Annotated in this window: 42 protein-coding genes and 2 pseudogenes; 18 read left to right on the top strand and 26 right to left on the bottom strand. The window is 72.4% G+C overall.

Translation table 11 applies throughout. The features are described 5' to 3' along the window. The 3 genes from Pme01_RS28435 to Pme01_RS28425 all read left to right on the top strand — a co-directional run. On the top strand, positions 1–432 hold a 432-nt coding region (locus tag Pme01_RS28435; protein ID WP_203935935.1), incomplete at its 5' end, for a hypothetical protein. A gap of 28 nt (positions 433–460) precedes the next feature. Next, positions 461–877, top strand: a complete 417-nt coding sequence (locus tag Pme01_RS28430; protein WP_168117917.1) for a hypothetical protein — start codon at positions 461–463, stop codon at positions 875–877. A 255-nt stretch (positions 878–1,132) separates the two neighbouring features. Beyond that, entirely contained in the window at positions 1,133–2,173 is a 1,041-nt protein-coding gene (locus Pme01_RS28425) for a TerC/Alx family metal homeostasis membrane protein (RefSeq protein ID WP_205864443.1), read from the top strand. Here Pme01_RS28425 and Pme01_RS28420 read toward each other — a convergent pair. From Pme01_RS28420 to Pme01_RS28385, 8 genes are all read right to left on the bottom strand, one after another. Next, the gene (locus Pme01_RS28420; RefSeq protein WP_168117919.1) at positions 2,170–3,432 is read right to left on the bottom strand and encodes an MFS transporter; all 1,263 of its coding nucleotides are present in this window, start codon (positions 3,430–3,432) and stop codon (positions 2,170–2,172) included. The genes Pme01_RS28425 and Pme01_RS28420 overlap by 4 nt on opposite strands. Positions 3,433–3,573: 141 nt before the next feature. Continuing rightward, complete coding sequence (gene htpX, locus Pme01_RS28415; protein WP_168117920.1) at positions 3,574–4,461, bottom strand: zinc metalloprotease HtpX; 888 nt, start codon at positions 4,459–4,461, stop codon at positions 3,574–3,576. Positions 4,462–4,555: 94 nt separating this feature from the next. After that, a complete protein-coding gene (locus Pme01_RS28410) occupies positions 4,556–6,037 on the bottom strand; it encodes an NADH-quinone oxidoreductase subunit N (RefSeq protein ID WP_168117921.1) in 1,482 nt (493 codons plus the stop codon). After that, positions 6,034–7,515 (bottom strand): complex I subunit 4 family protein, encoded by a 1,482-nt coding sequence (locus Pme01_RS28405; protein ID WP_168117922.1) that lies wholly within the window; start codon positions 7,513–7,515, stop codon positions 6,034–6,036. Before Pme01_RS28405 ends, Pme01_RS28410 begins: the two co-directional genes overlap by 4 nt. A gap of 154 nt (positions 7,516–7,669) precedes the next feature. After that, on the bottom strand, positions 7,670–9,541 hold the full coding sequence (locus Pme01_RS28400) for an NADH-quinone oxidoreductase subunit 5 family protein (RefSeq protein WP_168117923.1): 1,872 nt from the start codon (positions 9,539–9,541) through the stop codon (positions 7,670–7,672). After that, a complete protein-coding gene (gene nuoK, locus Pme01_RS28395; RefSeq protein WP_168117924.1) occupies positions 9,538–9,882 on the bottom strand; it encodes an NADH-quinone oxidoreductase subunit NuoK in 345 nt (114 codons plus the stop codon). Before nuoK ends, Pme01_RS28400 begins: the two co-directional genes overlap by 4 nt. Then, on the bottom strand, positions 9,883–10,410 hold the full coding sequence (locus tag Pme01_RS28390; protein ID WP_373315544.1) for an NADH-quinone oxidoreductase subunit J family protein: 528 nt from the start codon (positions 10,408–10,410) through the stop codon (positions 9,883–9,885). It lies immediately after the preceding gene. Positions 10,411–10,526: 116 nt separating this feature from the next. After that, positions 10,527–11,069 (bottom strand): NuoI/complex I 23 kDa subunit family protein, encoded by a 543-nt coding sequence (locus Pme01_RS28385; RefSeq protein ID WP_168117926.1) that lies wholly within the window; start codon positions 11,067–11,069, stop codon positions 10,527–10,529. 67 nt (positions 11,070–11,136) lie between these two features. On the opposite strand from Pme01_RS28385, the gene Pme01_RS28380 reads away from it, so the two are divergent. Continuing rightward, positions 11,137–11,709: a Uma2 family endonuclease gene (locus Pme01_RS28380; protein WP_168117927.1), complete on the top strand. Its 573-nt coding sequence runs from the start codon at positions 11,137–11,139 to the stop codon at positions 11,707–11,709. Between the two features lie 24 nt (positions 11,710–11,733). Here Pme01_RS28380 and Pme01_RS28375 read toward each other — a convergent pair whose 3' ends face one another. Further along, positions 11,734–12,696 (bottom strand): complex I subunit 1/NuoH family protein, encoded by a 963-nt coding sequence (locus Pme01_RS28375; RefSeq protein ID WP_168117928.1) that lies wholly within the window; start codon positions 12,694–12,696, stop codon positions 11,734–11,736. Between the two features lies 1 nt (position 12,697). Continuing rightward, the gene (locus Pme01_RS28370) at positions 12,698–13,453 is read right to left on the bottom strand and encodes an NADH-quinone oxidoreductase subunit C (protein ID WP_168117929.1); all 756 of its coding nucleotides are present in this window, start codon (positions 13,451–13,453) and stop codon (positions 12,698–12,700) included. Positions 13,454–13,691: 238 nt separating this feature from the next. On the opposite strand from Pme01_RS28370, the gene Pme01_RS28365 reads away from it, so the two are divergent. Both Pme01_RS28365 and Pme01_RS28360 read left to right on the top strand, forming a co-directional pair. Continuing rightward, positions 13,692–14,264 (top strand): SigE family RNA polymerase sigma factor, encoded by a 573-nt coding sequence (locus tag Pme01_RS28365; RefSeq protein ID WP_168117956.1) that lies wholly within the window; start codon positions 13,692–13,694, stop codon positions 14,262–14,264. Then, positions 14,257–15,555: a hypothetical protein gene (locus tag Pme01_RS28360; RefSeq protein WP_168117930.1), complete on the top strand. Its 1,299-nt coding sequence runs from the start codon at positions 14,257–14,259 to the stop codon at positions 15,553–15,555. The genes Pme01_RS28365 and Pme01_RS28360 overlap by 8 nt, the downstream gene beginning before the upstream one ends. A gap of 69 nt (positions 15,556–15,624) precedes the next feature. Here Pme01_RS28360 and Pme01_RS28355 read toward each other — a convergent pair whose 3' ends face one another. Next, the gene (locus Pme01_RS28355) at positions 15,625–16,179 is read right to left on the bottom strand and encodes an NADH-quinone oxidoreductase subunit B (RefSeq protein WP_168117957.1); all 555 of its coding nucleotides are present in this window, start codon (positions 16,177–16,179) and stop codon (positions 15,625–15,627) included. Between the two features lie 227 nt (positions 16,180–16,406). Here Pme01_RS28355 and Pme01_RS28350 point away from each other — a divergent pair, with 227 nt between their 5' ends. Beyond that, positions 16,407–17,816 (top strand): gamma-glutamyltransferase, encoded by a 1,410-nt coding sequence (locus tag Pme01_RS28350; RefSeq protein ID WP_239088516.1) that lies wholly within the window; start codon positions 16,407–16,409, stop codon positions 17,814–17,816. Positions 17,817–17,827: 11 nt separating this feature from the next. On the opposite strand, the pseudogene Pme01_RS28345 reads toward Pme01_RS28350, so the two are convergent. Continuing rightward, positions 17,828–18,118 (bottom strand): annotated as a pseudogene (locus Pme01_RS28345) (MGMT family protein); the annotation flags it as partial. A gap of 62 nt (positions 18,119–18,180) precedes the next feature. On the opposite strand from Pme01_RS28345, the gene proB reads away from it, so the two are divergent. Both proB and Pme01_RS28335 read left to right on the top strand, forming a co-directional pair. Continuing rightward, positions 18,181–19,281, top strand: a complete 1,101-nt coding sequence (gene proB / locus Pme01_RS28340; RefSeq protein WP_203935934.1) for a glutamate 5-kinase — start codon at positions 18,181–18,183, stop codon at positions 19,279–19,281. 134 nt (positions 19,282–19,415) lie between these two features. Beyond that, on the top strand, positions 19,416–20,669 hold the full coding sequence (locus Pme01_RS28335) for a glutamate-5-semialdehyde dehydrogenase (protein ID WP_168117934.1): 1,254 nt from the start codon (positions 19,416–19,418) through the stop codon (positions 20,667–20,669). Between the two features lie 135 nt (positions 20,670–20,804). Here Pme01_RS28335 and moeZ read toward each other — a convergent pair whose 3' ends face one another. The 4 genes from moeZ to Pme01_RS28315 form a co-directional block, all read right to left on the bottom strand. Continuing rightward, positions 20,805–21,983 (bottom strand): adenylyltransferase/sulfurtransferase MoeZ, encoded by a 1,179-nt coding sequence (gene moeZ / locus Pme01_RS28330; RefSeq protein ID WP_168117935.1) that lies wholly within the window; start codon positions 21,981–21,983, stop codon positions 20,805–20,807. Positions 21,984–22,095: 112 nt separating this feature from the next. After that, positions 22,096–23,268, bottom strand: a complete 1,173-nt coding sequence (locus Pme01_RS28325; RefSeq protein ID WP_168117936.1) for a DUF3152 domain-containing protein — start codon at positions 23,266–23,268, stop codon at positions 22,096–22,098. 148 nt (positions 23,269–23,416) lie between these two features. After that, positions 23,417–24,487, bottom strand: coding sequence for an alpha/beta fold hydrolase (locus Pme01_RS28320; protein WP_168117937.1), 1,071 nt, complete (start codon positions 24,485–24,487; stop codon positions 23,417–23,419). An 87-nt stretch (positions 24,488–24,574) separates the two neighbouring features. Then, on the bottom strand, positions 24,575–27,334 hold the full coding sequence (locus Pme01_RS28315; protein WP_168117938.1) for a hypothetical protein: 2,760 nt from the start codon (positions 27,332–27,334) through the stop codon (positions 24,575–24,577). A gap of 328 nt (positions 27,335–27,662) precedes the next feature. Here Pme01_RS28315 and Pme01_RS28310 point away from each other — a divergent pair, with 328 nt between their 5' ends. Then, positions 27,663–28,301, top strand: a complete 639-nt coding sequence (locus Pme01_RS28310) for a TetR/AcrR family transcriptional regulator (protein ID WP_168117939.1) — start codon at positions 27,663–27,665, stop codon at positions 28,299–28,301. A 55-nt stretch (positions 28,302–28,356) separates the two neighbouring features. Further along, positions 28,357–28,584 (top strand): DUF3107 domain-containing protein, encoded by a 228-nt coding sequence (locus Pme01_RS28305; RefSeq protein WP_168117940.1) that lies wholly within the window; start codon positions 28,357–28,359, stop codon positions 28,582–28,584. A 68-nt stretch (positions 28,585–28,652) separates the two neighbouring features. Here the strand turns inward: Pme01_RS28305 and Pme01_RS28300 are convergent, their stop codons facing one another. After that, positions 28,653–29,309, bottom strand: a complete 657-nt coding sequence (locus Pme01_RS28300) for a ferritin-like fold-containing protein (RefSeq protein WP_168117941.1) — start codon at positions 29,307–29,309, stop codon at positions 28,653–28,655. A 355-nt stretch (positions 29,310–29,664) separates the two neighbouring features. On the opposite strand from Pme01_RS28300, the gene Pme01_RS28295 reads away from it, so the two are divergent. Both Pme01_RS28295 and Pme01_RS28290 read left to right on the top strand, forming a co-directional pair. Further along, positions 29,665–31,239: a DEAD/DEAH box helicase gene (locus tag Pme01_RS28295; RefSeq protein ID WP_373315543.1), complete on the top strand. Its 1,575-nt coding sequence runs from the start codon at positions 29,665–29,667 to the stop codon at positions 31,237–31,239. 67 nt (positions 31,240–31,306) lie between these two features. Next, on the top strand, positions 31,307–31,888 hold the full coding sequence (locus Pme01_RS28290; protein WP_168117943.1) for an O-methyltransferase: 582 nt from the start codon (positions 31,307–31,309) through the stop codon (positions 31,886–31,888). Between the two features lie 20 nt (positions 31,889–31,908). Here the strand turns inward: Pme01_RS28290 and Pme01_RS28285 are convergent, their stop codons facing one another. The 3 genes from Pme01_RS28285 to Pme01_RS28275 are packed head-to-tail and all read right to left on the bottom strand — an operon-like array spanning position 31,909 to position 34,872. Beyond that, a complete protein-coding gene (locus Pme01_RS28285) occupies positions 31,909–33,078 on the bottom strand; it encodes an SAM-dependent methyltransferase (RefSeq protein WP_168117944.1) in 1,170 nt (389 codons plus the stop codon). 4 nt (positions 33,079–33,082) lie between these two features. Next, positions 33,083–33,760 carry a DsbA family oxidoreductase gene (locus Pme01_RS28280; RefSeq protein WP_168117945.1) on the bottom strand — a complete coding sequence of 226 codons (678 nt, stop codon included), beginning with the start codon at positions 33,758–33,760 and terminating at the stop codon, positions 33,083–33,085. A 47-nt stretch (positions 33,761–33,807) separates the two neighbouring features. Beyond that, positions 33,808–34,872, bottom strand: a complete 1,065-nt coding sequence (locus tag Pme01_RS28275; protein WP_203935933.1) for a hypothetical protein — start codon at positions 34,870–34,872, stop codon at positions 33,808–33,810. A gap of 122 nt (positions 34,873–34,994) precedes the next feature. On the opposite strand from Pme01_RS28275, the gene Pme01_RS28270 reads away from it, so the two are divergent. Further along, complete coding sequence (locus Pme01_RS28270; protein WP_168117946.1) at positions 34,995–35,978, top strand: C40 family peptidase; 984 nt, start codon at positions 34,995–34,997, stop codon at positions 35,976–35,978. 46 nt (positions 35,979–36,024) lie between these two features. Here Pme01_RS28270 and Pme01_RS28265 read toward each other — a convergent pair whose 3' ends face one another. The 5 genes from Pme01_RS28265 to Pme01_RS28245 form a co-directional block, all read right to left on the bottom strand. Then, positions 36,025–38,145, bottom strand: a complete 2,121-nt coding sequence (locus tag Pme01_RS28265; RefSeq protein WP_239088515.1) for a RecQ family ATP-dependent DNA helicase — start codon at positions 38,143–38,145, stop codon at positions 36,025–36,027. Positions 38,146–38,174: 29 nt separating this feature from the next. After that, positions 38,175–38,681: a hypothetical protein gene (locus Pme01_RS28260; RefSeq protein ID WP_168117947.1), complete on the bottom strand. Its 507-nt coding sequence runs from the start codon at positions 38,679–38,681 to the stop codon at positions 38,175–38,177. Between the two features lie 9 nt (positions 38,682–38,690). Beyond that, entirely contained in the window at positions 38,691–40,034 is a 1,344-nt protein-coding gene (locus tag Pme01_RS28255; protein ID WP_168117948.1) for an FHA domain-containing protein, read from the bottom strand. Between the two features lie 141 nt (positions 40,035–40,175). Then, positions 40,176–42,173: a serine/threonine-protein kinase gene (locus tag Pme01_RS28250; RefSeq protein WP_275408579.1), complete on the bottom strand. Its 1,998-nt coding sequence runs from the start codon at positions 42,171–42,173 to the stop codon at positions 40,176–40,178. 226 nt (positions 42,174–42,399) lie between these two features. Then, positions 42,400–42,588, bottom strand: a complete 189-nt coding sequence (locus Pme01_RS28245; RefSeq protein ID WP_168117950.1) for a hypothetical protein — start codon at positions 42,586–42,588, stop codon at positions 42,400–42,402. A 180-nt stretch (positions 42,589–42,768) separates the two neighbouring features. On the opposite strand from Pme01_RS28245, the gene Pme01_RS28240 reads away from it, so the two are divergent. The 4 genes from Pme01_RS28240 (at position 42,769) to Pme01_RS28225 (ending at position 45,916) form a co-directional block, all read left to right on the top strand. Continuing rightward, positions 42,769–43,449, top strand: coding sequence for an RNA polymerase sigma factor (locus Pme01_RS28240; protein ID WP_308441119.1), 681 nt, complete (start codon positions 42,769–42,771; stop codon positions 43,447–43,449). A gap of 35 nt (positions 43,450–43,484) precedes the next feature. Then, positions 43,485–44,303 (top strand): hypothetical protein, encoded by an 819-nt coding sequence (locus Pme01_RS28235; protein WP_168117952.1) that lies wholly within the window; start codon positions 43,485–43,487, stop codon positions 44,301–44,303. A 131-nt stretch (positions 44,304–44,434) separates the two neighbouring features. After that, a complete protein-coding gene (locus Pme01_RS28230) occupies positions 44,435–45,454 on the top strand; it encodes a protein kinase family protein (RefSeq protein ID WP_168117953.1) in 1,020 nt (339 codons plus the stop codon). Positions 45,455–45,496: 42 nt separating this feature from the next. Next, positions 45,497–45,916, top strand: coding sequence for a PPOX class F420-dependent oxidoreductase (locus Pme01_RS28225; RefSeq protein WP_168117954.1), 420 nt, complete (start codon positions 45,497–45,499; stop codon positions 45,914–45,916). A 9-nt stretch (positions 45,917–45,925) separates the two neighbouring features. Here Pme01_RS28225 and Pme01_RS28220 read toward each other — a convergent pair. After that, positions 45,926–46,363, bottom strand: a pseudogene (locus tag Pme01_RS28220) (hypothetical protein); the annotation flags it as partial.

Genomic DNA, 46,363 nt, shown 5'->3' with positions numbered 1-46,363 from the left:
GTCGTTGACACCGAGCACGATGAATGGTTCGCTGACTTGCCTGTCGTCCTACGAACCGAAGAGGCTCAGCTAGAGGTGTGTGCTAAGAAGCTCGACGATTTGTCGGTCACCTGGAGCACGATCGACCTCGCTGTTACTCCTACAGCCTGGGTGGAGTGGACGCTGAAGTGGCGACGCGACGCCCATCCCGCGCTGCGTCGGGCCGCCGGTCAGGTCATCCGCCAGGTCTCGGTAATGGAGCACTCGTTCACCACTCAGCGCGTCCACCCCCCTGCCGAACCGGGTGAGGGCCGATCTTCCGGGTGGTTACTTGGCGGCCTGGTGCTCGAACTCGATCAGGGGTGCCTCCAGATCTACAACGCCTTGGACGAAAACGGCCTGTCGTCGGAGCCTCCCCGCCGGTCTCCAGACTTCCGTATGACCGTCGTGTGAGTAGCGCCGATCATGGGAGGCTGGTCGCGTGGCGGACCCTCGGATCGAGACGCTGATTACGCAGTACGGGCTGTGGCGGTTCCAATGGCGTGAGGACGGCCGGTGGCGGCAGGTGGACGCAAACCAGCTGGACGCGGAAGCGGCCGGTGAGCACACCCCGTCTGAAGATGAGTGGGTGGTCTGGACGGGGGCTGCGCATGGGGTCACTGGCCGCGCCGAGGCTCCGGAGGGTCGCGACGAGCCGACCTGGTGGATGCACTACGGCGAGATGCCGGCGGTTGGCACCGTTCGCGTCTGGAAGTCTGACGGGACCCTGTTGCCCGTGCGAACCATCGGTCGGGTGTGGGTGTGCGAGTGGTATGGCGTGGGTCAACCCGTGACCATCGAGGTGGGAGACAAGCAGTTTCACGTGAGGATCCCGTACCGCCGCCACTACCTGAGCTAGCGCGTGGGCGTGGCTGCACCCCTGCCTTGTCCTGCCCTCCCGAATGCCGTCGACCCACCCTCCGGGGAGCGGGCCGGCTCCGGGGCCGCCATTGTGCGCGGACCGGGCGGCATCACGACGAACGCTGGCGGCCCCGGTGACGGTCTGCGTATCGCCTCCGCATGTTGATCGCCCCATTTACCCTGAGATCGACCGGGTAGCGGCTCGACAGGCAGGGCACCCGGCAGCATTCACGGATCGGCGCTACCCGGGAGGTTGTCAGTGGAGGTCACCGCGCTGGGCTGGGCCCTGACGATCGGTGTGATCCTGGGGTTGCTCGCGCTCGACCTGGTCCTGGGCACGGTTCGCCCGCACGCGGTGGGCTTCCGCGAGGCGGCCGCCTGGTCCGTGTTCTACATCGCCGTGGCGATCGTCTTCGGCCTGGTCTTCGCCACGCAGGTGGGCTGGGAGTACGGCACCCAGTACTTCGCCGGCTACATCGTGGAGAAGAGCCTGTCGGTCGACAACCTCTTCGTCTTCGTGATCATCATGTCGACGTTCGCGGTGCCCCGGGAGCACCAGCAGCGCGTACTCACGTTCGGCATCATCGCCGCCCTGATCCTGCGGGCGATCTTCATCGCCCTGGGCGCGACCCTGCTGTCGCTGTTCTCATTCATGTTCCTGCTCTTCGGCTTGTTGCTGATCTGGACCGCGGTGCAGCTGTACCGCCACCGCGGCGAGGATCCCGACGTCGAGAACAACGTCCTGGTACGCACCGCCCGCCGGCTGCTGCCGGTCACCGACGAGTACGTCGACGGCAAGCTGCTGCCGAAGGTCGACGGCCGGCGGGTGGTCACTCCGCTGTTCATCGTGCTCATCGCCATCGGCGGCACCGACATCCTGTTCGCGCTGGACTCGATCCCGGCGGTGTTCGGCGTGACCGAGGAGCCCTACATCGTCTTCGCGGCCAACGCGTTCGCCCTGCTTGGCCTGCGAGCCCTGTACTTCCTGGTCACCGGCCTGCTCGATCGCCTGGTCTACCTGTCCAGCGGGCTGGCGCTGATCCTGGCGTTCATCGGCGTGAAGCTCATCCTGCACTGGGGGCACGGCCTCGACCATCGGGTACCGAAGATCCCCACCTCGGTGTCGCTGGTGGTCATTCTCGGGGTGCTCGCCGTCACCACCGTGGCGAGCCTGGTCAGGTCCCGGCGCGACCCCGCCGCCCGCGCCCACGCGGGGGCCGTCCTCGGCACTCCGCACCGGGACGCCTCGGAGGACCACTCCCGACCTGACGCCGGGCGGCCGCGTGGAGCCTAGGTCGCCTTCGCGAGGATGTCCTCCACCCGCAGCGCCGCGAGCGCGTCGGCCCGGCTGAGCGCCCCGCGCCGGCGGATGGCGATCACCGCGGCAACAGCGACCGCCGCGGCGGCGACCAGGAACGCCCACGGCACGCCACCCGGCCGGTCGACGATCACGCCGGTGAGTGAGCTTCCGACCGAGCTTCCGGCGACCGAGACGGTCACCACCCAGGTGTACGCCTCGTTCATCATGCCGCCCGGGACGATCCTGGCGACGAGCGCGTTCTCCAGGGTGAGCGCGGGTGCGATGAACGCGCCGCCGACGACGAGCGCCGCGCCGAGCACGTACGGGTTCGGCATCACCGAGAAGGCGGCGAGGCCCGCGGCCACCGCGGCGAGCAGCCAGCCGAACTGGCGACTGAGCGACGTCGCGAACTGACGGGTACCGAACCAGACGCCCCCGAGCGCGCTGCCGGTCCCCCAGAGCGCGAGCAGGACGCCGCCGACGCTGTCGGCGTTGGCGGACCCGTGGGACGTGGCGTAGGCGGGGATCATGACGCCGGCGCCGCCGAACGCGATCCCGAGGCCGAGCGTGCACACCAGTAGCGCGCTGAATCCGGGTATCCGCAGCGGGCCGAGCCCGGTCGTACGGTCGTGGTCGGCGCCCCGCCGCCAGCCACGCATGGCCTGGCCGCGGGCGACGACGAACGTACCGGCGAAGGTGACGCCGGCGGCGGCGAGGATCGCGGCGGCCGGGGTGGCCAGCGTCACGAAGAGCGCCACCAGCAGCGGTCCGACCACGAACACGATCTCGAACAGGGAGGTCTCGGCGGCCAGCGCGGCGTTGCGGAGGTGGAAACTGCCGGTGGCGGGGCCGGTGATCGTGTTCCAGGCGCCCCGGACGGCGGCGGTCAGCGGCGGGTAGGTGCCGCCGCCCACTAGGGCAGCCGCGACGATCCCGACCAATGACGCCCGGCCCGCAGCGGCGAGGAGGGCCAGCAGCGCGAGCGGGTGGGCCACCGACGTGACGATCAGTACCGGTGCCGGCCCGACCCGGTCGGCCAGCCGCCCGGCCACCGGGCTCAGCGCGGCACCGGCCAGGGCGTACGCGCTGCCGGCCAGCGCCGCCGCGGTGTAACGGCCGGTCGCGGCGTGTACGAGCAGCAGCAGCGCGAGCGGGGTCATGCCGATCCCGAGGCGGGAGATGACGCCGCCGATCAGCAGGAGGGGCGCTCCGGGCAGCCGCCAGACCTCGAGGTACCGGCGAAGCGCGGCCAACGCGACCCCCTGTGTAATGAGCGGAAACCGGCAGCGACCCTAACGGTACGCGAGCCGTACTCCAAAGGGGTTTTGACGGACGTCACCCCGTCACGCACGAGAAGGGCGCCCGCGTGGCGGGACGCCCTTCTGTAAGGGGACTCAGCGCAGGTACTGGATCGGGCCGGCGGAGGCAGCCATCGCCTCGAGCCGCGCGACCCGCTGGTCCATCGGCGGGTGGGTGGAGAAGAGCTTCGCGATGCCCGCCCCGGCACCGCGGAACGGGTTGTCGATCATCAGGTGGGCGGTGCTGGTGAGCTGCCCCTCGGGCGGCAACGGCAGGGCCTGCGTACCGCGATGGATCTTGCGGAGGGCGCTGGCCAGCGCGAGCGGGTCGTTGGTGAGCCTCGCTCCGGACTCGTCGGCCTGGTACTCCCGGCTGCGGCTGATCGCGAGCTGGATGATCGAGGCGGCAAGGGGTCCGAGGATCAGCATGAACAGGTACCCGAGGATGCCCGGCCCCTCGTCGTCGTCGGAGCGACCGATCGGGATGAACCAGGCGAGGTTGGCCAGCATCGTGATGATGCCGGCGAGCGCCGCCGCCACGCTGGCGATCAGGATGTCCCGGTTGTACACGTGGGACAGTTCGTGCCCGATGACGCCGCGCAGTTCGCGCGGGGTGAGCATCTCCAGGATGCCCTCGGTCACCGCGACCGCGGCGTTGCGCGGGTTACGCCCGGTGGCGAAGGCGTTGGGCTGGTGGGTGGGGCTGATGTACAGCCGGGGCATCGGCTGGCCGGCACTGGTGGCCAGGTCGCGGACCATGGCGTACAGCTCCGGCGCCTCCCGCTCGGAGACCGGCCGGGCACGCATGGCGCGCAGGGCGAGCTTGTCGGAGAAGAAGTACGAAACGGCGTTCATGACCAGCGACAGCACGAGCGCGATCACGAGGCCGCCGCGGCCGCCGAACCAGTACCCGACGAGAAGGATCAGGGAGGTGAGCAGGCCCAGCAGGGCCGCCGTCTTGAGACCGTTGTAATGCCGGTGCACGGTGACTCCTTCGGTAAGGAACACAACCGGTTCAACGCGGCGATCAGTCACCTCCTTCCCACCGATCGCTGTGAATCACCTGGCAACGCGGGCGTTACCTGCCGGCGGCGAGTTCGGCGGCGTCGAGTACCAGTTGCGGCGCCACGCCGATCACGAGGCCCGCGAGCGTGACGGCGGCGAGACCGACGGCCAGCGGCCACGGTCGCGGCGGCGCCACCGTGGCCGGGCCGTCCGAAGGCCCGGGCGAGAAGAGCACGGCGACCACGCGCAGGTAGTACGCCAGGCCCACGACGGCGTTGAGCGCGACGACCACGGCGAGCCAGGCGGCGCCGCCCGCGAGCAGCGCGCGCACGATGGTCACCTTCGCGAACAGGCCGGCCAGGCCGGGCGGCAGGCCGGCGAGGCCGGCGAGCGCGAGGGTGAACGCTCCGGCCACCCACGGCGCCCGGCGGCCGGCACCCCGGTACTCGCTGATCTCGCCGCCGTCGGTGTCACCCCGGAGCGCGATGACCGCGCCGAACGCGGCCAGTTCAAGGAAGACGAAGAAGACGGCGTACGCGACGGCCGCGGCCACCGCGAGCCGCAGTACGGCCTCGGAGCGCCCGGCGGCGACGGCGAACGCGCCCAGCGGCGCCAGGATGTAGCCGGCCTGCGCAACGGACGACCAGGCCAGCAGGCGCACCATCCGGCGCTGGCGCAGCGCGACGAGGTTGCCGACGGTCATGGTCAACGCGGCCAGGACGGCGAGGACCGGGCCCGCGACGTCGAGCCACGGTCGCAGCGCCTGGACGGTGACCAGCAGGACCGCCACCACGCCGCCGAACTTGGAGGCGGTCGACAGGTAGGCGGCGACCGGCAGCGGCGCGCCGTCGTACGTGGGCGGCGCCCAGGCGTGCAGTGGTACGGCGGCGACCTTGAACCCGAGTCCGATCAGGACGAGTACGACGCCGACGGTCACCAGCGGCGGCGAGACCAGCGCGCCCCGGTCGGCCAGGACAGACGCGAGCCGACCGAAGTGGACCGCGCCGGTCGACGCGTACAGCAGGGCCGCGCCGAGCAGGGTGACCGCCGTCGAGACGACGCTGACCACGAAGAAGGTGACCGCCGCCTCCGCCGAGGCGACGACCCGCCGGCGCAGCCCGACCAGCGCGTACAGCGGCAGCGTCAGCGTCTCGAGCGCGATCACGACGGTGAGCAGGTCACGCGCGGCGCCCAGCGCGACGCCTCCGGTCAGCGAGCAGGCGAGCAGGAAGCAGTACTCCCCCGGCGGCGTGCCGCCGCGCAGGGCCGGTACCGAGAACGCCAGCGCCCCGAGGGTGAGCAGGGCGAACACGACCGCGACGACGGCGGACGTGTGGTCGGCGGCGTACGAGCAGCCGGCCGGCGAGCAGAAGGTCTGACGAGTTCCCTGGCCGCCCACGACCCAGGCGGCCACCGCGGTCGCCGCCGACCCGAGCGCGGTGACGACCAGTACCGGGCCGCGCCGGCCCGGTACCAGCAGGTCGGTCACGAGCGCCGTGACGGCGGTGAGCGCGGCCGCGTACGCCGGCAGCAGCGCGACCTGGTCGATCGTCATCGAACAACCTCCGCGAGGGCTCGGACGGCGTCGGCCGACAGGTTCAGCACGGCCGCCGGTACCAGCCCCAGCACGAGGGCGAGAACGACCAGCGGCCCCCACGACAGCAGTTCGGCCCCGGCCAGCCTGGGCTGGGCCAGGGGTTTCAGCGCCGGACCGTGCGTGACCTGGCGCAGCAGCCGCAGGAAGTACGCCGCGGCGAGCGCCGCCCCGAGCGCCGCCACCACCGCGAGCCCTGTCCAGCCGCGCCGCAGGGCAGCCACGACCGCGAACGCCTCACCCCAGAAGCCGGCCAGGCCGGGCAGGCCCAGCGACGCGATCGCCGCGTACCCGAGCAGCCCGGCCAGGGCCGGCGCGGTCTCTCGCAGGCCGCCCAACTCCGGCAGCAGGCCGGTGTGCGCCCGGTCCTTGATCGCCCCGGCGAGGAAGAACAGCAGGCCGGTGATGACGCCGTGCGCGATGTTGCCGATCAGCGCGGCCTGCGCGCCGGTCGCCGTCAGGGTCGCGATCCCGAGCAGCACGAAACCCATGTGACCCACCGACGAGTACGCGATGAGCCGCTTCAACTCGGTCTGCGCCAGGCAGACCAGACCCCCGATCACGATCGCGGCGACGGCGAGCGCGCCGAGCACCGGCGCGGCCCAGCGGGCACCCTCGGGCGCCACCCCGACGCCGACCCGCAGCAGCCCGTACGTGCCCATCTTCAGCAGCACCCCGGCCAGGATCACGGACCCGACGGTAGGGGCCTCGGTGTGCGCGTCGGGCAGCCAGGTGTGCAGCGGCCAGAGCGGGCTCTTCACCGCGAACGCCAGCGCGAGCAGCGTGAACGCGAACAGTTGGGCGCCCCGGGGAAGGCCGGCGCCGCCGGTCAGCGCGATCAGGTCGGCGGTGCCCGCCTTCGACACCACCACGAACACGCCGACCAGCAGCAGGACCGAGCCGAACAGCGTGTACAGCACGAACTTGCGAGCCGCTCGCCGCCGCTCCTCGCCGCCCCAGACCGCGATCACCGCGTACATGGGCAGCAGCACGATCTCGAAGAACACGAAGAAGAGCACGAGATCGAGCGCCTCGAAGACCCCGAGGATGCCGACCTCGATCACGAGCAGCAGCGCGACGAGCAGCCGTCCGCGCCCCGGCTCAGGCACCTTCCACAGCGTGTACCCGCAGCACAGCAGCGTGAGCAGCGCGGTCAGCGCGACCAACGGGTAGGAGACGCCATCCACGCCCAGGTGGAAGCGCAGGGCGAGGCCGGGTACCCAGGGCTGATTCAGCTCGTGCCAGGGCCGGATCGGACCGGTGCCTCCTGGCGTGCCGTGACTCAGCAGGAGCAGGCTCGCCACGAACGTGAGCGCCGCGGCGACGGTGCCGGCGATCCGCCCGGCGCGGTCGAGCCGGGCGGGTACGGCAGCGGCGGCGAACGCCCCGACGGCGGGCAGCGCGAGCGTCGCCACGAGCAACGCCTGGCCGGAGTTCATCGGACCACCTCGGTTCGCGGGCTTTGCTCTGCTCCCGGATAGGCATCGCGCGTAGCGCCGCTACCCGTGTTGCCGGCCCGGGAGCAGAGCAAAGCGGGTGGCGCGGCACGGTGTGGGTCGGGCGGCGCGGTGGTGTGACTCGCGGTGATGCGATTCATCGGGCGCCCCCGAAGGCGATCGCGGCCACGGCCACCACACCGAACAGGACCGCGCCGGCGAGCACCGCGGTGGCCGCCCGCGGCAGCGCCGCGTGGTGGGCGCGGCCGAGCAGCGCGCCGAGGCCGCCGGCGCCCCGGCCGGTCGCCTCCACGGCGCCGTCCACGACCGTCTCGTCGGTTCGGCGGACCGCCCGCGCGAGGGTGACGACAGGGCGGACGACCAGGGCGTCCTGCACGGCGTCGAGGTAGAACGCCTCGGCCAGCACCCGCCGCGCCGGGCCGAGCGCGCGGGCCGGGTCGGTTCCCGGGTCGCGCCGCCAGAGCCACCACGCGGTCACGACGCCGGCGGCGACGAAGAGCAGCGGTACGAACAGCGCGGCGGTCAGGTGTACCGGCCCGGAGAAGCCGAGGCGGTGCATGAACCCAGGCGCGAGGCCCGCGAAGCCGAGCAGCGCGCTGGGCACCGCGAGGAGCACCACGGGTACGGTCATCGCCCGCGGCGGTTCGTGCGGGTGCTCGGCCGCCGGGCCCCGGGGCGGGCCGAAGAAGGTACGCAGCCACAGGCGGGTGGCGTACCAGCCGGTGACCGCGACCGTGAGCACCGCCGACAGCCAGACCAGCCACGCCGCCCAGTCCGGGGCGGGTCCGTCGGCGCGCCCGGCCCAGGCGACCGAGATGATCTCGTCCTTGCTCCAGAACCCGGCGAGCGGCGGCACCCCGACCAGGGCGGCCAGCCCGACCGTCATGGTCCAGAACGTCACGGGCATGCCCCGGCGCAGGCCGCCCATGGCCGCCATCGTGTTGGTACCGACCGAGTGGATCACCGCGCCGGCCGCGAGGAACAGCAGCGCCTTGAAGGCGGCGTGAGTGAGCAGGTGGAACAGGGCCGCGGGCGGGGAGCCGACCGCGAGCGCGCCGCTCATGTACCCGATCTGGCTGACCGTCGACCAGGCCAGTACCCGTTTGATGTCGGCCTGGGCGCAGGCGGCCAGGGCACCGAGCAGCATCGTGATCGCCGCCATCACGGCCAGCGTCGCGAGGGCGACCGGTGCGGCGCGGAACAGTCCGAACAGCCGGGCCACCACGTACACGCCGGCGGCGACCATGGTGGCCGCGTGGATCAACGCGGAGATCGGCGTCGGACCCGCCATCGCGTCGGGCAACCAGGTGTGCAGCGGGAACTGCGCGCTCTTGCCGGCCACGCCGGCAAGCAGCAGCAGCGTGATCGCGGTCAGCTCGCCGGCGGACAGCCTGGGCACGCCCGCGAGCACCTCGGTGATCCGGAAGGTGCCCAGCTTCACGCCGAGCAGGGCGATGCCGAGCAGGAAGCCGACGTCACCCACCCGGGTCACCAGGAACGCCTTCACCGCCGCGGCGGGCGCCTCCGGCAGCCGCCGGTCGTGGCCGATGAGCAGGTACGAGCAGATGCCCATGACCTCCCAGCCGACCAGCAGCTGGATCAGGTCACCGGCGACGACGACCAGCAGCATGGCCGCGGTGAACAGGCTGACCTGCGCGGCGTACGGGGCGTACCGGTCGTCGTCGGCCAGGTAGGCCACGGAGTACACCTGCACCGCCAGAGCCACGGCGCCGACCGCGACCGCGACGAAGACCGCAGCCGGGTCGAGCCGGACGCCGAACGTCACCGGGAGATCCCCGAGGTCGGCCCAGCGCCGGGACGCCTCGACCGGGCCGTTGACGGTGGCCGCCAGGACGACCGCGATCAGGAGCGCGCCCGCCGCGCCGGCGATCCCGAGGGCGGCGGCGACCGCGCGCGGCGCACGCGGCAGCACCAGGCCGATCAGGGCGACCAGAAACGGTACGGCCGGAAGCAGGAATCCTCCGGCCGTCTGCGCCCCGGTGCTCATCGCAGGGCCCCTTCCACGTCCTCGGAGTTGCCGGCCCCCTCGTCGAGGGGGACCTCGTCGACGGCGACGCTCCGGCGTAGCCGATACAGCTGGAGCACGACCGCGAGCCCGACGCCGACCTCGGCAGCGGCCAGCACGATCACGAACAGCGCGAAGACCTGCCCGCTGTGCGGCAACGCCGCGCGGACGGTCGTATCGGCGGTGACGAACACCAGGTTCACCGCGTTGAGCATCAGCTCGACGGCCATCAGTAGCAGGACGGCGTTGCGGCGGACGAGCACGCCGTAGCAGCCGATACCGAACAGCCCGGCGGCGACGACGTACGGGATGACCGGATGCATTCAGCCCTCCCGTCGGCCGGTCTCGGTGTCAGCGGCTCCGATGTCGGGGCGGGACAGCACGATCGCGCCGATCAGAGCCGCCAGCAGCAGTACGGAGAGCACCTCGAACGGGAGTACCCAGGTCCGGAACACCTCGGTGCCGATCTCCGTGGCGCCGGTACCCGGCGGCAGCGGGACGCGGCTCCACCGGTACGCGTCGATCAGCAGCGCGGCCAGGCCGACGCCGGCCCCGCCACCGACGAGGAGACCGGCCCAGCGGGGCCGGTCCAGGTCAGGGCTCGCCCCGATCGGCGCCCGGGTCAGCATCACCGCAAACAGCAGCAGTACCACGACCGCGCCGACGTAGAGCAGCACCTGCACCCACGCGACCAGTTCGGCGCTGAGGACGAGGTACAGCCCGGCCGTCGCGCCCAGCGCCACGACGAGCCACAGGCCGGCGCGGACGATGTGGCGGGTGGAGACGACGAGGACACCGGCACCGAGCGCGATCGCGCCCAGTCCGGCCAGCAGTACATCCACGGGCTCGATACCCATGGCGACATCCTGCCATCTATCCGGCGCCGCTCGTTCCCGCGAGATCGCCGTCTCACTCGTTGACCTAGGAGAATGGCACCCGGCCCGAGGGTTTTGTCCCGCCATTACTCCTAGATCGACGGGGCGGGCGGGGTCGGCGGGGCCGCCTTCTTCGCGGCGCTCGTCTCCTCCTTGGCCGGCTCGCCGTTCGGGTCGTGCGCGGGCGGGGCCGGCACGGTGGGCATCCACTCGCCCAGCCGCTCCTTCTCGTGCAGCAGGTCGCGGATGTCGTACTCGGAGTACTCGAACTCCGGCGACCAGTACAGCGCATCGAATGGGCAGGCTTCGATGCAGATGCCGCAGTACATGCAGAGTGAGAAGTCGATCGCGAACCGGTCCAGCATGTTGCGCTGGCGAGGCCGGGCCGCACCCGGTACGACGACCTCCTCCTTGTGGGAGTCGATGTAGATGCACCAGTCGGGGCACTCCCGGGCGCAGAGCATGCAGACCGTGCAGTTCTCCTCGAGCAGCGCGATCACGCCCCGCGAGCGCGGCGGCAGGTCAGGCTCCACATCCGGGTACTGATGGGTGTGCGCCCGCTTGGTCATCGTCTTCAGCGTGACCGCGAGCCCCTTGGCCAGCCCACCCCCTGGTACACCGTTCATGTACCCCATCCTGCCCGACCGTGCCGGTCGCGGACCACTCCCGGCCGTTACCGGCCGGGAGTAGCGTCATTGTTTGATGACTCCGCGGACCGACTGGAACGATCCGCCGTCGGACGGCTGGACCGTCGATGATCTCGACCGGCTGCCACGCGATGGGCACCGCCGGGAGTTGATCGACGGCGCGTTGCTGGTCGGACCGCACCCCGGGCAGCTACACGAGGCAGTCGTCGCCCTGCTCCGCGCGAAGATCGGGTCACGCTGCCCGCCGGGGCACGCGGTGGTGCACGACATCGAAGTCTGTTTCAGCGCCTCGCGCTGCTTCTCCCCGGACGTGGCGGTGATCCTGACCGGCGCCGACCCGCGCCGTGCGGCCCGGCTGGCTCCGCGCGACGTCCTGATCGCCATGGAGGTGGTCGCGCCGACGTCGCTGCTGATGGACCGGATCACCAAACCGGCGCTGTACGCCGCGGCGGGCATCCCGTACTACTGGCGGGTGGAGACCGACGGCGGCGTCGAGGTCTCCACCTACCGGCTCGACCTGGTCGACGAGGTCTACCGGCAGACCGGCGAGTTCCGCGACGCCGTCGACGTACCCGTACCGTGGCGGATCGAGATCCCGATCACGGAGATCACTCCACCGGGCCTGTGAGCGCCGACGGGTGACCGCCGGCGCCTACCAGGCGAGCTTGACCGCCGCGGTGACGAGCAGCTGGGCCAGGGCCAGCGGTACCAGTACCAGCCAGCACAGCCGCTGAAGCTGGTCCTCGCGCAGCCGGGGGTACGACACCCGCAGCCATATGATCACGAACGAGACCGCGAACACCTTCATCAGCGTCCACAGCCAGCCGAGCTGGTCGTCGGCGAACGGCCCCCGCCAACCGCCGAGGAACAGCACGGTGGTGAGGGCGGCGATGACCACGATCCCGACGTACTCGGCGAGCAGGAAGAACGCGAAACGCAGCCCGGTGTACTCGGTCATGTAGCCGAAGACCAGCTCCGACTCGGCGATCGGCATGTCGAACGGCGGCCGGCGGATCTCGGCCAGCCCGGAGACGAAGAAGATCAGCATCGCCGGGAACTGCCACAGCAGCCACCAGGGCTGCCAGGCGTGCACGATGCCGGACAGGCTCAGCGTGCCGGCCGCCATCGCCACCGACGCGGCGGCGAGGACGAACGGCAGCTCGTACCCGAGCAGCTGGGCCGCCGCCCGCAAGCCGCCCAGCAGGGCGTACTTGTTCGCCGACGACCAGGCGGCCATGAGTACCGAGACGACGCCGATGCCGACGACCGACAGGACGAAGAACAGTCCGATGTCGAGCGGCTGTGCCACCAGCCCGTGCGGGCCGAGCGGGATGACCAGGAGCACCAGCAGGTACGGCAGCAGCGCCACGATCGGGGCCAGCCGGAACACCGTCCGGTCCGCCTCCCGGGGCGTGACGTCCTCCTTCTGTACGAACTTGATCCCGTCGGCGACGAGCTGGGCCCAGCCGTGGAACGCGCCGGCGTACATCGGGCCGAGCCGACCCTGCATGTGCGCCATCACCTTGTGCTCGGTCTGACCGACGATCAGCGGCAGCGTGAGGAACGCGGCGACCACCGCCAGTACCCGGATCAGCAGTTCCAGCCAGCTCGGCATGTCAGGCCTCCCCGCCCCGGTCGGTGGTCCCGCCCTGCTCGGCGGCGGGCGGGCTGCCCGTCCCGCCCTGCTCGGCGGCGGGCGGCGCCGCCGGGCGGGCGCGAGGCGCCGGGCGCGCTCCTGGCGCCCGGCGAGGTCGCTCCGGCGCCGCGGCCGGCTCCTGGCCCGCCCGCGGGCCCCACTCGTTGGGATCGGGTACGCCCGGAGGCCGCATCGGCTGGCGCTTCGCGGCCGTCGTGTCGTGGCTCTCCCCCGGCTCCTTCGCGCCCGGCCACGGCTTGGCGACGCGGGAGGCCAAGACGAACTCCTTGCGCAGCGGGTGGCCCTCGAACTCCGGCGGCAGCAGCAGCGGCGTCAACCCCGGGTGGCCCGGGAAGTCGATGCCGAACATCTCGTGGGTCTCCCGCTCGTGCCAGGCCGCGCCCGGGTACAGATCAACGACCGAGTCGATCGCCGGGGCGTCCCGGCCGATCAGGGCGCGGATCAGGAGGCCGTGGCGCAGGCTGGTCGACCACAGGTGGCACACCAGCCGGAAACCGCTCTCCACCTCGTCGACCGCGGACAGCCAATCGAAGAAGTCGCATCGCAGTTCGGCGTCGTCCCGGGCCGCCCGCAGGGCGTCGCGCCATCGGGCCGGCGGCACGTCGACGGTGCCGCGCGCCCATCCGTTCCCGCCCGACAGGGTGACCGTGGTCGCGGCCTCGTCGTCCTCACCCAGCAGTCGGGCCAGCCGGGCGCCCACTTCTTCCGGCGTCATGGGCCGATCCTATGGTCCCGGCGGCGCCCGCCAACCCTGCGGTCCGCAGCGGCGCCACCGAGGTCCCCTGGTCCGACGGCAACCCGTCGCGACCCGGCCGGTCTTCCGCCACCCGCGTCCCCGTCGGCTGATACTCCCGGGACACATCCACATTCGTGATCGGGCAACCGCAACCGATCCCCCGGACCGCGCGTGTCAGGCACGTACAGGCTTCCGGGGAGGAGCAGGAGTGACCACAATGCAGTTCGCAGCCGACGAGGGCGGGCCGGAGGGTGCGCCGCCGGACGGCCGGCGGCCGCCGGTACGGAACCCAGCCGACGATCCGGCGACCGGCTTCGACGCGTTCTACGCCGCCCGTTTCGAGCGGTTGGTCGTGCAGCTTTACGCATACACCGGCGACATGGCCCAGGCGCAGGACGTGGTGCAGGAGGCGTTCGCCCGGGCCCTGCCGCGCTGGGAGAAGTTGTCCCGCTACCACGACCCGACCGCCTGGGTACGCCGGGTCGCCTGGAACCTCGCGACCAGCCGATGGCGGCAGTTGCGCACGTTCAACGCGTTCGCCCGCCGCCAGCGTGAAGAGCACGTGAAGGGCCCGACGCCCGACCGGGTGGCGCTCACCGCAGCCCTGGCCACGCTGCCGCCCAAGCTGCGGCGTGCCGTGGTCCTGCACTACCTGTCTGACATGTCCGTCGCCGAGATCGCCGTCCAGGAGGGCGTCGCCGACGGAACCGTGAAGTCCTGGCTGCATCGTGGGCGGGCGGCTCTCGCCGCCGCGCTGACCGACACCCAGGCGGAGGTACGAGATGTCTGAGTTCGAGGATCTGACCCTGCGGGAGGCGTTCTCCCAGTTCCACGAGGAGGCCCGCACCGTGGCACCAAGCCAGGACATCGCCGGGGTACGTGCGATCGCCCGCCGTCGCCGTAACACCCGCACGGCGGTGGTCGGAGTGGCCGCGGCGCTGGTGATCATGGCGCCGGTCGCCGCCTTCGCGTTCACCGGCCGCCAGGGCGGCCCCCCGGCTTCCGTGCAGCCGGGCGGGTCGGGCACGCCGAATCCGTCCGCGTCGGCTTCCCCCTCGACCAGCTCGTCAGCTGTACCGCCGGCACCGGACGGCAAGATCAGCTTGGCCGAGCTGGGCAACGCCACGCTGGACATCCCGGCCTGGCCGGCGGGTGGCTCCGGGAGGTTCTGCCCCACCAAACAGCAGAAGTTCACCGACGGCAGCACACCAGCCGGTGAACTGGGCTTCCACACCATGATCCTGAACGTCGCCTACGCCGACGTCGACCACGACGGCGCCAAGGAAACGATCTCCCTCCTGGGGTGCGTCGCCCAGAGCGGTGACAAGCAGGTGGTGGTCTTCGACCGGGACGCCAACGGCGGGATCGTCACGTTCGGCCGGGTGGTCAGCACGGACAACGGCATCCAGGAGGTGTTCGCCGTGCGCGGTGAGGCCGACGGCTCAGTGAACGTCGAGGTCGGCGACATCCACGTGTGCTGCGGCACCACTTCCCAGATGGCCGAGCACCAGTGGCGCACGTATGCCTGGACCGGCGACCGGTTCCAGCAGACGGGCGGGCCGACGAAGTTCCATCCCGCATCGCCGGCCAACGATCTGTCCATCACCTCGTCAGTCGACCGTCTGGAGTTCGGACCGGTCCGGGGCGGCATGCGGACGAGTTCCTTCACCGTGACCGTGTCGAACAAGGGTTCCCAGCAAGCCCCCGGACTGTGGGTGGACATCTCCGCCTATCTCACCCAGGACCCCACCTCCACGGGCGGTCAGAACGACAGCCTGCCGGCCCCCGTGCGGCTCAGCTCCGCCGTATCCGGCTGCCAGGATGTGGCGGCTACCACCACGCGCCGCGCCCACATCGAGTGCCACCTGCCGGCGCTCGCGGCCGGCGCCTTCCGCACATACACGTTCACCCTCAGTTCGCCAACGGCGAACGACGCGGTGCTGCCCTCCGAGGCGAACCCGTCGCTGCGGGAACCGATGGTGTGGGTCGAGCTTCAAGAGGAGCAGCCCGGAATCCGGACGCTTCTCGATCCCAACAGGGCGGACAACGCGCTCGGCCTTCCGGCCGTCCGGGTCGCCTGATCGGCACGGCGGTGATCCGGGGCGCGGTCCACCACCCCGGATCACCGCCGGAGCTCAACCCACGCGCAGCTACTCCTGCGGTGGGCGTACCGGCGGGGCGGACAGCGCGGCCACGTCCCGCCGGGCCCGGCGCTCGGCCTCGGCGCCCAGGTCGGGGCGGGACACGCCGCCGATGCCGGCCTGCTCGCCGGCGATCTTCTCCTGCAGGCGCAGGATGCCGTGCAGCAGCGCCTCGGGGCGCGGCGGGCAGCCGGGTACGTACACGTCGACCGGGACGATCTGGTCGACGCCCTTGGTCACCGAGTACGAGTCCCAGTACGGGCCGCCGCAGTTGCTGCACGCGCCGAAGCTGATCACGTACTTGGGCTCCGGCATCTGGTCGTACAGCCGCTTGATCGCCGGCGCCATCTTGTCGGTGACGGTGCCGGAGACGACCATCAGGTCGGCCTGGCGCGGTCCGTGGGCGAACGGGATGACTCCGAGCCGCATGAAGTCGTGGCGGGCCATCGAGGTGGCGATGAACTCGATCGCGCAGCAGGCCAGCCCGAAGTTGAAGACCCACAGCGAGTACTTGCGGCCCCAGTTCAGGACGAATCGGATCGGCTCACCGAGGACACCAGGCAATGCGGTCACAATGCCCAGGTTAACCACCACCGATGCTGGCCGAAAGGTCACGACCTCTCGCCTCTCATACCGGCTTTGCCCTGGACCCCTCCCGGATGTCGGGGGATGGTTTTACGCTGCCCGCCGTGAGCACTAGTGCACTGGCGCCTGACCTGGCCGGCCCGGTGTCCTCCGGCCGCACGGTGGCCGCCTCGAGCAGCCGGAGGCCGAGAGAGGAGGCGAGGCCCGTGCCCGCTGGTGTCGCGGCCGGCCACCCGGCAACCGCCGAGGTCGGCCTGCGGGTGCTCCACGCGGGGGGTTCGGCCGCCGACGCCGCCGTCGCGGCCGTACTGGCCGGATGCGTCGCCGAGAGCGTGCTCACCGGTATCACCGGAGGCGGCTTCGCCACCTACTACGACGCCGCCTCGGGCGAGGTCACCTGCCTGGACTTCTTCTGCGCGATACCGGGCCTCGACGGCAACGCCCGACCCGGCCCGATGGTGCCGATCGACGTCACGTTCGGCGGGGTCACCATGAGCTACTCGATCGGCGAGGCCAGCGTCGCGGTGCCCGGCGTGCCCGCAGGCATCGGCGAGGTGCACCGGCGGTGGGGCCGGCTGCCCTGGCAGCGGGTGGTCGCCCCAGCGGTCACCCTCGCCCGCAGCGGCGTGGTGCTGCCCGCCGCGCAGGCCCGCACGCTCGTCTCGATCGCGCCCGCCATGATCCCCGGCGTCGGGGCCGCCATCTACTCCCCCGGCGGCAAGCTGCTCGAGGGCGGCGATCTGCTCTTCCATCCCGGTCTCGACGTCGCCCTGACGGCGCTCGCCAACGACGGACCGGAGGTGTTCTACACCGGCTGGATCGGCGAGCAGCTGGTCAAGACGGTCCGCGCCGGCGGCGGCGCGATCGGGCCGGCGGACCTGGCCGGGTACCGGGTACTCGAGCTCCCCGTGGAGCACGCGTCGCTGGCCGGCGCCAACGTGTTCGGCCGCCGCGACCTCAACAACACCATCCCGACGATCGCGGTCCTGCCGCCCGACCTGAGCGAACTCCCGGCCGGCGGTCGGGCCGTCGCCCTGGCCGAAGCCCTGCGCAACCACGGCCGGCAACGGGTGGGCGATACGACCAACATCTCGGTCGTCGACTTCGCCGGCAACGCCTGTGTGATCACGACGACGCTCGGGCTCGGCTCCGGCGTGTGGCTGCCCGGCCTGGGCGTACACCTGAACTCGATGCTCGGCGAGGGTGAGCTGATCACCGCGGACCTGACGCCCGGCGGGCGTATGCCTTCCATGATGTGCCCGCTGGTGGTGACCGACGAGCGCGGTGATCTGGTGGTCGCCGCCGGCTCGGCCGGGGCGTCGCGGATCCGGACGGCCCTGGTGCACACGCTCGTCAACGTCCTGGTCAAGGACGCCGACATGACCGCCGCGATCAACCACCCCCGGTTCCACGTGGTCGTCGACCCCGACACTGACGCGCCGGTGGCCCATGTCGAGCCGGGGTACCCGGCCGCGGAGGTGACCGCGCTCTCCTCCGCGGGGTACGAGATCCGCTGGTGGGACCGGGTGGACCACTACTTCGGCGGGGCGAGTGCCGTCGGCCGGGCCGGTGCGGCCGGTGATCCGCGCCGCGGCGGCGTCGGCCGCCCGGCCTGATCTCCGCGCCACCCACCCGGTGGAGCCCACGCGGCCACCCGCATGTCCACGCGCTCACCGCGCATCGGCGTACCCTCGGCCGCGTGCCGCCGCAGGGCCTCGCTCTCGTGGCCGGGCGGCAGCCGGCCGTTCGCGGTGACCACCCGGTGCCACGGCACCGACCCGCCGTAGCGCGCCATCACCGTCCCCACCTGCCGTGGTCCACCCCGCCCCACCCAGTCGGCGATCGCACCATAGGACATCACCCGTCCGGCCGGAATGCGCTCCACCAGGGCGAGGACATCCTCGACGTAATCGTCCACGACCGGTCACGATATGGGATCCCGCGGATCACCGACATCAACGGCGGGCCAGAATGGGCACCGTGCGCGTACAGGTCACCGCAGCCAGTCGGATCGTGGTCAAGATCGGCTCGTCGTCGCTCACCACGGCCGCCGGCGGGCTGTGCCGGCAGCGGGTCGACGCGCTCGTCGACGCCCTCGCCGGCCACCCAGCGGAGACCGTACTGGTGAGCAGCGGCGCGATCGCCGCCGGCCTGGCCCCGCTCGGGCTGCCCCGGCGACCGCGTGACCTGGCGACCCAGCAGGCGGCGGCCAGCGTGGGCCAGGGGCTGCTGATGCAGGCGTACACCGAGTCGTTCACCCGGCACGAGAAGACGGTCGGCCAGGTGCTGCTCACCGTCGACGACGTCACCCGGCGGTCGCACTACCGCAACGCGTACCGGACCCTGCGCCGCCTGCTCGACCTCGGTACCGTGCCGATCGTCAACGAGAACGACACCGTCGCCACCGAGGAGATCCGCTTCGGCGACAACGACCGGCTGGCGGCCCTGGTGGCCGCGCTGGTCCGCGCCGACCTGCTGATCCTGCTGTCCGATGTGGACGCGCTCTACACCGGCGACCCGTCGAAGCCGGGCACTCAGAAGATCACCGAGGTGCGCGGCGACGAGGACCTGGCCGGCGTCTCCGTCGGCAAGGCCGGCCGCGCGGGCGTCGGTACCGGCGGGATGGTGACCAAGGTGGAGGCGGCCCGCATCGCCACCAGCTCCGGCATCCCGGTCATCCTGACCTCCGCGCCACTCGCGGCCGCGGCGCTGGCCGGCGAGGAGGTGGGCACGCTCTTCCACCAGGTACGGCAGCGGCCGGCGGCCCGCCTGTTCTGGCTGGCCCACGCGACGAACCCCCGTGGCCGGTTGCACCTGGACCCCGGGGCGGTACGCGCGGTGGTCGACCACCGCGCCTCCCTGCTCCCGGCCGGCATCACCGCCGTGGACGGGCGGTTCACCGCGGGCGACCCGGTCGACCTGGTCGACAACGTGGGGCGGCCGGTGGCCCGCGGGCTGGTCAACTACGACGCCACCGAGCTGCCCGGGCTGCTCGGCCGCTCGACCCCGGAGTTGGCGGCGGAGCTGGGTCCGGGGTACGAACGAGAGGTTGTCCACCGCGACGACCTGGTGCTTCTATGAGCACCCAGAAGCAGTCAGCAGTCTGGGCCGGACTGCTGCTACTCGTCGCCGAATAGCAGCAGTTCCGGCGAAACTGCACGGATCAAGGCACAGCGCGACAGGACGAGCGCGACAGACAGAGGGAGCGAAAAACGATGTCCGTGCAGGAGCAGGGACGACGGGCGAAAGCCGCGTCCGCGGTACTCGCCACGGCCACCCGCGCCGCCAAGGACGCCGCGCTGCGGGCCATGGCTGACGCGCTGGTTCGGCGTACTCCCGAGATTCTGGCGGCGAACGAGGGTGACCTCGCCGCCGGCCGTGACGCCGGCATGAGCGCGGCGCTGCTCGACCGCCTCTCCCTCAACGAGTACCGGCTCGAAGGAATGGCGGGCGGTCTGCGCAAGGTCGCCGACCTGCCCGACCCGGTCGGCGAGGTGGTACGCGGCTCGACGCTGCCCAACGGGCTCGAACTGCGGCAGGTACGGGTGCCGCTCGGCGTCGTCGGGATCGTGTACGAGGCCCGCCCCAACGTCACCGCCGACGCGGCCGGCCTGTGCCTGAAGGCCGGCAACGCGGTCCTGCTGCGCGGCTCGTCCTCGGCGGCGCGCTCCAACGCGGCGATCGTGGCCGTGCTCCGCGACGCGCTCGACGGCGCCGGGCTGCCCGCCGACGCGGTGCAGCTGGTCGACGCGTCCAGCCGTGACTCGGTCAAGGAGCTGATGCGCGCCCGCGGCCTGGTCGACGTGCTCATCCCGCGCGGCGGGGCCTCGCTGATCCGGTCCGTGGTCGAGGAGTCGACCGTACCGGTCATCGAGACCGGGGTCGGCAACTGCCACGTGTACGTGGATGCCGACGCCGACCTGGACATGGCGCTGGAGATCCTGCTCAACGCGAAGACCTCCCGCCCATCGGTGTGCAACGCCACCGAGTCGCTGCTGGTGCACCGGGCCGTCGCCGAGCCGTTCCTGGCCCGCGCACTGCCGGCGCTGCGCGACGCCGGGGTGACCGTGCACGGCGACGCGGACGTGGTCGAGGTCGGTGACCGCCGGGGCGTGACCGTCATCCCGGCCACCGACGAGGACTTCGACACCGAGTACCTGTCGCTGGACCTCTCGGCCGCGATCGTCAGCTCGCTGGACGCCGCGGTCGCGCACATCGCGCGGTTCGGATCGGGCCACACCGAGGCGATCGTGACCCATTCGCTGCCCGCGGCGCGCGAGTTCACCGCGCGGGTGGACGCGGCGGCCGTCATGGTCAACGCGTCGACCCGGTTCACCGACGGCGAGGAGTTCGGCTTCGGCGCCGAGATCGGCATCTCGACCCAGAAGCTGCACGCCCGCGGGCCGATGGGGCTGCCGGAACTGACGTCGACGAAGTACGTGGTGACCGGCACCGGTCAGGTCCGCTGACCCCGCAGGCCGCAATTCGCGCGCCTGACGCCGCTGCGCCAACCGACAGCAACGAGCCGCGCCGAGGCCACCTGACTGAATCGGCGTCGACCACGGTCACCGTGGTCGACGCCGATTCAGTCAGGCCGGAGCCGTTCAGTACGAAGGAAGCGAAGGATCGACGCTCTTCACCCAGGACGAGACCCCACCCTGGACGTGAACGGCGTCCTTGAAGCCGGCCGCCTTCACCGCGGCGAGCGCCTCGGCCGAGCGGACACCGCTCTTGCAGTACAGGACGATCTGCTTGTCCTGCGGCAGGTCCGCGAGCACGCTACCTGAGAGGATGTCACCCTTCGGCACCAGCGTCGCTCCGGGGATCCGCACGATCTCCCACTCGGCCGGCTCCCGGACGTCGACCAGGTGGATCGACTTGCCGGCGTCGAGCCAGCCCTTCAGCTCGGGAGCCGTGATCGTCGACCCGATCGCCGCCGCGCTCGCCTCGTCGGAGAGAGCGCCGCAGAAGTCGTCGTAGTCGATCAGCTCCGTCACGGCCGGGTTCTCGCCGCAGACCGCGCAGTTGGGGTCCTTGCGTACCTTGACCGACCGGTAGGTCATCTCCAGGGCGTCGTACACCATCAGCCGGCCCAGCAGCGGCTCACCGATGCCGGCGAGCAGCTTGATCGCCTCGTTGACCTGGATCGACCCGATCGACGCGCACAGCACGCCGAGCACGCCACCCTCGGCGCAGGACGGGACCATGCCGGGCGGCGGGGGCTCCGGGTACAGGCAGCGGTAGCAGGGTCCGTGCTCGGCCCAGAAGACGCTGGCCTGTCCGTCGAAGCGGTAGATCGAGCCCCACACGTACGGCTTCTTCAGGAACACGGCCGCGTCGTTGACCATGTACCGGGTAGCGAAGTTGTCGGTGCCGTCGACGATCAGGTCGTACTGGGCGAAGATCTCCAGCACGTTGTCGTTGCTCAGCGCCTCGTTGTGGACGATCACGTTCACGTACGGGTTGATCTCCCGTACCGAGTCGCGGGCCGAGTCCGCCTTCGGCCGGCCGATGTCGGACTGGCCGTGGATGATCTGGCGCTGCAGGTTGGACTCGTCGACGGTGTCGAACTCGACGATGCCGAGCGTGCCGACGCCGGCCGCCGCCAGGTACATCAACGCCGGCGAGCCGAGACCCCCGGCGCCGACGCACAGCACCTTCGCGTTCTTGAGCCGCTTCTGACCCGCCATCCCCACGTCGGGGATGATCAGGTGACGCGAGTAGCGCCGGACTTCGTCGATCGTCAGTTCGTCGGCCGGCTCGACGAGCGGTGGCAGTGACACAGGCGTGCCTTTCCGTCAATGGACTGCTGTCCGTCCACCCATTCTGCCTCGTGATCGCGGTAGACCCAGGTGACCTCCGTTACCCGGTCCGAACCTCGGGACGAACGGGTGGTCAGGGGACGGACGGGCCGGCGTAGCGCTGGCCACCCAGGTACGGCCACGAGTTGGCCAGGCAGCCGTTCAGACCGTACGTCTGCTGCTGCATCACCGGCGCGGGCTGACCGGGCTGTACGCACGCCTCGTGGCCGTACCCCAGCTGGTGGCCGACCTCGTGGTTGACCGCGTAGGCCCGGTACACCTCCAGGGGTGCGCCGTAGTCGGGTATCGCGGTCAGCCAGCGCGCATCGTTGACGATCACCTGGCCGGGTAGCCGGCAGGAGGTGAACTTGTCGGTCGACAGACCGCCCACCGCACACATCGCCTCCGAGGTCGTCGGGCTGGCCAGGAAGACGGTGAACTCGGCCGGCGCGGAAGCCGGGACCCGCTGCAGCCGGAACTGGCCGCTCGCGATCCAGCTCCGCGGGTCGCCGAGCACCTGGTCGACGACTGCCGCGAACGCGTTCGGGTTCTCGTTGATGCCGTCTTCGACCGCGACCCGGAACGGGCGCAGCACGCCGGCTGTGCCGAGGACCGGACCGGCGGACTGGACCTCGGTGAAGGTGCCGGCGCCGCGGTCCACGATCGCGGGCGCCAGCGCCAGCGACGGCGACGGCCTCGCCCCGGCCGCCCCGGCCAGGGTGGGGATGGGCCGCGCGGGCAGCCGCGACTGTACGGTCGGGCGGCCGGACGACCGGTTGAGCAGACCGCTGCCCCAGATGGAGCCGCCGAGACCGGCGGCGACCAGGAGCAGCACCACCCCGACGATGACGGCGCTCCGGCCCCTGCCACCCGCGGCGGCCGGCTCCTCCGTCGCCGGATCGGCCGGATCGGAAGCCGCTTCGGCGGCCGGCTCGTCCGGCCCATCCGTCGGCTCCGTTGCCGGCTCGGTCGTCTGCTCGGCGGCCGGCTCGTCGATCGAGTCGGTCTTATCCGCCGGTCCGGTCTCGTCGATCGGCCCGGTCTCGTCGGTCGGCCCGGTCTCGTCCGCCGGTTCCGGCTCCGGGTCCGGCGACGTCGGCCGCCGTCGGGTCGCCTTCCGGTCGCGCGGGAGGCGGCTGCCCTGCTTGTACCGTCCGGATTTGTTCGACCCGCCGGACGTACGGGTGTCGAAGTGCCCCGACTGGGGGGGCACAGCCGGGGTCCGACCGTCGCCTTCCGGATCCGGCGCGGGCTCCGGATCGGTCATCTCACCGGGATGCGTACCCGGTGTCGCCTCGTCTCGGGTGGGCCGTGCGCTGCCTGAGCGACGTCCCCGTGGTTCTCTCGTCGCGCCGTGGCTCATCGGGGAGCCAGCTTGCCATGTACGGCGACCGTATGTGGCAGGTACCCCGATATCATCCGGCGGCCTCACCAGCAGGAGTGATTCCGCCACCGAACGGGATGTCACGCTTGGACTTGGTGTTGCGGCGGGCCCGCTTGGGCCGCTCACTCGCGCCCGTCCTGGGCACCAACTTCACGGAACTGGCCTCGGACAGCATGCCGAGGACCGCACGGGCGACCATCCTGGGAGCTTCCATCTGCGCGACATGCCCCACGTCGTGCAAAGTAAGCAGGCGGCTGTCGGGGATCGTACGGGCGACCTGTGCGGCGACCCGTACATCGACGAGCATGTCCCGCTGACCACCGATGACCAGGGTGGGCGTGCTGATCCGCCGGGCGACCTGCCACAGGGACGCCGAGCCGGGAAGGTAGGCCCGCACGAAGCTCAGGATCAGGCTGCGCAGCGTGCGTACGTAGGCGCTGGTGTACTCGGGCACCGTGTACCGCAGCCGGGCCTCCTCCACCGCCTCCGCGAAGCGCTGCTCGGGAAAGCGGCTGGGATCGGCGAAGCAGCTCTCGATCACCATCCGGGCCAGGTCGGCCGGGTCGATCGCGGCCAGCCGCCGGGCGGCCAGCCAGTCGGCGCGCGGGATGAGTAGCAGCGGCAGCAGCCGGCCGTGGAACGAACGCCGCGGGTCCAGGAACGGCATGGCCGGCGATACCAGCGTGAGCGAGCGCAGGAGCTCGGGGCGGGTACCCGCGACGCACACCGCGACCGCACCGCCCAGCGAGTTGCCGAACAGGTGGACCGGGCCCCGGTCGGAGTGCTCGATCCAGCGGATGACCCGATCGGCGAACGCGGTCACGGTGTAGCTGCGCGCCGGGTCGCTACGACCGAAACCGGGCAGGTCGATCGCCTGGCCGTCAAGGTAGTCGGCCAGCAGGCCGGCCAGGTCGGTCCAGTTCAGCGAGGATCCGCCCAGGCCGTGCACGTACACTGCGGGCTCCACGGTCGCGGACCGCCCAGGGGTGTCCCGCACGTGGATGTTTGCGCCGTCCACGGCCACCGAACGCCCCGGCCATGCCGGAGTTATCCCCTCCGACGCCGGTAGCACATCCTCGGGTGCCAGGCGCGCGGCCTCCATGGCCCCATACTCCCTCGCCCGAAACTGACTTGCCGTTAACTTTCCCTAAGGGCGGGGGCCCTGCTTCTTAAGCGCCGCTTGATTCCCCTAGGAGAGCAGCGCCTCCAGTCGCCGGTTGACCGCTGCGAGCGTGGCCCGCACGACCGCCTGCCGCTGGTCGCCGTTGACCACCGCCGAGCCGGACAGTTCCTCGACCCAGCCGCCGTGCGCCAGCAGGAGCACCACCACCGCGACCTCGCAGCTTCCCATCGGTACGACCGTGGCGTTCTCGATGAAGCACCGCGCCCGGGACGCGCCGCCGCTGCCGGTCAGCAACTCGTCGATCGCGTTGGCCGCAGCGACCGCAGCCAGGCGCAGCACGTAACCGTCGAACGCGGGACCACTGGCCACCCCGACGGCCGGACCGCCGTCCGCGGACAGCCGCACCTCGACCACCGCGTCGGCACCCTGCGTACCGACCTCCACCTGGTCGAGCACCACCCGGGCCGCACCGGCGCCGCCGGGCAACGGGTGGTGCGCCGGCACCGAATCCCGCCGCTGCTCGGCGGTCCGCTGCCGCTCGGTACCCCGCTGTGGCTCCATGGGGCGCTGGGGTTCGCCGGCGCGCCGCTGCACCCGGCGGCCGCCGACGTCCGGGACCCGGCTCCGGGCGCCCCTACCGCCGAGTGGCCGGGCCTCGGTCACCCCGCGTTCGAGGGCACCCCTGCGGCCCGGATACGCGCCTCCGGTCGGTTCCTCCGGATCCGGCTCCACCGGCACCGGCAGGTTTTCCGGCGGGTCGGCGGTCGGCGCCGACCGGCTCTCGGCGGTGACACCGGCCTGCGGATCCGCCTCGCTGTTCTTCTTTGCGCCGGGTTCCGCACCGGTCTCGCCGTCGTCCTCCAGGGCGCGGCGCCGGCCGGGAACGACGGGGCCGGTCGGACGCTCGCCGCCGTGGGCGCCGGTGGGCGCCGGTGGGCGCAACAGCTCGTCATTGGGTTCCGCGTCCAGCCCCATGCGCTCGTTGAGCAACCGGGTGACCGCCCGGCTGACCTGCCCGGGGTCGGCGTCCTCGGACAGCTCCAGTCGCAGCGTGTGGCCACCGTTCGCGGTCGTACGCACATGGGCGTCGCGTACGCCCGCCACGCCCCGCACCGCAGCCAGCACCGCCGGCACGTCGAAGCCGTCGGGGCGCTCGGCGTCGCCGTCGCTCTCCTCGTCCTCGTCGCGCAGGTAGGTCGCGATACGGGCAAGCTCGGGAGTGGCGGCGGACTGCGCGATGGGCTCCGGTTCGATCGCCGGTACGGCCGGTACGGCCGGCACGTCGGGCTCGGCGGGCACTCGCTGGGGCAGTACCGGCGGGACCGTCGGATCGCCGGCGACCGGCTCCGCCCGGTCCGACGGGCCGGGCTCGTCCGGGTGGGACGGCTGCGGCCCCGGCGCCTCCGGCTGGCGCGGCACCTCCACTCGACCGGACACCTCCGCCCGGCCGGACGGTTCCGGCTGGCGCGCCGCCTCCGACCGACCCGGCCCCTCCGACCGACCCGGCCCCTCCGACCAGCGCGGCTCACGCCAGGGCTGGCCGGCCTGGTACTGCGCGGCAACGGCACGACCGCTGAGCTGGCCGGACACGGCCGGATCGGCCGGCTGCGCCGCCGCGCGGCTGGCGGACGGGGAAGGCTCGCGGTAGACCGGCCCCTCCTCGTACTCGGGCGGCGGCGCGGTGCGCGCCGTGGGGATGCGCTCGTACCCCGGAGGCAGCGTCGGCGGCGCCCAGGGCGAGCGGTCCGCAGGCTCCTCGCCGTGGTGCCGCCCGCTCAGCGCGGGTACCTGGCCGGACTGCTGCTCCGACTGGTCGGGATGCGGCTCGCCGGCCGGCCCGGCGTGGCGCCCGGCCGAGGCGGCGGGTGCGTCCGGCAGCGGCGGGAAGCCGTACCCGTGCCTCTCCTCCGGTGCCGGGTCGTACGGCTCGTACGCGGGCGGCGCGGACGTGACGGCCGCAGGCGGGGCTGACGTGGGCGGCGCCGGCTGCGTGGCCGGCTCCGGCACCGGGTAGGTCGCGGGCTCCGGAACCGGGTACGTGGCGGGCTCGGGAACCGGGTACCCGGCGGACTCCGGAGCCGGCGGGCGGGCCGCAACGGACTCGGGCAGGGCTGATTCGGGCAGGGCGGGGCCGATCGGTGCGTCGGATCCTTCCCGCGCCGGCCAGCCGGTCACCGGCTGGTCAACCGGGCCCGACGAGCCCGGGCCGGCCAAGCCGTGGCCCGACGAGCCGAAACCTGAAAAACCCGGCCCCGACAAACCCGGGCCGGACGAGCCGGCGATGGACTGGCCGCCGGTGGGGTACGGGTCCAGCCCCGGCGGGAACGCCTCGGCCCCCGAGAACGCGCTCGGCCCCACCGGCGCGACGCCCGCCGGGTTGACGGGCTGGGACGACGACTCCAGCGGGCTGAACGGCGACATGGTCGCGGCCGGGCTGACCGGACGGGACGCCGCGTCGACACCCGGTACCGGCGGCTCGGCCAACGGCGGGACGAGCGACAGCGGTGGGCGGGCGGCGGCCGCCGCCCGCGCGGGCGCGTCGGACGACGAGGACGCGGCCGGCGACGAGGGCGCGGCCGGCGGCTCCGAGATGCGGGTGGTGGCCTCCGGGTCGGGGTCGGCGGCGGGGTACGGCGGGAAGAAATCCACGCCGGATCCGGCGAAGCCCTGATCGACGTACGGAACTCCCTCGATCGACTGCTGCTCCGCGAGGTACTGCTGCTCCGCGAGGTTCAGCGGTCGGACCGCTCCGTTGGTGGGGCGCTGCGCGCCGCCGTCGACCACGGCCTGGTCGGGGTGGCGTCCCACCGACGGAACCGGCGCCATCAGATCGTCGTACGGTGCGCGCAGTTCGGCACGACCCCGGACGGACGTGTTGTCGCCGGGTACGTGTGCCGAGCCGACGGGCGGCCAGCCCCCACTTGCGCGATACTGACGCCAACCGGGATGTGTCTCCCCGGACGAGCCGTTGGCCGGCCAGGGCGCGCCGTTGTGCGTACCGTCGCGTTCGCCCGCGCCGCTGCCACCAACGGTGCCGTCCGCGCCTGGTTGTCCCGTTTCGTCCACCGTGCGCTCCTCCGTCGCCTGACGTGAGGCTACCGTGAACGGGTAGGGGCGGTAAGTTGCATCCGGCGGCGTGATTCGGAGGGTGAGGATGACCTCGGTGACGAGCGGTATGCAAGCAGCTGGAAGGCCCGTACGGCTGCCCCGCTCCGCGCGCCGCAAGCAGCTTCTCGCTGCGGCGCAGCAGGTGTTCGTGGCACAGGGGTATCACGCCGCGGCGATGGACGACATCGCCGAGCGCGCCGGGGTCTCCAAGCCGGTGCTGTACCAGCACTTCCCGGGCAAGCTCGAGCTCTACCTGGCGCTGCTGGACACCCACTGCGACGCGCTCGTCGACCGGGTGCGCCGGGCCATGGCCGCGACGACCGACAACAAGGAGCGGGTACGCGGCGCGATGCAGGCGTACTTCGACTTCGTCGACCACGAGAGCGAGGCGTTCCGGCTCGTGTTCGAGTCGGACCTGCGCCACGAGCCGGCCGTTGCCGAGCGGGTGGAGCGGCTGGAGCAGAGCTCCATCGCCGCCATCACCGACACCATCATGGCCGACACGGGCGTGAGCCGGGCCCGCGCCGAGCTGTTGGCGGCGGGGCTGGTCGGTGCGGCCGAAACCGCGGCCAGGTTCTGGCTGGCAGGTGGGCGCCAGGTGCGAAAGGCTGAAGCTGTGCAGTTGGTTACCGCCCTGGGGTGGCGCGGCATCGCCAGCTTCCCGCTACACGGCGAACAGGCCTGATGATCGCGTTACCCTTCGGAGGCGGCGAACGGGCCGCCTGATCAAGGAGGAAGACGTGGAGGTCAAGATCGGCGTACAGTTCGCACCCCGCGAGCTCGTGCTCGAGAGCGGCCAGACGCCGGCGGAGGTCGAGCGTGCGGTGGCCGAGGCCCTCTCCGGTCGAGACGGTGTTCTCACGCTCTTCGACGAGAAGGGCCGCCGGGTCATCGTGCCGGTCGACAAGCTGGCGTACATTGAGATCGCCGAGAGTTCCTCGCGCCCGGTCGGCTTCACCGCCGCCTGAGCGCCATTTCGTGATCTTGGCCACCCAGCCGGGCGGAAGCGGGCTGAGTGGCCAAGATCGCGAAAATCTCAGTTGTTGAGACCGACCGCCGCCATCCGGGCAGTGTGAGCGGTGGTCAACCGCTTGAACAACCCCTGGACGTCCGAGACGTCGCCGCCGCCGGACGCGATCAGCTCCGCGAGCGCGGTCCGCTCCGCCGCCACCCGCTGGGCCTGCGAGAGCGCCTCGCCGACCAGGCGGCGCGCCCACATCGACAGCCGGTTGGCCACCTTGGGGTCGGCCGCGATCGCCGCCCGCAGCTCTTCCGCGGCGAAATCGGCGTGCCGGGAGTCGTGCAGCACGTCGAGGACGAGATCACGGTCCTTCGGCTCCAGGAACGCGGCGATCTCCCGGTAGAAGTCGTCCGCGACGCCATCCCCCACGTACGCCTTGGCCAGCGCCTCCAGCCAGTCCTTGGGCTCGGTCTGATCGTGGTAGTCGCGCAGCGCCCCGACGTACGGGCGCATCGCCTCCTCCGCCTCGACCCCCAGCTCGCGCAGGCGCTCGGCCAGCCGGCAGTAGGCGTCGATCTCGCGGGCGGCCATCTCGCTGAGCGCGGCCCGCCGGCTCAGATCCGGGGCGAGCCGCGCGTCGGCCGCCATCTGATCGAAAGCGACGAGTTCGGCGTACGCGAGCAGGCCCAACAGGTCGGCCACGGGAGGCAGGGGGGCGGAATTTTCGGGCACGTCGGCAGGTTACCCCTAATACACTCCGCCAGCCGTGCCGATCAGAGAGTAGTTGCGACAACTGACAGATCGAAACGCCTGAGCGGCCGGCATACGCCAGGCGGAGCTGTACCAGCACAAGTGAGCAGGTCAGTACGGGTGATAGCATCGGTGTCACTTCCGCCGAGACCTGCTGCGTCCGGCGAACGCGCGGCCCGCGATTTCAATGTCGCCCGTGGCGCGCGTACATACATTCGAGCGCACCCGTCAGGTCGGGGCGCTCCCGCGAGAGAGACACCCCGAAAACTTGATGAACATTGACGGAACCGAAACGGCCGCAAACTCGGCCGCAGTCGAAGACACGACCATCGAATCGATCAACAGCGAATCGGCCGGTACCGAATCCGGCAGTCGCGCACCGGTACGCCCGGACAGCCCGACCTTCGCCGAGCTGGGCGTCCGCCCGGAGACCGTGGCCGCTCTCGAGGCCAACGGCATGACCCACGCCTTCAAGATCCAGGAGCACGCGCTCCCCATCGCGCTGCGCGGCACCGACGTGATCGGCCAGGCGCCCACCGGTACCGGCAAGACCCTCGCCTTCGGCCTGCCGCTGCTGCAGCGCGCACTCGCGCCGTCCGAAGGCGCCGACGGACTCCCCCAGGCGCTCGTCGTTCTCCCCACCCGCGAGCTGGGCATCCAGGTCGCCCGCGACCTCGATGCCGCCGCCCGTACCCGCGGCATCCGCGTCCTGGCCGTCTACGGTGGAGTGGCCTACGAGCCGCAGACCGAGGCGCTCAAGCGCGGTGTCGAGATCGTCGTCGGTACCCCGGGCCGCCTGCTCGACCTGGCGAAGAGCAAGCAGCTGCGGCTGGACCGGGTCCGCTCGCTCGTCCTCGACGAGGCCGACCGGATGCTGGACCTTGGCTTCCTCGACGACATCGAGAAGATCCTCGCCATGCTGCCGGGCGACCGGCAGACGATGTTGTTCTCGGCGACGATGCCGGACCCGATCGTGGCGCTGGCCCGGCGGTTCATGCGCAACCCGGTGACGATCCACGCCAACCACGACGACCGCACCGGTCCGTCGCCGCTCACCCGGCAACTGGTCTACCGCGCCCACCCGCTCAACAAGGTCGAGGTGGTCGCCCGGATCCTGCAGGCCGAGGGGCGTGGCCTTTCGATGATCTTCGCGCGCACCAAGCGCGCAGTCGACCGGGTCGCCGAAGACCTCGACTTCCGTGGCTTCGCCGTCGCGGCGGTCCACGGTGACCTGGGCCAGGGCGCCCGGGAACGGGCGCTGCGCGCGTTCCGCGCCGGGAAGGTCGACGTACTGGTCGCCACCGACGTCGCCGCTCGCGGCCTGGACGTCGCCGGCGTCACGCACGTCATCAACTACGACTGCCCCGAGGACGCCGACACCTACACCCACCGCATCGGCCGCACCGGTCGCGCCGGCGCCACCGGCGTCGCGGTGACGTTCGTGGACTGGGAGGACATGCCCCGCTGGCGGCTGATCGACAAGTCGCTGGGCCTGGACCTGCCGGAGCCGCCGGAGACGTACCACACCTCCGACCATCTCTACACCGACCTCGGCATCTCGAAGGAGATGACGGGCACGCTGCCCACCGCCGACCGGACCCGCGCCGGCCTGTCGGCCGAGCGGCTGGAGGACGTCGAGGGCAAGCGCAGTCCCCGTCGCGGTCGCCGTGGCGCATCCTCGGGTACGCCCGCGGCAGCGCCCCGTGCGACGGAAGGCGAGAGCGCGACGGCGGGTTCGCGTCGTCGGCGCCGCCGGCGCGTGGAGCCGGGCGCCACGGCAGCCGAGGTGTCCACGGTGGACGTCGCTCAGACCGTCCAGACGGCGGGCGAGGGCGAGCCGGCCAAGCGGCCGCGGCGGCGCCGTCGCGGCGGCCGGGGCGGCGCCGGAGCAGTGGCCACCGGCGGCGAGTGACATATCTGACCTGAAGGGCGGTCCCGCATGGGGCCGCCCTTCGTCGTACCGGGGGCAGGATCTCACTGTGGACGATGACCTGAGGAGCCTGCTCGATGCCCTGTACGCCGAGGGGAAGGCGCACGACGCGGACCAGCCGGACCGGCTCCTGCGGCTGCGGAACCTGGAGCCGGAGACGGCTACCCTGCTGGCGCTGCTGACCCGCATGACCGGTGCGCGGTCGGTGGTGGAGATCGGGACCAGCAACGGGTACTCGACGATCTGGCTGGCAGACGCGGTCGCCGATACCTCCGGCACCGTCGTGAGCGTCGAGCTGGGCCCGACCGACGAGGCGCGCGCCAACCTGGAGCGCGCCGGGCTGGCCGACCGGGTACGCCTCGAGCGCCGCGACGGCGGCCAGTTCCTGCAAAATCTGGCTGACGACAGCGTCGACCTGCTGTTCCTGGACTCCGAACGGGTCGAGTACCCGAACTGGTGGCCCCACCCGGCCCGCGTCGTACGGCCGGGCGGCGTGCTCGCCGTCGACAACGTGCTCTCCCACCCGGACGAGGCCGCGCCATTCCTGGCCCTACTCGCGGGCGACGGGCGGTTCGTGACGGCGACGATCCCGGTCGGCAAGGGGCTGCATCTGGCGTGGCGCCGGCAGTAGACCAGCCGCCGTGCGTCGGCTCATGCACGGGGTACGGGCTCGAGGAGCCTCGCCAGCGCCGGGGTGACGCCCCACTGGCCCACCAGCGAGTCGTACTCGGCGCGCAGCTCCGGCGTTGCCGGCGCGTCGGTACGGCGGGCCCGCAGCAGCAGGTTGCGCGGCGTGTGTACCGAGCCGACGAACTCGACGACCTCCACCTTGTACCCGTGCAGCCGCAGCAGCGACGCGCGTACCGCATCGGTCAGCACGTCGGCGAAGCGCTCGCGCAGGATGCCGTGGCGGGTCAGCGACCGGTACCCCTCGGGCGCCGAACCGGCCCGGAGCTGGGCGGCGAGGTCGTGGTGGCAGCAGGGTGCGGCGAGGATCCAGCGCGCGCCCCAGCCGGCCGCGCGGGCCAGTGCCTCGTCGGTCGCGGTGTCGCAGGCGTGCAGCGCCAGTACCACGTCGGCACCGTCCACCTCGGACTCCAGGATGGTCCCCGCGACGAAGTCGACGCGATCGCCCCAGCCGAGCCGCTCGGCGATCGCGGTGTTGCGCTCCCGCTGATCCTCGCGTACGTCCACTCCGGTCAGCCGGACGTCGACGCCGTGGGCGGTCAGGTACCGGTACGCCGCGAAGGTCAGGTACGCGTTCCCGCAGCCGAGGTCGACCACGCGCAGCGGCTGCGGGAGTTCCTCCTCGCCGAGCGTCGCCGCGAGCGCCCGGAGGAACGCGTCCACCTGCCGGCGCTTGGCCGCACTCCCCCCGATGACCTCGAACAGCGGGTCGCCCGGGTCGAGCAGGTGGATCGGTGGCCGGTCGTGCACGGCAGCGGCGGGCCCGGCGGTGGCCGGGCCGGCAACCGGGGCACCCCGGTGCACCTGCGCCTCGCCGCGCTTGGTGACGCGCAGTTGGAGCACGCCGTCGGTGCTCTCCACGTACCAGTTGCCGAACGGCTCCGCCAGCAGCCGCTCGATGGCGCCCTCGGCGGTACCGCCCCAGTCCAGGTTGCGGGTGTACGGGCGGACCCCGTCATCGGAGACGACCTGCAGTTGGGGCCCGGCCTTCAACGAGACCGGGCGCAGCTCCACCCGTTCCCAGCGGGGCTGCGCGCCCCGACGGCGACCGGCGGCGACGGCGCGGATCAGCCGGTCGGGGTCCAGCAGCAGGTCCCGTACTTCGGTGAGGGCGGAGTCCAGGGGTTCCGGCACCCCTTCAGCTTTTCATGGCTGCCTTCAGGATCTCCTCGTACACCCCCGGGTCGTACCGCTTGACGACCGGGTAGTCGCCGCGATGCTCCAGCTCAAGGCCTGGATTGGCCCAGTTCCGGCCGTCCGGTGCGAAGACGTGGGCGCTCGTGTTCACCTGGCCCCGCTCGACGGCGCCGCACTGCTCGACCACGTCCGCGCGGCCCATGCCGCGGTGCAGGTCCGCGGCGAGCGCGCCGCGGTCCATGTCCGGGCACTCCTCGGCGACCTCGAGGACCACCGGCAGCAGCGAGATGCAGCGGCTGTCCAGGAACAGCGCCCGTCGCAGCGCGGCGTCGAGCTGGTCGCTGGCGACGAGGCCGCCGACCTCGGGCCGCTTGGCCGCCTGTACCGCCTCCAGCGGCAGCAGCGACGTCACCGGCCAGACGGACGGCGCGGCCCGCCAGCGGCGCCAGCCGAGCCCCGGTTCGAGCCCGCTGAGCACGCCCTTCTCCATCTCGATCAGGCCGGGCTCGTGCGGTCGACGGTTGACCAGTTCGAGCGGGAAGGCCCGCAGGTCCAGTCGCACGTCGACGCCCAGCCGCTCGCGGGCGGCGCGCAGTCCGTGCAGGGTGAAGGTGGCGAACGGGCACACCAGGTCGGCATAGACCGTGACCACGCCCGGTGCGGAGTTGTACAGGTCCACGTCGCTCAGCGTGGCATGCCTGTCCGATCTTCGCAGCGGATCGGTGTTCAGGGCGCAGGAAGCGTGACAACGGTCGCCCCGTCGGCGGGTACGACCGGGGCGCCGGCCGCGCCGGACAGCGCGCGTACCAGCGTGGCGGCGGTGTCGGCGAGCAGGGTGTCCGGCTCGATCGGGGTACCGGCGAGGTGACCGAACAGGCTGGCCAGGCCGGGCAGCGGGAAGCCGTCGTCGCGGCGGGCGGGCCCGCCCAGCTTCTCCCGGCTGCGCTGCCAGGCGTCCATGACCTCGGCCGGCGAGGGCACCCCGAACCCGTGCCCGACGGGCGCGGCGTGGCGCAGCCGAACGAACTCCGTGTCGGCGTACGCCAGCGCCAACCGGGCACGCGCCGGGAGATCGTCGGCGTCGGGCACCTGCCGCATCACCGCGCACGGCGCCGCGCAGTCACCGGCGCAGACGCCGAGGGCGTGCGCGACGTTGCTGTGCTGGCGGTCGAGGTAGTCGCTGAGGTCGCCACCACGCGTCAGGCGCAGCAGCCGGGCGGCGCCCGCCTGATCGGCCTTGTTGTGCGCGCAGTCGGGGTCGCGACGGCCGAACCTGCTGCCCGGCACGGTCACGAACGGCAGCAGCCGGCGCGGGTCGCCGGCGTGGCCGAGCACCGGCTCCCACGCCAGCAGCGGCGCGTACTCGCTGGTGATGTGGACGGCGGCGACCAGGGCGGCGGTCTCCCGGCGGGCCCAGCGGGCGGCGATGACCTCCAGCAGCAGCCGGTACGCGGGCACGAGCGAGTCCAGCGCGCCGGCCGGGCGTTCGTCGGTCGACCGGGGCATCCGGCTGGCGCGCGCCCGGCGGGTCAGCGGCGAGGGTACGGCGTCGCCACTGACGAGGTCGGCGACGCTGGTGTCGGTACTGGCCCCGACGGTGGCGTCGACCCGGCCGAAGTCCTCGGCGTCGAGGTCGAGCAGGCGCTGGCCGAACGCGCACAACTGCTGGACCTGCGCGGCCTGGCGGGTGGTCAGGTGCTCACCGCCGGCTCCGCCCGCGACCAGCGCGGCGACCTCCCCGAACGCGTACCGCCGGGCCAGTGCGACCAGTACCTCGTGCGCCGTCTCCACGCCGGAGACTCTCTCACGATCTCCGATGTCCGTGGGACCGGCCGGCACCCGGGGCAACCACCGAACAAATGTACTATTTATGGCTTCCGTCGCTTTTATCCAACTTCACTCGTTAGGGGAGCGTGGGCTCATATCGCACGCTGTGCAGCGCGGTACGCGCCGTCTCGGCCCTGGCCGTGGCAGCCACCATCGCCGCCGGGATCGCACCGGCACGCGCGTACGCCGATCCGGCACCCGCGGACCTCGATCGCGACGTCACGACCGCGTGGCAGCAGCTCGAGACCGTCGTCGAGCACTTCAACACGACCCGGGAGGGTCTGAACGCCACGCGGGCCCGGCTCGCGTCGACCGACGCGCAGCTCGCGCCGCTCGGCCGCCAGGTCGACGACCTGCAGCGCAAGGTGGGCACGATCGCGGCCGGCGTCTACAAGGCGAGCGGGCAGGGCCCCACCACCGCCCTGCTCGGCTCCCGGTCACCGGGCATGCTGCTGGAGCAGCTGACGATGATCGACCACATCGCGCGCGGCCAGGAGCGGGATCTCCGGGCCCTGCGCGACGCCAGCGCCCGGTACGAGACGCAGCGGCGCCAGCTCAAGGACCTGGAGCGGCAGCAGGCCACCCAGGACCGGGAGCTGTCGGTGACCAAGGCGGCCGTCGAGAGCAACCTGAAAGAGCTGCAGTCGCTGCGCGGCAAGGCGTACGGGGTGCGCGCCGGCCGCGGCGTCAACCGGGACGCGTACGTGCCGATCTTCCCCGACGACGCCGGCGGTGCCGCCCTGCGCTTCGCGTACCAGCAGATGGGCAAGTGGTACCAGTGGGCCGCGGCCGGCCCGAACACGTTCGACTGCTCCGGGCTGGTACTCGCGGCGTGGCGCAGCGCCGGCAAGAACCTTCCGCACAGCTCGTCCATGCAGTGGAGCGGGGTCCGGCACATCCAGCGTGAGGAGCTACGCCCGGGCGATCTCGTCTTCTACTTCCCCGACATCCACCACGTCGCGATGTACGCCGGCGACGGGCGGGTCATCGAGGCGCCCCGGACCGGCGAGCGGGTCTCGATCCGGAAGATGGACTTCGCACCGATCTTCGGTTACGGCCGCGTGTCCTGAGAGAGCCCGCGGCCCGCTCCGGGAACGGGCCGCCGCTCTCGATGGGTCATCCGGCCAGCGCGAGGGCCAACGGGAACACCGCCGGCGCTCCGGCCCGGCGCAGCGCCTGGGCCACGATGGCCATCGTCCACCCCGAATCCACCAGGTCGTCAACCAGCAGGACCGGGCCGTCCAGCCCGGCGAGCCGGGCCGCCAGGTCGTCCGGTACGGCGAAGGCGTCGTGCAGCAGGCGTACCCGTTGCGCGCTGTTCCCCCGCCCGCCCCAGCCGTCCGGTTCGCCGCGGACCCGCGACACCGTGCCGAGCAGCGGAAGCCGGCCGGTCGCCGAGATCCGGGCGCCCAGGTCGTGGACGAGTTCGGGGCGGCGCCGGGACGCCACGGTCACCACGCCGACCGGTCGGGCCGGCCACGGATCGTCGCCGCGCGCCCAATCGGCGAGGGCCCGAACCACCCCCGCGAAGACGTCGTCGGGCACCGGCGCGTCCGGCGCGTCGTCACCGACGAGGCGCCGCAGCCGCTCCCCCCAGCCGAGGTCGGACAGGCGGGCCAGCGCGCGGCCCGGCCCGGCCTGCTCGTCCGCGGGGATCCGGCCGGACAGCGGCACCCCGATCGCGGGCAGCCCGGTCGGCCACAGCTGCCGGGGCGCCACGGTCACCCCGACCCGCCCGAGGTGCGCCTGCGCGGCGGACAGCGCCTCGGCCGAGACGGCCGTCGGGTACCACGTACCCGCGCAGTTGTCGCAGCGGCCGCAGGGTGCGGCCGCCGGGTCGTCGAGGCAGCGGCGCAGGTACTCCATCCGGCAGGCGCCGGTCGTCGCGTACTCCCGCATGGCCGCCTGCTCGTCGGCGCGCGCCGCCGCGACCCGCTCGTACCGGGCGGTGTCGTGCCGCCAGGGTTCTCCGGTCGCGACCCAGCCGCCGCGGACCCGCCGCACCGCCCCGTCCACGTCGAGCACCTTGAGCATCAGCTCCAGCCGGTTACGGCGCAGGTCGACGCGGGCCTCCAGGGCCGGCGTCGAAAGCGGCCGGTCGGAGCTTTCGAGGGCGTTGAGGGTGCTGCGTACCTGCTCTTCGGGCGGGAACCCGAGCGCGGCGAAGTACCGCCAGATGGCCTCGTCCTCACGGCCCGGCAGCAGGAGCACGTCCGCGCTCCGCACAGCCCGGCCGGCCCGGCCCACCTGCTGGTAGTACGCGATGGGCGAGGACGGCGCGCCGAGGTGCACGACGAAGCCGAGGTCGGGCTTGTCGAAGCCCATCCCGAGCGCCGACGTCGCGACGAGCGCCTTGATCCGGTTGTCGAGCAGGTCGGCCTCGGCGGCGCGCCGGTCGGCGTCCTCGGCCTGTCCGGTGTACGACGCGACCGGGTACCCCCGGGCCCGCAGGAAGGCGGTGGTCTCCTGCGCCCCGGCGACCGTGAGGGTGTAGACGATGCCCGAGCCGGGCAGGTCGGCCAGGTGTTCGGCCAGCCAGGCCAGGCGGTGGGCGGCGTCCGGCAGGCCGAGCACACCCAGCCGCAGGGACTCCCGGTCGAGGGTGCCGCGCAGCACCAGCGCGTCGCCGAGCTGCTCGGCGACGTCGGTCGTGACGCGGGTGTTGGCGGTGGCCGTCGTGGCCAGCACCGGCGTACCCGAGGAGAGCTCGTCCAGCAGCGTGCGCAGCCGCCGGTAGTCGGGGCGGAAGTCGTGCCCCCAGTCGGAGACGCAGTGCGCCTCGTCGACCACGAGCAAGCCGGTCGTGGCGGCGAGCTTGGGCAGGACGCCGTCGCGGAAGTCGGGGTTGTTGAGCCGCTCGGGGCTGATCAGCAGGACGTCCACCTCGCCGGCGTGCACCTCGGCGGTGATCTGCTCCCACTCCTCCAGGTTGGCGGAGTTGATGGTGCGGGCCACGATGCCGGCGCGGGCCGCCGCGTCGACCTGGTTGCGCATCAGCGCCAGCAGCGGCGACACGATGACCGTGGGGCCGGCGCCGGCGCGGCGCAGCAGGGCCGTCGCGACGAAGTACACCGCGGACTTGCCCCAGCCGGTGCGCTGCACGCAGAGCACGCGGCGCCGGTCGATCACCAGCGCCTCGATCGCCCGCCACTGGTCGGGCCGCAGGCTCGCCCCCGGCCCGGCCAGCGCCCGCAGCACCTCCTCGGCCTGGTCCCTGGTCACCGCACGCTCGTCCACCCGGCATTTCTACCAGCAGCGGGTGACAGTCACCGCCGGTATCGGACCCGCCACCGCCGGCGCGGCCCCCGCTCGGCCCGCCGGGCCAGCTGCCGCATCCGCCGCGCGATCACCCGGTCCACCTGGAGCGCGATCCACCCGCACAGGCAGGTAAGCGGCAACTCACCGAACAGTGCGGTCGCCACCGCGACGGTCAGGTCATGACCGGTGGGCGAGGTGACCACGTCGAACCAGGCGTCGATCAGCAGCGCCGTCGCCGTCGCGGTGGCCGTCATCACCATGTGCCGGTGCCCGCGGTACGCCAGCACCGCCGTGAGCAGCAGGAGCACGGTCAGCCCGATGTCGAACCCGACCCACGCGACCCGGTAGTTGCGGGTACGGATGTCCTCGGGGAGGGTCACGGCGAGGTAGGCCGTCCACGGGATGGTCACCAGGGCCAGCAGCGTGAAGACCGGAGCGATCCAGGACGGCACCGGCCGGACAGCGGGCAGGGCCGCAATCGCACCCTCGGCCGATCGTTCGGCGCCTATGGACATGATCGAAGGCTACGCCGGTGCGCGTCGGCCGTTGGCCGAGAGCTGCTGCATCGCGAACGTGGGTGCGTCGGTGAGGACCGACGACGGCTCGTCGTGCGACTCGTCCACGCCCACCGGCCGGCGGTCGGCCCGGCACAGCTCGATGCCGGTGTACATCTCGACCGTGTCCCACTCGCCCAGCGGGTACGACCTGTCGCGGGCGAGCCGGTACGTGTCCGGCCGGTCACCGGGCCCGGAGCGGATCCAGACCAGGGTCCCGTTCCGGCTCACGTCCGTCACGACCAGCCTGTTGTCGCTGATCTCCAGCTTCAGATGGGTACGGCTGATCCACCTGGCCGCGGCCTCGTGCAGCCACTCGGCGACCGCGATCGCGTCGGGCTCCTCGGGCGCCCGGCCGACGAACACCGGGCGGTCGGCCATCACGACGAAGTGCCGGCGCCGCAGCCCGTCGATGACCAAGGTGACCGGTACGGACGGCGGCCGCGGCCCGAGGTCGCGCAGCGGCTCGTCGTGGCGGGGGCAGACCGGCTTACCGGCGCGCAGCCGGGGTACCGGCTGGCCCAGGCGGCGGCCGTCGCCGAAGCTCGGGCAGTCGAACTCGTCGCAGCGCCAGGCCCGCGCGATCAGGGCGGTGCCGGTCGGGCTCGGCGCGGGCAGGTACTCGGGCGGCTCCGGCAGCGGCTCGTACACCGGCTCGGCGGGGTTGGGGAAGAGCGGCACGCGCTCGGCGGCGGCCCGGCGAAGAGCCGTACCGTCGGCCCGCGCGGTGACCGCCCCTGTGGTCGCCCCCGGCACGTTCTCCGGGGAGGTGGGCTGCGCCGGTACCTTCGGGCCGCCACGGCCGCCCGGCCGCGACAGCACCACGCCGCCGGTACCGCCCTTGCCGTCGGTCAGCAGCGCTCCGCCGCCGCGCGGGCTCACGGTCAGGACCCGCAGCGGGTCGTCGCGCAGCCAGTCGTACTGCTTCGCCAAGTCGGCGTGGTCGCGCAGGCTGATCACCGGTAGCCCGGTCAGCTCGGCGATCTCGAGCATCCGCCCGGCGGCGTTCTGCGTTGCCTCGATCAGGCCGTCGTCGGTCCACCGGCCCAGCACCATCCGCTCCTTGGCGGTCAGCGCGGCCTCCGACAGCAACTGCCGGGGCACGACCGGGTAGATCATCGCACCGCCGTCGCGCAGGTAACGGCCGAAGGCATCCACGACCATCCCGGCACGGATCAGGTTGACCGGCCGACCGCTGTCCAGTTCGGTGTACCGGATGATCTCCCCTAGATCGACCACCGCCTGTGCCACCACGATGTCGGTTGAAAGACGCTGCTCGATGGTGTCCATCACCTGGCTGACTTCGAAGCGCACCGTCACCTCCGGCTCGCGAGCGCGCTGGTGACAGACACCCTAGATGACCCATCACCTGCTCGTCCGCTGATGGCGGTGATTCCGACCGTCCCCATCGGTCAGACGACTCATCGGTGACCAGCGGGTTACGCGCGGTCAGAATCAGGCCCCGCCGGTCGGCGAGGTGCCGCTGGCCGACGAGCCGCCGGCCGCGCCGGGGGCGGATCCGGGCGAGGCGTTCGGATCGACGCTGCTCTGAGGCGACGGGGGCGGCTGGTCGAGCGGGGTCGGGTCCGGCGTCGGCGTCGCGCCGCCACCGCCCGTCGGGTCGGTCGTCGGGGTGCTCTCCGTGGGCGGTGTCGTCGCGCCGGGACCACCGCCCCCAGGCTCACCGCCACCGGGGGAACCGCCACCGGGGGAACCGGCACCGGGGGAACCGGCACCCGGAGCCCCACCGCCCGGACCGTCGACGTCGGGACTGCCCGCCTGCGCCGGTCCGCCACCGGCCACGCCCGGTCCCACGCCGGCGGGTACGGCCTGCCCGCCCGCTCCGGTCCGGTGCGGGGCGTTACCGCCCTGGCGGTCGCCGGCTGCTTCCACGCCGGAGCCGTCGTCCGTGCCCGGACCGCCGGTCCGCGTCTCGCCCGACGCTCCGACCAGCACGTACGAGCACGCGGCACCGTTGAGCGTGAAGGCGGTCGGCATCGGGTTGGCGGTGTGGTACCCGGCGGAGAAGCTGAGCGACCGGGACGTGCCCGGCTGCAACGGCGCGTCGCCGGCCGGTCCCCGTACCGTGACCGCGCCCGTCGGCAACTGGGTCCACTCGCCGGCCGACCCCTCGCTCAGGACCTGGTCGCCGGTGAAGGTGAACTGCATCGTCCACGGGTCCAGCGTCTGGGAACTGCTGTTGGTGACGGTGACGTCGACGTTGAACTGGCTGGCGTTGTCGGCGCGGGTCAGGTAGCGGACGGTGCAGGGTGCGCGGTTCGTACGGGCCTCGTCGGCCGCGATGGCGAGCGTCGCCGTCCTGCCGTTCGGCAGGTCCGCGCAGGTGCTCAGGGTGAGGCCGGCGGCGGCCAGCCCGGCGGTGACGCCCACGACCTGGATCGCCCGTCGGCGTCGCAGCCGATGCAGGTTGTCGATGACGGCGCTGCCCATCAGCGAACCGGGCAGGATCGAGGTCTCGGCACCGCTGTCGATCGCCGGTCCGAAGAGCGCCGCGGCCGCGAGGCGCAGCCGCCCCGGCGGCCGCCCTGCCAGCGAGGCCGTCACGGCCGGCGCCGGGTCGAGCGCCAGGTCGTCGGGCTCACCGGCGCGGATCGGCAGCGGTACCCGGATTCCGGCCGCCGCGGCCAGGGCGCTCGCCACCTCCCGGCTGGCCGGCCGATCGGCCGGATTCTTGGCCAGGCAGCGCCGGCACAGGTCGACCACCCCGTCGGGCAGGCCGGCGATGGGAGGCAGCCGCTGCGGCTCCACGTACACGTGCGCAGTGATCATCTGCGTTGTCGTCTCGGCCGCCCACGGTAGCTCGCCGGTCAGGGCCCGGTACAGCAGCAGGCCGAGCCCGTACACGTCGGTGGCCGCCCGGACCGGACCACCGGCCAGCCGCTCGGGCGCCAGGTAGGCGGGGGTACCGAGTACGACGCCGGCGGGGCCGACCTCGCCGCTCTCGCCCGCGACGGCGGCGATCCCGAAGTCGACGACCTTCGCCCCGGACGCGGTCAGCATGACGTTGCCCGGTTTGACGTCACGGTGGACGAGCCCGCGCGCGTGCGCGGCGGCCAGCGCCGCCGCGACCTCCGCGCCGACCCGCAGGGCCGCCCGCCAGGGCAGCGGTCCACCTCTCAGGCGGTCGGCGAGGGTACGTCCGGAGATCAGCTCCATGACGACGTACGGGACGGTGTCACCGTCCCCGGTGACGGACTCGCCGTAGTCGTAGACGCCGGTCACGTGCGGGTGCGACAGGCGGGCGGCGGCCTGCGCCTCCGCCCGGATCATCGCCCGCGAGTGCCGGTCCGCCGCGAGCTTGGCGGCGAGAACCTTGATCGCCACCTGCCGGTTGAGCACCTCGTCGTGGGCGCGCCATACGACGGACATCCCACCTGTCCCGAGGCGCTCGACGAGGCGATAGCGACCCCCGAGTACACCGACCGCGTCCACGTGTTCGACCTGCCCCGATCGATGACGGTCCAACCATCTCTATCTAACGTTGTTACGTGACGAGCAGTTACTGTGCCATCACCCGGGCGGTCGATATCGACCGCCTGCAGCATTCAAAATCGACCGACACGCGTCCAAATTGAACTCTACCGTCGGCCACGCTCGAACCCCGCATATTCACCGGAACAGGGGGGCATCGGAGAGGGTCGAGAAGGCACCGCCCAGGTTACGGGACAGTCTTCTCGATCGCCGCCGGTCCGAGCTCCTCGAGTTCCTTGCGCGCGTGGTCCACGTGCCTCGGGGTCGGGTCCTTACCCTCGGCCACGGCCAGGTCCTCCGGTTCCCAGGGCTGCTCAGCCCCGGTGCGCGGCTGAAGTTTGGCCAGGACCTCAGGGTCACGTCGCGGTGTAGTCATGGGGCTGTAGTTACCCCCGGTAAATGGCGTCACACACACCGATCCCAGATGGGATATAAGACATAAAAGGGGTGCCATCGATCGACTCGCTGCTAACGCACGATAACGCTCGGTCGAAAATACCCTGCCAAAGTTGCCGGGAACTTCCCACCCGGATGAAACTCCCCCATCATGTTGCCGGTGACTCGGGGCGAACACGGTCAGACCCTCGACGCCGTCACATGTGGACAGTCGAGCGCCGAGCCGCATCACAAGGACCCGCCGGACAGCAGGGACCTCCTGGCCGCCGCACAGGGCGGTGACGAGGAGGCGTTCCGGCGGCTGTACCACGAGGTACAGCCGCGCCTGCTGCGCTATCTGCGCACGCTGGTCTCCGACGACGCCGAGGACGTAGCGGCCGACGCCTGGCTGGAGATCACCCGCGGACTGCACACCTTCCGCGGCGACCTGGACGGATTCCGTGGCTGGGCGGCCACGATCGGCCGGCACCGGGCCCTGGACCACCTGCGGCGCCTTCGCCGCCGGCCCGGCGCCGACCTGCCGGTCGAGGCGCTCGCGCAGTTGGCGGCCGACGACGACACGGCCGGTGGCGCGCTGGACGCGATGTCGACCGACACCGCGATCGCGCTGATCGCCTCGCTGCCCCGCGACCAGGCCGAGGCGGTGATGCTGCGGGTGGTGATGGGGCTTCCCGCCGAGGCGGCCGCCCGGGTGCTCGGCAAGCGACCGGGCGCCGTCCGGACGGCGACCCACCGGGGACTGCGCCGGCTGGCCGAGCGGGTCGGGTCCGTACCGCCCGCGACCCACCGCCGGCAGGCAACCGGTGAGCTGCGACAACGATGGGCCTACGGAGGGGAGTAACGCAGACGGGGCGTCGAACGCTGAAAGGACGTGGGATGGGAAGAGACGGAGCCCGCAAGGTGGCCCGATGCACAGTGGACCGGCGTGCCGCCGAGTCGTTGGCGCGCGGCGACCACCGTGCCGACGTTCCCGACGCCCTCGTCCGCCTGCTCGCCGCGGCGGCCGCTCCGGCCCGCGACTCCGAGCTGGCTGGGGAGGAACCGGCCGTCGTCGCCTTCCGGCGGTACCACCGGCCCCCGATGCACGCACCCGGACGACGGTCGCTACTCGCAAGGCTTCTCACGGTGAAGATCACGGTCGCGTTCGCCCTCACCGCTGTCGGCGGCGGCGCCGCCCTGGCCGCGGCCGGCGGCTTCCACCGGAGCCTCGGCACCTCGGGGCTCAGCCCGCGTCCGGCCGCCCCCTCCGCGGCGCCGTCGAGCCCGGCCGCGAGCCCCCGCGGCACCGGCTCCGCCGCCGCGGCACCGAAGCGACCCGTACCGTCGCCGACCCTGTCACGACCGCCGACGGCCAGCCTCTGCCGGATCCTCGTCGCCGACGCCAGGAACAGGTCGGCCGGCGTACACATGGGGCTGGACAGTCCGGCCTTCGCCGCGCTGGTCGCCCTGGCCGGCGACGCGGCAGGCGTGTGGTCCTTCTGTTCCCGGCTGCTCACGATGGCCGGCGTCACGGCAGCTCCCGGCACGCCGTACCCGGCCTACGGCGACCGTTACCACAACTATCCGGGCAACCCCGGATACCCGTACCCCCGGCCGGACCCGGACCACAACGACGAGACCGGCCAGGCCGCCGACCGTGCTCCCTTCTCCCCCACACCGGCTCACGGTCGGCCCGCAAGTCCTCCCCTCGGGTAGGACGACCCGGTAAGCACCGCCACGCCCACCGTTCCCCCCACGGTGGGCGTGGCGGGTACCGAGGGTTTCAACACCGTTGCAGCCAGGTCAAACAGCCTCGGGAACAGCGGGGCACGAGTACGGTCACTACCGTGCGAACGGCCGACGCCATGCGGGCCCACCTCGACGACGACGCTCCCGTACTGGAACGGCGGGCGCTCGGCACCACCGATCTCGACTCGGCCGCCCGGCGCCTCGAGGAGTGCTGTGCCCGCGTCCTGGCCCCGGTCGAGGAGTGCCTGTTCTACCGGTCCAATGTGGGCATGGTCGCGGGCCTGGTACTGGCCGACAGCCGGCGGATCGTGGCCAAGGTGCACCAGCCCGGCCAGACCCGCGCCCGGCTGACCACCGCCCAGCGGGTACAGGCCCACCTGGCCGACGCCGGGTACCCGGCTCCACGACCACTCGCCCTGGCGCACTGCGGGCACTCCTTCGTCACGTTCGAGGAGCTACGCGAGGACGGCGCCCACCTCGACGGGCACGAGGGTCCGGTACGGCAGGCCATGGCCGTCGCACTCGCCGAGCAGGTCCGACTGGCCGGCGAGGTACCGGAGGTGCTCGCGCTCACCCGTGAGCCGCTGCGCGGGCAGCGGGTCCTGTGGTGCCGCAGCCCGCACTCGCCGTTCGACTTCGACGCCACCAGGCGGGGCGCCGAGTGGATCGACGACCTGGCCCGCCGGGCGCTCGAGATCCTGCGCGAGGACCCCGGTACGACGGTCGTGGGCCACACCGACTGGCGGGTCGAGCAGATGCGCTTCGCCGACGACCGGGTCAGCGTCGCGTACGACTGGGACAGCCTGGTGCTCGACTCCGAGACGACGCTCGTCGGGTACGCGGCCCGCGCCTTCCCCCTCGACTGGGAGCGGGGCGGTACCCGGATGTGGCCGACCCCGGCCGAGCAGGCCGCCTTCGTCGCCGAGTACGAGACGGCGCGGGGCCGCCCGTTCACCGCCGCGGAGCGCCGGGCGGTGGCCGCCGCCGGGGTCTTCCAGTCCGCGTACGGGGCCCGCTGCGAGCACTCCGTCGCCGGCGATGAGGACGAGGTCCCCGCCGACAGCCAGCGGGCCGGTCTCGCCGCCTACGGCGCGGCGCTCTTCACGGTGCTCGACTGACCGGCTTGACCTCAACCAAGGTTGAGGTTCGAAGCTGGGGGCATGCCTTTCACCGAAGCTGAACTCCGCTACCTGTCGAGCCAGCGCCTCGGGCGCCTGGCCACCGTGGCCCCGGACGGGTCGCCGCAGAACAACCCGGTCGGTTTCAGGTACAACCCGGAGACCGGCACGATCGACATCGGCGGCCACTCCCTGGGCGCAACCAGGAAGTTCCACAACGTGGAGGCCACCGGCGTGGCCGCCTTCGTGGTCGACGACGTGACCTCGGTCGACCCGTGGCGGGTACGCGGCGTCGAGATCCGCGGCCGCGCGGTGGCGGTACGCGGCGCCACGCCGTCGATGCCCGGCCTCAGCGGCGAGATCATCCGCATCCACCCGCGCCGCATCATCTCGTGGGGTGTCGATCCGGACCGGCACGGCATGTGGCGACGCGACGCCGAGGAGCCGGTACCCGCCCCCTGACGGTCGGGCTCACCAACCGAGGTACGTCCGTGCCGTCCGCGCAGCCCGCTCGACCAGGTCGACCCCGGCCTCCATCGTCTCGTGCCCGCGGGACAGCACCACGACGGTCGCGTCGGTGTCGGAGCCGGTGATCCGTCCCATGCCACCCCAGCCACCGTCGGGGCCCGGGGTGGTCGCGGTCAATCCGAAGACATCGGTACCGGCCTCGATGCCGCCGGTCCGATTCCACAGCCTCGTGGTGGCGTCGTTGTCGCTCTGCTCGATCATGGCCGTCGCCAGCTCCTTCTCCGCGGGCTTGAGTCCCCGGCCGGAGCGCTGGGCCTGCAGCAGCATCGTCGCGAGCAGGTCCACCTTCACGATGCTGGCCGTCTCGAACGGCTGCTGTCCGTTTTGACGTTCTTCCCGCCCTGAAGGACGGGGATTCCCTCCGCGCTGCGCGCGGAACGC

The sequence above is a fragment of the Planosporangium mesophilum genome (genome assembly GCF_016863255.1).
In the GTDB taxonomy this organism is placed as follows: domain Bacteria; phylum Actinomycetota; class Actinomycetes; order Mycobacteriales; family Micromonosporaceae; genus Planosporangium; species Planosporangium mesophilum.
This window is presented reverse-complemented; position numbering and strand designations above follow the sequence as displayed.

Coding starts and splice junctions, on each gene's coding strand:
- Pme01_RS28375 (WP_168117928.1), bottom strand. CDS start 12,696: ATGCCGAGCTGGCTGGAACTGCTGATCCGGGTACTGGCGGTGGTCGCC.
- Pme01_RS28315 (WP_168117938.1), bottom strand. CDS start 27,334: ATGGCGCCGGTTCCGTCGGTGGGACGCCACCCCGACCAGGCCGTGGTC.
- Pme01_RS28410 (WP_168117921.1), bottom strand. CDS start 6,037: ATGACGATCGACCAGGTCGCGCTGCTGCCGGCGTACGCGGCCGCGCTC.
- Pme01_RS28360 (WP_168117930.1), top strand. CDS start 14,257: ATGTCTGAGTTCGAGGATCTGACCCTGCGGGAGGCGTTCTCCCAGTTC.
- Pme01_RS28405 (WP_168117922.1), bottom strand. CDS start 7,515: ATGAACTCCGGCCAGGCGTTGCTCGTGGCGACGCTCGCGCTGCCCGCC.
- Pme01_RS28335 (WP_168117934.1), top strand. CDS start 19,416: ATGTCCGTGCAGGAGCAGGGACGACGGGCGAAAGCCGCGTCCGCGGTA.
- nuoK (WP_168117924.1), bottom strand. CDS start 9,882: ATGCATCCGGTCATCCCGTACGTCGTCGCCGCCGGGCTGTTCGGTATC.
- Pme01_RS28320 (WP_168117937.1), bottom strand. CDS start 24,487: ATGGAGGCCGCGCGCCTGGCACCCGAGGATGTGCTACCGGCGTCGGAG.
- Pme01_RS28260 (WP_168117947.1), bottom strand. CDS start 38,681: ATGTCCATAGGCGCCGAACGATCGGCCGAGGGTGCGATTGCGGCCCTG.
- Pme01_RS28380 (WP_168117927.1), top strand. CDS start 11,137: ATGACTCCGCGGACCGACTGGAACGATCCGCCGTCGGACGGCTGGACC.
- Pme01_RS28225 (WP_168117954.1), top strand. CDS start 45,497: ATGCCTTTCACCGAAGCTGAACTCCGCTACCTGTCGAGCCAGCGCCTC.
- Pme01_RS28385 (WP_168117926.1), bottom strand. CDS start 11,069: ATGGGGTACATGAACGGTGTACCAGGGGGTGGGCTGGCCAAGGGGCTC.
- Pme01_RS28245 (WP_168117950.1), bottom strand. CDS start 42,588: ATGACTACACCGCGACGTGACCCTGAGGTCCTGGCCAAACTTCAGCCG.
- Pme01_RS28310 (WP_168117939.1), top strand. CDS start 27,663: ATGACCTCGGTGACGAGCGGTATGCAAGCAGCTGGAAGGCCCGTACGG.
- Pme01_RS28370 (WP_168117929.1), bottom strand. CDS start 13,453: ATGACGCCGGAAGAAGTGGGCGCCCGGCTGGCCCGACTGCTGGGTGAG.
- Pme01_RS28235 (WP_168117952.1), top strand. CDS start 43,485: ATGGGAAGAGACGGAGCCCGCAAGGTGGCCCGATGCACAGTGGACCGG.
- Pme01_RS28325 (WP_168117936.1), bottom strand. CDS start 23,268: ATGACCGATCCGGAGCCCGCGCCGGATCCGGAAGGCGACGGTCGGACC.
- Pme01_RS28400 (WP_168117923.1), bottom strand. CDS start 9,541: ATGAGCACCGGGGCGCAGACGGCCGGAGGATTCCTGCTTCCGGCCGTA.
- Pme01_RS28365 (WP_168117956.1), top strand. CDS start 13,692: ATGCAGTTCGCAGCCGACGAGGGCGGGCCGGAGGGTGCGCCGCCGGAC.